The organism is Flavobacterium caeni (assembly GCF_900101895.1).
In the GTDB taxonomy this organism is placed as follows: domain Bacteria; phylum Bacteroidota; class Bacteroidia; order Flavobacteriales; family Flavobacteriaceae; genus Flavobacterium; species Flavobacterium caeni.
In genome coordinates, this window is the sequence record NZ_FMVF01000018.1 from 1 (window position 1) to 47,687 (window position 47,687).

Annotated in this window: 44 protein-coding genes and 1 rRNA gene; 16 read left to right on the forward strand and 29 right to left on the reverse strand. The window is 42.7% G+C overall.

Annotated features, from left to right (window positions below):
* The first annotated feature begins 69 nt into the window (after nt 1-69).
* Nucleotides 70-179 (forward strand): 5S ribosomal RNA (rrf, locus tag BLP55_RS14280).
* Between the two features lie 697 nt (nt 180-876).
* Here the strand turns inward: rrf and BLP55_RS14290 are convergent.
* Together BLP55_RS14290 and BLP55_RS14295 are read right to left on the reverse strand one after the other, a co-directional pair.
* Nucleotides 877-2,043, reverse strand: a complete 1,167-nt coding sequence (locus BLP55_RS14290; RefSeq protein ID WP_139149685.1) for a carboxypeptidase-like regulatory domain-containing protein — start codon at nt 2,041-2,043, stop codon at nt 877-879.
* A 47-nt stretch (nt 2,044-2,090) separates the two neighbouring features.
* Nucleotides 2,091-3,059 (reverse strand): hypothetical protein, encoded by a 969-nt coding sequence (locus BLP55_RS14295; RefSeq protein WP_139149687.1) that lies wholly within the window; start codon nt 3,057-3,059, stop codon nt 2,091-2,093.
* Nucleotides 3,060-3,410: 351 nt separating this feature from the next.
* Here BLP55_RS14295 and BLP55_RS17060 point away from each other — a divergent pair, with 351 nt between their 5' ends.
* Nucleotides 3,411-3,713: a hypothetical protein gene (locus tag BLP55_RS17060; RefSeq protein ID WP_170826882.1), complete on the forward strand. Its 303-nt coding sequence runs from the start codon at nt 3,411-3,413 to the stop codon at nt 3,711-3,713.
* 107 nt (nt 3,714-3,820) lie between these two features.
* Here the strand turns inward: BLP55_RS17060 and BLP55_RS14305 are convergent, their stop codons facing one another.
* From BLP55_RS14305 to porU, 6 genes are all read right to left on the reverse strand, one after another.
* Nucleotides 3,821-5,680, reverse strand: a complete 1,860-nt coding sequence (locus BLP55_RS14305; RefSeq protein ID WP_091145968.1) for a hydrolase/aminopeptidase — start codon at nt 5,678-5,680, stop codon at nt 3,821-3,823.
* Between the two features lie 82 nt (nt 5,681-5,762).
* A complete protein-coding gene (locus BLP55_RS14310) occupies nt 5,763-7,415 on the reverse strand; it encodes a pyruvate dehydrogenase complex dihydrolipoamide acetyltransferase (protein ID WP_091145972.1) in 1,653 nt (550 codons plus the stop codon).
* 6 nt (nt 7,416-7,421) lie between these two features.
* A complete protein-coding gene (gene pdhA, locus BLP55_RS14315) occupies nt 7,422-8,420 on the reverse strand; it encodes a pyruvate dehydrogenase (acetyl-transferring) E1 component subunit alpha (RefSeq protein WP_091145976.1) in 999 nt (332 codons plus the stop codon).
* Between the two features lie 329 nt (nt 8,421-8,749).
* Nucleotides 8,750-9,232: a cytidine deaminase gene (cdd, locus tag BLP55_RS14320; RefSeq protein WP_091145979.1), complete on the reverse strand. Its 483-nt coding sequence runs from the start codon at nt 9,230-9,232 to the stop codon at nt 8,750-8,752.
* Nucleotides 9,233-9,301: 69 nt separating this feature from the next.
* The gene (gene porV, locus BLP55_RS14325; RefSeq protein WP_091145982.1) at nt 9,302-10,501 is read right to left on the reverse strand and encodes a type IX secretion system outer membrane channel protein PorV; all 1,200 of its coding nucleotides are present in this window, start codon (nt 10,499-10,501) and stop codon (nt 9,302-9,304) included.
* Between the two features lie 38 nt (nt 10,502-10,539).
* The gene (gene porU, locus BLP55_RS14330) at nt 10,540-14,373 is read right to left on the reverse strand and encodes a type IX secretion system sortase PorU (protein ID WP_091145984.1); all 3,834 of its coding nucleotides are present in this window, start codon (nt 14,371-14,373) and stop codon (nt 10,540-10,542) included.
* A 212-nt stretch (nt 14,374-14,585) separates the two neighbouring features.
* Here porU and gldJ point away from each other — a divergent pair, with 212 nt between their 5' ends.
* From gldJ to BLP55_RS14365, 6 genes are all read left to right on the forward strand, one after another.
* Nucleotides 14,586-16,298, forward strand: a complete 1,713-nt coding sequence (gldJ, locus tag BLP55_RS14335) for a gliding motility lipoprotein GldJ (RefSeq protein ID WP_091145987.1) — start codon at nt 14,586-14,588, stop codon at nt 16,296-16,298.
* Between the two features lie 52 nt (nt 16,299-16,350).
* The gene (locus tag BLP55_RS14340) at nt 16,351-17,634 is read left to right on the forward strand and encodes a UDP-N-acetylmuramoyl-tripeptide--D-alanyl-D-alanine ligase (protein WP_091145991.1); all 1,284 of its coding nucleotides are present in this window, start codon (nt 16,351-16,353) and stop codon (nt 17,632-17,634) included.
* Nucleotides 17,635-18,388: 754 nt separating this feature from the next.
* On the forward strand, nt 18,389-19,147 hold the full coding sequence (locus tag BLP55_RS14350) for a hypothetical protein (protein ID WP_091145999.1): 759 nt from the start codon (nt 18,389-18,391) through the stop codon (nt 19,145-19,147).
* On the forward strand, nt 19,147-19,542 hold the full coding sequence (locus tag BLP55_RS14355) for a DUF5675 family protein (RefSeq protein WP_091146003.1): 396 nt from the start codon (nt 19,147-19,149) through the stop codon (nt 19,540-19,542). Before BLP55_RS14350 ends, BLP55_RS14355 begins: the two co-directional genes overlap by 1 nt.
* 11 nt (nt 19,543-19,553) lie before the next feature.
* Nucleotides 19,554-20,522 carry a hypothetical protein gene (locus BLP55_RS14360; RefSeq protein WP_091146008.1) on the forward strand — a complete coding sequence of 323 codons (969 nt, stop codon included), beginning with the start codon at nt 19,554-19,556 and terminating at the stop codon, nt 20,520-20,522.
* A 25-nt stretch (nt 20,523-20,547) separates the two neighbouring features.
* Nucleotides 20,548-20,787 carry a hypothetical protein gene (locus tag BLP55_RS14365; RefSeq protein WP_091146011.1) on the forward strand — a complete coding sequence of 80 codons (240 nt, stop codon included), beginning with the start codon at nt 20,548-20,550 and terminating at the stop codon, nt 20,785-20,787.
* A gap of 225 nt (nt 20,788-21,012) precedes the next feature.
* Here the strand turns inward: BLP55_RS14365 and BLP55_RS14375 are convergent, their stop codons facing one another.
* The 7 genes from BLP55_RS14375 to BLP55_RS14410 form a co-directional block, all read right to left on the reverse strand.
* On the reverse strand, nt 21,013-21,468 hold the full coding sequence (locus BLP55_RS14375; RefSeq protein ID WP_091146018.1) for a PcfJ domain-containing protein: 456 nt from the start codon (nt 21,466-21,468) through the stop codon (nt 21,013-21,015).
* Nucleotides 21,434-22,303 (reverse strand): hypothetical protein, encoded by an 870-nt coding sequence (locus tag BLP55_RS14380; RefSeq protein ID WP_091146020.1) that lies wholly within the window; start codon nt 22,301-22,303, stop codon nt 21,434-21,436. Before BLP55_RS14380 ends, BLP55_RS14375 begins: the two co-directional genes overlap by 35 nt.
* 2 nt (nt 22,304-22,305) lie before the next feature.
* The gene (locus BLP55_RS14385; RefSeq protein ID WP_091146022.1) at nt 22,306-22,656 is read right to left on the reverse strand and encodes a PcfK-like family protein; all 351 of its coding nucleotides are present in this window, start codon (nt 22,654-22,656) and stop codon (nt 22,306-22,308) included.
* Between the two features lie 223 nt (nt 22,657-22,879).
* Nucleotides 22,880-23,305 (reverse strand): DUF6943 family protein, encoded by a 426-nt coding sequence (locus BLP55_RS14395; protein ID WP_091146030.1) that lies wholly within the window; start codon nt 23,303-23,305, stop codon nt 22,880-22,882.
* 1,360 nt (nt 23,306-24,665) lie between these two features.
* Nucleotides 24,666-26,660: a TonB-dependent receptor plug domain-containing protein gene (locus BLP55_RS14400; RefSeq protein WP_091146033.1), complete on the reverse strand. Its 1,995-nt coding sequence runs from the start codon at nt 26,658-26,660 to the stop codon at nt 24,666-24,668.
* A 62-nt stretch (nt 26,661-26,722) separates the two neighbouring features.
* The gene (locus BLP55_RS14405; protein ID WP_091146037.1) at nt 26,723-27,580 is read right to left on the reverse strand and encodes a FixH family protein; all 858 of its coding nucleotides are present in this window, start codon (nt 27,578-27,580) and stop codon (nt 26,723-26,725) included.
* 161 nt (nt 27,581-27,741) lie between these two features.
* Nucleotides 27,742-28,119, reverse strand: a complete 378-nt coding sequence (locus tag BLP55_RS14410; RefSeq protein ID WP_244503471.1) for a hypothetical protein — start codon at nt 28,117-28,119, stop codon at nt 27,742-27,744.
* Nucleotides 28,120-28,261: 142 nt separating this feature from the next.
* Here BLP55_RS14410 and BLP55_RS14415 point away from each other — a divergent pair, with 142 nt between their 5' ends.
* The 5 genes from BLP55_RS14415 (at nt 28,262) to BLP55_RS14435 (ending at nt 32,610) form a co-directional block, all read left to right on the forward strand.
* Nucleotides 28,262-28,849, forward strand: a complete 588-nt coding sequence (locus BLP55_RS14415) for a Crp/Fnr family transcriptional regulator (RefSeq protein WP_091146042.1) — start codon at nt 28,262-28,264, stop codon at nt 28,847-28,849.
* Entirely contained in the window at nt 28,849-30,090 is a 1,242-nt protein-coding gene (locus BLP55_RS14420; protein ID WP_091146047.1) for a hypothetical protein, read from the forward strand. The genes BLP55_RS14415 and BLP55_RS14420 overlap by 1 nt, the downstream gene beginning before the upstream one ends.
* Before the next feature lie 75 nt (nt 30,091-30,165).
* On the forward strand, nt 30,166-30,720 hold the full coding sequence (locus BLP55_RS14425) for a fasciclin domain-containing protein (protein ID WP_091146052.1): 555 nt from the start codon (nt 30,166-30,168) through the stop codon (nt 30,718-30,720).
* Between the two features lie 147 nt (nt 30,721-30,867).
* Nucleotides 30,868-31,284: a c-type cytochrome gene (locus tag BLP55_RS14430; RefSeq protein WP_091146056.1), complete on the forward strand. Its 417-nt coding sequence runs from the start codon at nt 30,868-30,870 to the stop codon at nt 31,282-31,284.
* Between the two features lie 3 nt (nt 31,285-31,287).
* Nucleotides 31,288-32,610 carry a cbb3-type cytochrome c oxidase subunit I gene (locus tag BLP55_RS14435; protein WP_091146061.1) on the forward strand — a complete coding sequence of 441 codons (1,323 nt, stop codon included), beginning with the start codon at nt 31,288-31,290 and terminating at the stop codon, nt 32,608-32,610.
* On the opposite strand, the gene BLP55_RS14440 is transcribed toward BLP55_RS14435, so the two are convergent.
* The 4 genes from BLP55_RS14440 to ric are packed head-to-tail and all read right to left on the reverse strand — an operon-like array spanning nt 32,575 to nt 36,282.
* Nucleotides 32,575-33,261, reverse strand: a complete 687-nt coding sequence (locus tag BLP55_RS14440) for an anaerobic ribonucleoside-triphosphate reductase activating protein (protein ID WP_091146065.1) — start codon at nt 33,259-33,261, stop codon at nt 32,575-32,577. The two genes, BLP55_RS14435 and BLP55_RS14440, sit on opposite strands and share 36 nt — an antisense overlap.
* Nucleotides 33,255-33,419: an anaerobic ribonucleoside-triphosphate reductase gene (nrdD, locus tag BLP55_RS17360; protein WP_139149688.1), complete on the reverse strand. Its 165-nt coding sequence runs from the start codon at nt 33,417-33,419 to the stop codon at nt 33,255-33,257. Before nrdD ends, BLP55_RS14440 begins: the two co-directional genes overlap by 7 nt.
* Nucleotides 33,403-35,517 (reverse strand): ribonucleoside triphosphate reductase, encoded by a 2,115-nt coding sequence (locus BLP55_RS14445; RefSeq protein ID WP_091146068.1) that lies wholly within the window; start codon nt 35,515-35,517, stop codon nt 33,403-33,405. The genes nrdD and BLP55_RS14445 overlap by 17 nt, the downstream gene beginning before the upstream one ends.
* 12 nt (nt 35,518-35,529) lie before the next feature.
* Nucleotides 35,530-36,282 carry an iron-sulfur cluster repair di-iron protein gene (gene ric, locus BLP55_RS14450; RefSeq protein WP_091146071.1) on the reverse strand — a complete coding sequence of 251 codons (753 nt, stop codon included), beginning with the start codon at nt 36,280-36,282 and terminating at the stop codon, nt 35,530-35,532.
* 160 nt (nt 36,283-36,442) lie between these two features.
* Between ric and nadA the strand changes: the two genes are divergently transcribed.
* Nucleotides 36,443-37,372, forward strand: coding sequence for a quinolinate synthase NadA (gene nadA, locus BLP55_RS14455; RefSeq protein ID WP_091146074.1), 930 nt, complete (start codon nt 36,443-36,445; stop codon nt 37,370-37,372).
* Between the two features lie 2 nt (nt 37,373-37,374).
* A complete protein-coding gene (gene nadB, locus BLP55_RS14460) occupies nt 37,375-38,892 on the forward strand; it encodes an L-aspartate oxidase (protein ID WP_091146117.1) in 1,518 nt (505 codons plus the stop codon).
* A gap of 3 nt (nt 38,893-38,895) precedes the next feature.
* Here nadB and BLP55_RS14465 read toward each other — a convergent pair whose 3' ends face one another.
* The 9 genes from BLP55_RS14465 to BLP55_RS14505 form a co-directional block, all read right to left on the reverse strand.
* Nucleotides 38,896-39,339, reverse strand: coding sequence for a copper resistance protein CopD (locus BLP55_RS14465; RefSeq protein ID WP_091146079.1), 444 nt, complete (start codon nt 39,337-39,339; stop codon nt 38,896-38,898).
* Nucleotides 39,336-39,710 carry a group III truncated hemoglobin gene (locus tag BLP55_RS14470; protein ID WP_091146082.1) on the reverse strand — a complete coding sequence of 125 codons (375 nt, stop codon included), beginning with the start codon at nt 39,708-39,710 and terminating at the stop codon, nt 39,336-39,338. Before BLP55_RS14470 ends, BLP55_RS14465 begins: the two co-directional genes overlap by 4 nt.
* Nucleotides 39,711-39,713: 3 nt before the next feature.
* A complete protein-coding gene (locus tag BLP55_RS14475) occupies nt 39,714-40,481 on the reverse strand; it encodes an ABC transporter permease subunit (protein ID WP_091146086.1) in 768 nt (255 codons plus the stop codon).
* Between the two features lie 4 nt (nt 40,482-40,485).
* Nucleotides 40,486-41,241, reverse strand: coding sequence for an ABC transporter ATP-binding protein (locus BLP55_RS14480; protein ID WP_091146090.1), 756 nt, complete (start codon nt 41,239-41,241; stop codon nt 40,486-40,488).
* Complete coding sequence (locus tag BLP55_RS14485) at nt 41,238-42,470, reverse strand: nitrous oxide reductase family maturation protein NosD (protein WP_091146093.1); 1,233 nt, start codon at nt 42,468-42,470, stop codon at nt 41,238-41,240. Before BLP55_RS14485 ends, BLP55_RS14480 begins: the two co-directional genes overlap by 4 nt.
* Nucleotides 42,471-42,899 (reverse strand): nitrous oxide reductase accessory protein NosL, encoded by a 429-nt coding sequence (locus BLP55_RS14490; protein ID WP_091146095.1) that lies wholly within the window; start codon nt 42,897-42,899, stop codon nt 42,471-42,473. It lies immediately after the preceding gene.
* 11 nt (nt 42,900-42,910) lie between these two features.
* Entirely contained in the window at nt 42,911-43,495 is a 585-nt protein-coding gene (locus BLP55_RS14495; RefSeq protein WP_091146099.1) for a hypothetical protein, read from the reverse strand.
* Nucleotides 43,496-43,611: 116 nt separating this feature from the next.
* Nucleotides 43,612-45,588, reverse strand: a complete 1,977-nt coding sequence (gene nosZ, locus BLP55_RS14500; RefSeq protein WP_091146103.1) for a Sec-dependent nitrous-oxide reductase — start codon at nt 45,586-45,588, stop codon at nt 43,612-43,614.
* A 56-nt stretch (nt 45,589-45,644) separates the two neighbouring features.
* On the reverse strand, nt 45,645-46,121 hold the full coding sequence (locus BLP55_RS14505; RefSeq protein ID WP_091146107.1) for a c-type cytochrome: 477 nt from the start codon (nt 46,119-46,121) through the stop codon (nt 45,645-45,647).
* A 326-nt stretch (nt 46,122-46,447) separates the two neighbouring features.
* Here BLP55_RS14505 and BLP55_RS14510 point away from each other — a divergent pair, with 326 nt between their 5' ends.
* Nucleotides 46,448-47,344, forward strand: a complete 897-nt coding sequence (locus tag BLP55_RS14510; protein WP_211516834.1) for a hypothetical protein — start codon at nt 46,448-46,450, stop codon at nt 47,342-47,344.
* Here BLP55_RS14510 and BLP55_RS16850 read toward each other — a convergent pair.
* A partial coding sequence (locus tag BLP55_RS16850; protein ID WP_139149689.1) for a transposase occupies nt 47,341-47,687 on the reverse strand: 347 nt, incomplete at its 5' end. The two genes, BLP55_RS14510 and BLP55_RS16850, sit on opposite strands and share 4 nt — an antisense overlap.

Sequence of the window (47,687 nt, forward strand, 5' to 3'; positions counted from 1 at the left end):
AAGTCATAAACGTCATAAAGGCAACCGGCCTTGCGACTTTAAGACCTTAAGGCTTTACGACTTAAAACCTAAGGTGGTTATTGCGGCGGGGCTCACCTCTTCCCATCCCGAACAGAGAAGTTAAGCCCGCCTGCGCAGATGGTACTGCAATCCTGTGGGAGAGTATGTCGCTGCCTTTCTTAAGAAGAATCCTCATCATTTACTTGATGGGGATTTTTTGTTTTGTGCGGGCTGAAGCCCGTGTACCTGAAGCCCACCGGGCTTCCTCCTCTATATCTCATATCCATCCCGAACAGAGAAGTTAAGCCCGCCTGCGCAGATGGTACTGCAATCCTGTGGGAGAGTATGTCGCCGCCTTTCTTAGTGGAGCCCCGACCTGAAAAGGTCGGGGTTCTTTTTTTATGGGTGCGGCGCAGTTCGGCCGTTGGCCTCGGGCCGCCGCCTTTCTTTTGAAAACCCTGTCAGAAATGATGGGGTTTTTTGTTTTACCGCAGAGAAGCGCAAAGGATACGCAAAGAAACGCAGAGGTCGAACAATTGGAGCGGTATGACTCCAACGTTCGTGGGAGTCCAGATGGCTATCGGGGGTCGCCGCCTTTGGCTCCGCCCGGTTCGCCCTGCGGGCTCGGGTCTTTCGAAACCCTTCATCGAAAGATGAAGGATTTTTTGTTTTTACCACAGAGCAATGCAAAGGATACGCAAAGAAACGCAAAGGTTATTGTGATCTCGTGATTCGCCATCAGATTGCGTGAGGGATGGAAGCGGAAATCCTTTGCGAAGTATGAGCGAAGATTGCAGCGAACAGCCCGACGGCGCGCCGACGAATCTCTACAATAGAAAATCGCCAACGCGCCGTCACGCCCTAACTCAATACCACTCAATACGTTCCGCTTCCTACAAGGCCAATGACCACTGGACTTTCATAATAACCACATTCACTCACCACCGTACACGAGTAGGTAAAACTATTGCTGCTGGTCTTGGTGATGTAGCCTTCTGCCGAGCTGTATACTTCGCCTTGTCCGTCCATGTACAAGACAAACAGATTGCAGGTTTGTAAATTGTCGCAGGCTTCATTGATGGCGTAGGTGCCGCTCGAGGCAGTTGGCATGTTGTAAACCAATATGTACGCGCCGTTTGCCGATACCGGGCTTACGACGTCCAATCCGTTGCTGCATTGCGTGGCAGGAATAGACGTCCAGGTGCCCGATATTTGTACGGTAGACATCCAATCGTCGCAATTCCATTCTGAAAAATGCGATACGTTACCAATGTATTTGTTGCCCGATTTCGTGGCGGTTCCTTCCTCTATCCAAATGCCGCTGACTTTGTCGAACGACCACAGTTTGACGGTTTGCGGCGCATTCGAAACGTCTGCCGCAGCTAACGGAAGCGAGAAATCAGCGGTAGATCCGTTGCTCAAATTGAGCGGGTTGCCGCTCGGATCCTCCAATTCGATAGCATAAAAACCATAGGATTTTAGACTCCCGGTTTGGTTGGATGCATTGACGCCCGCGAAGTCGCCGCCCTGCATCAATTGATTGAAATTGGGCTGGCTCGGATTCAACATCCGCAAGTATCCTTTAACGGCTCCATCATAGGCGCTACCGTCCGCATTCATAATCGAATTGGCGCCAATCGTGACGTTACCCCCCGAGTTGCTAATAACGGCGCCGGTCGAAGTGTCGAAATTGGTGACGGTGCCTTTGCCCAATAAAGTAACTTGCAGTATCACCGTGGTCACGTCTTTGGTTTGAAAACCACGGTAGGCGTCGAACTTGCCTTCGCTGCTAATCGTGGCGAAATTTCGGCTTCCGTCGCCGCTGCCGCTCGCAAGCGTGAATTCTCCGAGGCTGTTCGTGGTGGTTTCTGAATTGTCGATTTTGACCGCGGCATTGGCTACGGGGTCGTTGTTCTCATCTACCACTTTGCCGCTCACGGTGATGGTGGGCAAGCCGCTGTAATCATCGTTGTTGTTTTCATCTTTGCTGCACGAGAACAGCTGTACGGCCAAAAGGAATAGAAGAAGGAATTTTGTTTTCATAAAATTGGATTTGTTGGTTTAACATTTTTGTTGGCGTAGGTACGTGATCAATACAACTGCATTGTCGTGCAAGCCGACGTCAAAGTCAATGCAGAAGAATTCCACGTATGGTTTCCTGCGGTGGCATACCAAGTGTTTCCGGTTCCGCTGATGGTTACCGTGACACATCCGCCAGCGCCACACGATGGCGCGCCGGAGTAGGTATTCGTGATTGTGCCGCGGAAGCTTCCGTTGACGTAAATATCGATTTGCCCGTACTGACTCGTCGCGGTCCAAAAAACAATTTGCGAGTCGCCACCGCCACCGCCGCCGTTTTCATTGGAACGATAGATTTGTCCGGCAGGATTGGCATTGAAAGCCGCACTACACGTGGCATAGCAAAGATTTGTCGCGGTATTGTAGAACGGAAAGGCAACCGGCGCGCATACGTTGGTGTATACTGGATAATAGCCCGATGCGCAACTGCCCGTCCCCGTCCATTGCGTGTAATCGCACGAACCGCCGCCGCCGCCGTTTTCGTTATGCCGAAAAATTTGGCCTTGAGGGTTGGCGTTGTAGGCCGCTTCGCAGGACGTATAGCAAAGCGTGGTGGCCGTATTGTAAAAAGGATAGCCAACCGGAGCGCACACGTTGGTATATACAGGATGATAACCTGACGCGCAACTTCCGGTACCCGTCCATTGGGTGTAATTGCACGAACCGCCGCCGCCGCCATTTTCGTTGTACCGAAAAATTTGACCTTCGGGATTGGCGTTGTAGGCCGCCTCGCAGGAGGTGTAGCAAAGCGTGGTGGCCGTGTTGTAAAACGGATAATTTTCTGGCGCGCAGGTGTTGTTGTAAACCGGATAGTAGCCGGAGTTGCAGCTTCCGGTGCCCGACCACTGCGTGTAATTGCAAGGCAGATCGGGAACAAAATTATAGTCGTCGTAGCTTTCAGGTTCGGCTTCGCACGAACAAATAATGGCCGACAATGATAGGAAAAGAACGAAGCGCAATAATGTTTGTATTGGTTTCATAAGGAATCACTTTTAAATAGACAGGACACGAATGATCGGCCTGTTCAAAACTAGGAAATGGCTCAGGCGGTTGCGATAGCCTTTTCCCTAATCGACAAAAGTGTTTTCCCTAAACTTTTCTTTCGGGTGTTGTATAAGAAATGGGGTGCTGTTGCGACGGTGCGATGCAGTCGTTCCAAAAATTAAATTCCCGTCACCGCCGTTGCTTTCGCAAAACCTACCGTCTCGCGATATACCTGCGGCGAAACATCGACGATGGTCTTGAAAGACCGGCCGAAATAATGTTCGTCGTCATATCCGAGTTCCTAGGCGATTTCCTTGACGGCTTTGTTGGTTAAATACAATTCGCGCATGGCCTCGACGACGATGCGCGCCGAAATCAAGTCGGTCAGCGTTTTGTTGAAATGCGTTTTGGTCAGTTTGGCCAGCGCGTTGGCTGAAATGTTGAGCCGGTCGACATTATGGCTCGGCGAATGCCAGGCCTTGAAATGGTTCTCGATGGCATCCTTGAGATTTTGCAGGATGATGGGTTCTTTGGCGTTCGGAATTGGCCATCGTGCGCATCATGTTCGGAACCGAACCGAGTATGCCCCGTACGGCGCTGAGCAATTCTTTGGTTTTTCCAGCGGCAGTTTCTTGACTGATGGGTTGTAAACGTGTCGTCGTTACCGTTTTTAGTTATGTCTTATTGACAATAAAGTTGCGACGAATACAAGCGTTAAAAAATGGAGGATTTGGCTTTATGGAGGGCAATTTTCCCGCTACCGCAAAGTGGCTTGCAAATCCTGTACTGTAGTGGCATGATAGCCCGTCTTCGCCTTTTCGAAAATCTGGTTGGCCCAAACCTTACCCTCGGGTGTCTTGACCATTTCCTTGTACAACGTATGCAGCGAACCCGTACGGCTGGTAGCCATCATGAATTGTTCGATGGCAGGATAAGCTACTTTGTATTGGTGTTTGATGGCTTGTACAAACCATTGCCGCTTGATGACAAAATTGCCGCCTTGCGTAAAATTAAACTCGCTGTCAATGGCGGCCATTTCTGCTGTCGTCAAATCTTCGGGCAAGTAGTCGATGAAATGTTGCTTCTCGTTAGTCGATTTGATTTTGCCCGATAGTCCTTTGGTGCCCGTTTGACGCCACGATTTTTGGATCGCATCGATGCGGTCGAAATCTTCGGATGTGGGTTTGGTGATGTTCGACGGCACATCGGGTTTGTAAATCCATTCTTCGGCCTTGATCTGGTCGGCCAGATTTTTATCGCCTCGGATAAGTTTGTCGTTAAAATAAGTCAAAAATTCATCCGTCGAAATCGATTTGAACGCATACGTATTGAAGTACTCGGTAATGAACGCGTCAAACTTCGTCCGTCCTACGGCTTTCTCGACCGCTTGCAGGAACGCATATCCTTTTTCATACGGAATGTCGGTCAGCGAAATGTCGGCGTTTTGCCCATCGACATTGACTTTAAGCGCAGTCGAGGGGTTGTTCGGGCCGTAGTCGGTTAGGTTGTCGTACAATACTTTCCGGCTCAACACATCCTGCATATCGGCTTCTTTTTTACCAAAGATCGCCTCGCCAATACGGTGTTCCACATAGGTCGTAAAGCCTTCGTTGAGCCAAATGTCGTTCCAACTGGCGTTGGTCACTAGGTTGCCGCTCCAGCTGTGGCCGAGTTCGTGCGCAAGCAAACTCGTGAGCGATCGGTCACCCGCGATCACGCCTGGTGTAAGGAAAGTCAGGTTCGGATTTTCCATGCCGCCGTACGGAAAGCTCGGCGGCAAAACCAACACATCGTAACGACCCCATCGGTAGGGGCCGAACAGTTTTTCGGCCGCATGCACCATGTTCTCGAGTTCGCCGAATTCCCATGCCGCTTTTTTCAGTACCGACGGTTCGGCATACACGCCTGTGCGCGCGTCGATCGATTGGAACGCGATATCGCCCACAGCAAGCGCCATCAGGTAGGAAGGGATCGGTTTGTCCTGTTTGAAATGGTACACGCCCGTGTCATTTTTTTGCTCAGGATTTACCGCGCTCATGACAGCCATCAGAGCCTTCGGAACGGTAACCTTGGCGTCGTAAGTAAAACGAATCGCTGGAGAATCCTGACAAGGTACCCAGGTACGTGTCCAAATGCTCTGCCCTTGCGAGAACAGGAACGGATGTTTCTTGTCGGCCGTTTGTTCGGGGCGCAACCATTGTAATGCGACGGCTTCTTTGCTCGTTTCGTAGTAAATGTTGACCTTGGTGGTGGTCGGTTCAATGTCGATTCGAAGCGGTTGGCCGTGGAATTCGACCGCTGGGCCCAAGGTGAATTGGGTTGGCTTTTCGTCGTCGCCCAGCGTCACTTTCGAGATGGCCAGAGTGTTGGCATCAAAAATGATCCGAGATGCCTTGGTTTTGTTGTCGATGGTCCACGACGCTTTGCCCGAAATCTTTTGCGTGTCAAAATTTACATTGATGTCCAGGTCGAGGTGTTTGACCACCGCGCTGTCGGGCTGGGCAAAAGTGTGCGTGTCTTTTGACGTCGATTTTTTGACGACCGTTTCAATCGTCGTTTCTTTCTTTTGACAGGCCGCGACAAATACGACCAACGCCAATACAAACCAGTTTTTCATCGTTCGGAATTTGTCCCTAAGATAAAAAGAAAATCCCGCTCGGTGATTACCGGCGGGATTGTTTTATGGGATACGTCAAAAATTAAGCGAGCATTGTCACCGGATTTTCGAGGTATTGTCGGAGTGTTTGCAGGAACTGAGCGCCAGTAGCCCCGTCGACAGTTCTGTGGTCGCACGCCAGCGTCACTTTCATGGTGTTGCCCACTACAATCTGTCCGTTTCTGACAACCGGTTTTTCGATGATCGCGCCTACAGACAAAATCGCTGAGTTTGGCTGGTTGATGATCGATGTAAACTCAGTAATACCGAACATACCGAGGTTTGATACGGTAAACGTCGAGCCTTCCATTTCGTTCGGCTGCAGCTTTTTGCTTCTTGCTTTTCCGGCGAAATCTTTAACGGCCGAACCAATCTGGGTGAGTCCCATCTGGTCGGCGAACTTGAGCACCGGCACGAGCAGTCCGTCTTCTACGGCAACGGCCACGCCAATGTGCACGTGGTGGTTGATCACCGTCACATCGTCTTTCCATTGCGAATTGACTTGCGGGTGTTTTTTGAGCGCCATTGCGCATGCCTTGATGACCATGTCGTTGAACGACACTTTGGTATCCGGGATGGTGTTGATGACCGCGCGTGATTTCATCGCATCGTCCATCGCGACCTCGATCGTGAGATAGTAATGCGGCGCGGTGAATTTGGACTCGGCCAATCTACGTGCGATGGTTTTGCGCATCTGAGAATTTTTGTGTTCCTCGGCCAATTCTTCACCGGCAGGTACAAACGGACGAACCGGAGCGGTGGCTTCTTTTGGAGCAGCGGCTTGCGGTGCGGCAACAGACGCGGCAGGTTGTGCAGCGGCGGCAGGAGTGAAGTTCTCAATATCGGCTTTGACGATACGTCCGTTTTCGCCCGAGCCTTTGACTTGTGCGATATTGATACCTTTCTCTTCGGCAATCTTTTTGGCCAATGGCGAAATAAAGATGCGTTTGCCGTCAGAAACCACATTGACGGTTTCTTCTTCTTTCGACGCGTCGGCTGGTTTGGCTTCTGTTGTTTCCGCTTTTGGTGCCGCAACTTTTGGCGCGTCTGCAGTAACACCCGAAACATCGGTGCCTTCCGGGCCAATGATCGCCAATAGCGAATCTACCGGTGCGGTTTCGCCTTCGTTGACGCCAATTTTCAACAACGTCCCCGAGTTGAACGATTCAAATTCCATCGTCGCCTTATCGGTTTCGATCTCGGCCAAAATATCACCCTCCGAAACTTTGTCGCCTACTTTTTTGAGCCATTTGGCTACGGTGCCGTCGGTCATCGTGTCGCTGAGTCGCGGCATCGTGACAACAACCACACCTTGCGGCAAAGCGGCGCTCGCGGCAGGAGCGTCGGCCTTTGGGGTTTCGTCTTTTTTATCTTCAGATTTTGGGGCGTCTTCTTTGGGCGCTTCGGCTTTTGGTTGTGCCGCAGCACCGCCGCTGATCAACGCCGAAATGTCCTCACCTTCTTGGCCGATGATGGCCAGCAACGAATCGACGGCCGCGGTTTGGCCCGCTTCGATGCCGATGTGCAAAAGCGTACCCGCATTGAACGATTCGAATTCCATCGTCGCCTTATCGGTTTCGATCTCGGCCAGGATGTCGCCTTCGCTTACTTTATCGCCTACTTTTTTGAGCCAGGTGGCGACGGTGCCTTCGGTCATGGTGTCGCTCAGGCGTGGCATGGTTACTACTGTTGCCATAATCGATTAAAGTCTGTGTGGGATGAATGGATAGTTTTCTTGTTCGTAAACGACGTCGTACAACTGTTGCGCTTCTGGGAATGGTGATTCTTCGGCGAATTTCTCGCATTCGTCCACCAAGTTCTTGACGCGTTCGTCGATGGCTTCGATTTCGGCATCGGTGGCGTATTTGTTTTCCTTGATGATGTCGAGTACTTGGGTGATCGGGTCGATTTTTTTGTATTCTTCGACTTCCTCTTTCGTACGGTACAATTGCGCATCGGACATTGAGTGTCCGCGGTAACGGTAGGTTTTCATTTCGAGGAACGTAGGTCCGTCGCCGCGACGCGCACGCTGGATGGCTTCGTCCATGGCTTCGGCCACCTTTACAGGGTTCATGCCGTCTACCGGTCCGCAAGGCATTTCATAGCCGAGACCCAGTTTCCAGATGTCGGTGTGGTTGGCCGTTCTTTCAACCGAAGTTCCCATTGCATAACCGTTGTTCTCGACGATGAAAACCACGGGCAATTTCCACAACATCGCCATGTTGAACGCTTCGTGGAGCGAGCCTTGACGTGCTGCGCCGTCGCCAAAATAGGTCAGGGTCACGCCGCCCGTGTCGAAGTATTTGTCGGCAAAGGCGATACCCGCACCTACCGGGATTTGCGCCCCTACGATGCCGTGTCCGCCGTAAAATCCGTGCTCTTTAGAGAAAATGTGCATCGAACCGCCCATTCCTTTGGACGTTCCGGTCACTTTTCCGAGCAATTCGGCCATGACGGCTTTTGGATCCACACCCATCCCGATCGGTTGGACGTGGTTTCTATAAGCGGTGATCATTTTGTCTTTTGATAAATCCATCGCGTGCAAAGCACCGGCGAGGACGGCCTCCTGGCCATTGTAGAGGTGAAGAAATCCCCTTACTTTTTGTTGGATGTAGAGCGCGGCTAGCTTGTCTTCAAATTTTCTCCAAAACAGCATGTCTTCATACCATTTCAAATAAACTTCTCTTGTTACTTCTTTCATTGGTGTTTGTTTTTCAGCTAATATTTTGATACCACGCAAAACGGTTTCCTCACACGTCATTTTGCGACAAGCAAAAGTAGCGATTCTTGGGCGGAAATAAAACTGTAAAATTTTAAAATTTTGTTACGACGCGATAATACTCCGACGCGGTTGATTGAATTGAAATCGATTGGAAAACTTTAACAAAATATACAGATTTTCTGTAGCTGCCGTATCGGATAATTTTGTTGGGGTATACTTCCAATGCCCCCTTCCCTGGCACCAAGATACGACTATTGCCAATACCATCCTTACAGAAAAACTGTACTTTTCTATTTCCGGCGGTATCCTTACAAAAAGTTCTTGTCGAAGGTCAGCGGCAACAAATTCTTGAGCGAATTCGATTTGTAAATGCTGCCCGTTTCGCCCATGAAATAAATCTCGATCGGCAAATCCTGACGGAACTCATACTCGGCAATCGACTGACGACAAGCGCCGCACGGCGGAATAGGGGCGGTCGTCTGGTTGGTGTCCGAGGCGGCAGAAATAGCCATCTTGACGATCTTGGCTTCGGGATAATTGGCGCCCGCATGGAAAATGGCCGTACGTTCGGCGCAAAGCCCCGACGGGTACGCCGCATTTTCCTGGTTCGATCCCAAAACGACCTGGCCGTTGTCGAGCAACAGCGCCGCCCCTACGCGAAACTTCGAGTAGGGCGCATAGGCCTGTTTGCGTATGGCGACCGCCTTGGCCATTAAATCCTGAATGTCCGACGGAAGCTCGGCGGTACTTTCGTAGACCGAAAATTTGGTTTGGAGGGTAATCTCGTTCATAGGTTACAAGGGAAAAAAAATCCAAATCTCACAGGGAAATTTGGATTCTTTATTTAAGTTGATCAACTGCTAGTAATCGTCATATTTGTCTCCGAAGGCAAAACTCAGCGAGAAACGCAACGTATTCTCGAGCGGGTTTTTGACTTTCGATGCCGAGAACAGGTACGACACGTCTACCTTGACAATGTTGTATTTGAACCCTGCGCCCAACGAGAAGAAACGTCTGGCTCCTTTTTCGGCGCTTTCGTTGAAGTAGCCCAATCGGAAGGCAAACGATTCCTGGTACATGTATTCGGCGCCCAAAGCCCACGTAAATTCCTTGAGTTCTTCGCTGAACCCGTCCGGTGCATCTCCGAAAGATTCGAAAATACCCGAAGTCCAGCTGATGCTTTGGTAGTCCTGGATGTTTTTGTTTCTGGCTGCGGCCCTTTCGGTATCGCTGATTTCGCCGTCACCGTCCAAATCGACATAGTTGATTTCCTGCGGTGTCGGGACGAGCAGTTTGTTGACTTCGGCGTTGAGGGTCACCTTGTTGTAGTCATCAAGGATAAAGTCGAACGCACCACCCAATTTCATGTTGGCCGGCAAAAAGTTCGAGTTGTTGTCGTTGTCGTCGCTGGCGTAACTGATCTTCGGACCCAAATTCTGGAAGTTGAAACCGAGTTTGTATTTACCGTTGAATTCGTTGAATGCGATTTCTTCCGACTGAAAGTAACCCGCCACGTCTACCGCAAAAGAGCTGGCCGGTTTGGCGTCGTTGTTTTCATCGGGGATGCGCAGGTTCGATCGGATGTAACGTCCGGCCACAGCCATCGCAAAATAGTCGCTCAATTTCAAAGAGTAAGACACGTCGAGCGCCAATTCATTCGGCTTGACAATGCGCGGCACTTCGTCATAGGTTTCGCGCAATTCGATTTCGCCCAAACCAAAATAACGCAAACTGGCGGCAAACGCCATACGTTCGTTGAAACGGTTGTAAAAGTTGAGCTGTGCCAACGAAATGTCGTTGACAATGTCGGTCAAATAGGGGGTATAGCTGATCGCGCCGCCAAACTTGTCGCTGGCGAACGCATATTTGGCCGGGTTGTATTGTTGGGAAAACGCATCCGGTGCCGTGGCCACCCCTTGGTCGCCCATACTGGCAGAACGCGCGTCGGCAGAAATGAGCAAGAACGGAACGCCCGTGGTGATCACGCGGTTACCATCTTCCTGTGCCTTGGAGAGCTGAACGGCGCATAAGCAAAGAACTAAAACTGCAATTTTTTTCATTCTGAAATTTTAAATAATTGGACAAATATAGTGTTTTCTTAAAGGATAACAAGTTTCTCGTATTTATGTGTCTTGGTGTTGGTGACCATCGATTTGACCGTGAGTTTGTACACGTAAACGCCTTTCCCCACCTTGTCGCCAAAATCATCTTTGCCGTCCCAGGTGATTTCGCGCGACAGGAATCCGTCGGTGGTGACCGTTTGGTTGCGCGTCCAGACGACTTTTCCGGTGATGGTGAGCACCTGTACCTGTACTTCGAGCGGCTCGAACGGTTTGTTGTGCGTAAACCAGAACTGGGTATAGTTGACAAACGGATTCGGGTAATTGAGCACGTTGCTGATCGTAATCGAATCGTCGCCCACGACAATAAACGTAATCTCGGCCGTCACGAGGTTGTTGTACACATCCCAAGCCATGAACTTGATCGTGTGCAATCCGAGCGCGAGGTTGCGGAACGGATAGTTGACTTTGCCCTTCTTGTAGTTGTCGAGCTCGGTCTCGTAATAGTCGTTGAGTTTGTACGGATTGCTCTCGTCGCCGTCCAGGATCGCCACGATGTCGTGCCCGATGCCGCTGGCGGTGTTGATGCCGTTTTCGTCTTCCAGAAACGCAAGGAACAACGGATTTTGGTTGGTGATGCCGCCCGACACGAAATTGGTGTCGTTCATGTACAGCCGCACCGTAGGCCCAATGTTGTCGGCAGGCGCATTTTCGTTGATACCGCCCACTTTGATGGTGGTGTCGTACCCGGTTTTGTCGAGCAAGACTTGTCCGCGTTTGCCGTAAAAACTCGCGCGTCCCGGCGCCACGTTGATGGTGATGTCGCGCGGCACCACAAACCCGAATTCAAAAGCACCGTTGGTTACGCTGGCGTTGCCGCGAAAAATGGTCTCGCCCAAGGTCACGAACGGCATAACGGGCGCCGTTCCGCTGTCGGTCAAGGCGTCGGCGTTGTCGTTGCGCAAGGTGGTGCGGGTAATTTGCTTGTCGAAAATCTGTACGGCCAACTCGCCGTTGTAGGTAGGCATCGGATTCCCCGCTTCGTCCACGACTTCGCCCTCGAGCTTGACATACGACAACGCTTTGAGGTCGTCTATCGCGCCAGTGATCGGCACATCGTTTACTTCGGTCAAACGGATGTTGGGTTTAGGAATGGCCAGCATCAGTGCCGGGTCGCCCAAATAAAAAACAATGCTGGTTTGTTGGTTGCTGGCGTTCTTGGCTTGTCGCAGCGCTTCGGCAATCGAAACATACTCATTTGAACCGTAAGAGAAAAGATACTGCGCCAGGATGTCGTTAAAGGTTTGGCCTGTACCCTGCAAGATGGCGCGTACGGTGGTGATCATCGAAATCGCCCCGCCGCGCGGATTGAGGTAGGTATATTCGCCCGCCGTTGGCCTGAACGGGTTGTCAAAACGCGAAAATTCGCAAGTGATTGTCACAAACAACGGATACTTGAAGCGGTTGTTCATGCTTTGGCCATCGTTCTTTTCGAAGATGCGTTCCTGCGCGAGTCCATCCTCGCCGCCGTGTCCGAGGTAATTGAACACGAGCGCGCCCCTTTCGAACGCGTTGAAAATATCCTGCCGCGCTTTGGGATAACGGAACCCGCCCGACGAGGTGATTTGCTGGTACGAATCGGTCAGGATTTTGGTGGCGTTGATGAACGGCTTCTCCTGTGTAATGCGGTCGGCCAGTTTGTTCTGGCGGAACTGGAGCTGGTTGTCGCCTGTATCTGGGCTTGGGTCGTCGGCAATGCATACATAATTGTTGCGCCAGTTGCCGTACGAGCGCAGGTCGTAGTAGTCGATCACCTTATTGACCATTTCGTCGGCCTGTTGGTTCGAGCTCACAATCATACGTCCGACGGCAATATCGGCTTCGCCCTGGTTGGCATCTACATAGCCTTCGCTGTCGTCCATGAGCCCGAAGAAATCATCCGAACAAAAGGCTTCGCGGTCGCTAGTATAGCTGTACAGCGCGTGGTAGATGGGCACCCAGTTCGAGAAAATCGACACGCGGTTCTTGAAATCGAACGAAGCGTCGCCAAACAAATTGAGGTATTTGACTTTACTTCCGTTGGGCGCGTTGTGGTAGACGTATTTGACAAAATTCCGTATCGCGCCAATGTCTTGCTTGCCCGAAGAAAACTCCTGGTAGATGCTTTCGAGCGATACAACCTTTACGTTCAATCCCGAATAGTTGCGGTGAAAGTTGGCAAGCCGCTCGGCCTGCGGGGTAAAGATGGCCGGCGAGACAATCAGGTAGTCGACGTCCTGCATTTGTCCCTGTGCGTTTTTGAAGATGTTGCCCTTTAGGTTTTGATTGAACACGCGCGATTGCGTATCCAAAAGCGGCAAATACAAATCGTTGAAGTCGATCGCGACGTATTTGCGCAACTCACCGAAATCGGCTTTGAACGAAAAGTTTTGCTGACCCGTGTTTTCGGCCTTGGTGGCGTTGTAAATATCGGTGATGTCCCACACCTGGCCGATGTTGCCCGCGCTCGACAGCTGGTATTCGCCTATGCCGATGCTCGACGCCGATTGGTTGTATTGAAAGCGGAATTGTTTTCCATAGCCACGAAGGAATCGCTTGGAATTGATGACGATGTAATCCAGGTAGCCCTTCGAATTGGGTACGCCGTTGTTGTTATAGGTAAGTTTGACCGTCAGGTTTTCGGCAGCTGTAATGGCGGTGTTCAGCGTGCCGAACGTGGCATGCATGGCATCGGTGGTCGCGTTGAGCGGAATGTTGCCCGCCGACTGGCTGTTTACCGCAACCGCAAAATTGGTCACCGCCAGCGACACGCCTCCGGTATAAACGCTAAGGTTGGTGGGTTCGGTCGTGACGATGTTCGGGATGGAGAACGTAAATTGTTGTTCGTTGTTGATGTCGAATTCCTCGCCAAACCAGCGTCTGCCGAGCCTGACAAGATTGACAAGGTCTTTTTCGTGGAATGCGCGGTCGTCGAACATCGTGACGGGGGTTCCGGTTCCCGAAGGCTGGAGCATCGGCTGGATGCGTTTGCCGTCGGCGCCTTGCACGTTGATGTAATAATAGGACTTGTCCGAATAAAGGTTGTTGTGTGTTTGGCTTTCCTCGTTCCAGTTGTCGACGCCTTCGGCATAAAACAGCACATAGTCGTTGTCGTGGAAAAAGCCATCGGATTCGCCCGAAACCTGGATCGCATTTTCGGTCAAATCTTCGGGATAGGGGATGCTGTTGGCCAGCGGAACCATGCGGCCGCCATTGCCGTATATTTTTATCTTGCGCGGATCGATGATGTTGGGGTTGATGCCCAATTGCTGCAAGAACACCTTATTAATTAAGTAAACACCCGATTGCACCACATAAAAACGGTACCATTCGCCCGAAGCCAATACCGAATTGCTGATGATGTTCGGTGTATTGGGCGTCAGGACACGCGCCGTACTCGCGTTGAATGAATAAGTGAACGACTTGACTTTTTTGTAACCGGTGCCGTCCTTTATAATAGGAGTAAGCGAGAGCACCGCCGAAAATTTGTCGCGCGACTGCCGGTTGTTGATTTTGGCGACAATCTTATTGGGGATGGCCGCAACCGATAGTTCCCCCAATTGTGCGGCGGTAATCGATTCGAAGACCACGTCGGTAATTTGGAGCGAATTCTCGTCTATCGCTGCGGTCAACGGGATGCGTAGCCAATATTGGATTTCCTTTTTGGATCCGTTGTAATCGAAATTCTCGGGATTGAATTGCGGGATGTTGATTTTGCGCTCGCCATACACGGCATCGGTCTTGTCCGACCACGTAAGCGTGACCGAGCCCCGGTTTTGGGCCAATGCCACGGCGCCGCACCACGCCAAAAAGAATGTTAAAATTTTTTTCATCAGATATAACTAACGCCTTTGCCCGCGAATTATTACGGGGGAGTAAAAATAATTAATTCGCGTCATACCGAATAATATTTGTTTTAATTTCGCGTTGTTGCTCAAGGAATCATTGTAAACAAAGGGCTATTTTAATTTTATTTGTAAAAAGTAGTTGCAATGTAAAGGTTAATTGTTATATTGCGCCACGAAATTTATTACCTACTAAACGTATGAAAGTAAACAAGATTATGGCTGGCAAACTCTTACTATCACTGGTGATAGCGTTTGGATTGACTGCGACAAGTTGCAGCAAAGGATCCAGCTCTAAGAACTCATCGCGTGCGACGGGTTGGAAAATCAACGACAAAAAAGGTGGTTTTCAGTACGCTTCCAACTTCAAGAAGCAGGCTACAGGTCCTGGCTTGGTGATGGTAGAAGGCGGTACATTTACTATGGGTAAAGTTCAAGACGACGTGATGCACGATTGGAACAACTCGCCAAACCAACAGCACGTACAGTCCTTCTATATGGATGAAACAGAGGTGACCAACCTCATGTACATGGAATACCTTGACTGGCTCAAGCGCGTATTCCCGCCAGATCAGGAGAATTATAAAAATATTTACGAAGGCGCTTCGCCCGATACGCTCGTTTGGAGAAACCGTTTGGGTTACAACGAAACGATGACCAACAACTACTTGCGTCACCCGGCCTATGCGAACTATCCGGTAGTAGGTGTCAACTGGATCCAAGCCGTCGAATTCTCTAAATGGAGAACCGACCGTGTCAACGAAAACACACTCGAGCAACAAGGTTACTTGAAGAAAGATGCCAAAGTTGCGGCCACTGCCGACAAGACATTCAGCACCGAAACCTATTTGGCTGCGCCAACCAAAACCATGGGCGGCGATGAAGAAATCGTACTCAAAGGACGCAGAAACTCGAAAGCCAAGCCAGGAAAAGCAGATAAAGATGGTAACGTACAAGAGCCTAAGAACGTTTACGCACAGCGTACATCGGGCTTGATCTTGCCTGAGTACCGTTTGCCAACCGAAGCAGAGTGGGAGTATGCCGCTGCTGCCGATGTAGGACAACGCGAGTACAACATCTACAAAGGACAAAAGAAATATCCGTGGTCTGGTAGCTACACCCGTTCGGGCAAGCGTCAGGTTCGCGGCGACCAATTGGCCAACTTCAAACAAGGAAAAGGTGACTATGGTGGAATCGCAGGCTGGTCTGATGACGGTGCCGACATCACCAACAAAGTCAAGTCTTACCCGCCAAACGACTTTGGTTTGTATGATATGGCTGGTAATGTAGCCGAATGGGTTGCCGACGTTTACCGTCCAATCGTAGACGACGAAGCGAGTGACTTCAACTACTACCGTGGTAACATCTACACCAAGAACAAAATTGGCGAAGATGGCAAGGTCGAAATCGTAACCGCCGAAACACAAGTGTTCGATACGTTGGCCAACGGTAAGATCGTTGCCAGAAACTATCCGGGCGAAATCGCTCAGGTTCCGGTCGACGAGAAAGAAACCTATTTGCGTCAGAACTTCGACAAATCCGACAACAGAAACTACCGCGATGGTGACAAACAGTCTACGCGTTACTTCAAGTTCGGATCGTCTGAAGAAGGCGACGAAACCGGCAAGCAAAAAGACACGCAACGTATGTACGACTCACCGGTACACAACGTAACGACCGACAGTTTGGGCAATATGATTCGCAAGTACGACAAGTCGGCCAAGCGTACCACGCTCATCAACGACAACGTCCGCGTATACAAAGGAGGTTCTTGGAGAGACCGTGCCTACTGGCTCGATCCGGCCCAAAGAAGATACTTCCCGCAGGATATGGCCACCGATTACATCGGCTTCCGTTGCGCGATGTCTAGGGTTGGTCCTAAAGCCGACAAAAAGAAAAGACCAAGAAATTAATTTTCAAGATATTCCATAAAAGCCCTTTCGAGGGCTTTTATTTTTTAAGCCTATGACCACTTTGTTTCTCCATAATTTGTTTTTGCAATGTTCGGGCGTATCGACCGACACGCGTAAGATTGCGCCGCATTGCCTGTTCGTGGCGCTCAAAGGCGAACGCTTCGATGCCAATACGTTTGCGCAGGAAGCGCTCGAAAAAGGCGCCTCGTATGTCATTATCGACAATCCGCAGTACCACATCGACGACCGCACCGTGTTGGTGCCCGACAGCCTGGTCGCATTGCAGGAGTTGGCCCAATTCCACCGTGACTACTTGGGGTTGCCTATCGTGGCGCTTACGGGTAGCAACGGCAAGACCACGACCAAGGAACTCATCAACGTGGTGTTGTCGCAAAAGTTCAAGACCAAGGCTACCATCGGCAATCTGAACAACCACATCGGCGTACCGCTCACGTTGCTTTCGTTCGATGAGACCACCGAGATAGGGATCGTCGAAATGGGTGCCAACCACCAGAAGGAAATTGAATTCTTGTGCGGGATCGCGAAGCCCGATTACGGCTACATCACCAATTTTGGGAAGGCGCATCTTGAAGGATTTGGTGGCGTGCAAGGCGTCATCAAAGGCAAGAGCGAAATGTATGATTACCTGGCGTCCAATGATAAGACCGCTTTTGTCAATCTTGACGATACGATCCAGGTCGAGAAGACGCTAGCCATGAACAAGTACACGTTTGGCGTCGGAAAATCAGCTGCGCACGTGAACATCACTTCGGTCAAGGCCAATCCGTTTGTCGAAGTGCTGGTCGATGGCCTGCAGATCCAATCGCATTTGATTGGCCTCTACAACGCCAACAACATCAACGCCGCCATAGCGATAGGCCGTTATTTCAATATTGACGACGCCGCGATCCAAGCCGCAATCGAAAGCTACATTCCCGAGAACAATCGTTCGCAGCTTTTGACCAAAGGCACAAACGAAATCATCCTCGATGCCTACAACGCCAACCCAAGCAGCATGGCCGTGGCCATCGAGAACTTCGTTCAACTCGACAAACCGAATAAAATCATGATTTTAGGCGATATGTTCGAGCTGGGCACCGAAAGCCTTGCCGAGCACCAATCGATCGTCGATTTACTGGCGCAAAAGGCCACGGGTAAGATTTATTTGGTAGGAAAGGATTTTCACGCGAGCAAAGTCGCAAAAGAAGGTTTTTCTTTTTTTGAAGATTTTGAACAGTTGGCCCAAGCCGTCAAGAACCATACGCCAAAAGATGCATTGATACTGATCAAAGGGTCGCGCGGCATGGCGCTCGAACGACTATTAGAAGAACTTTGAAAGTAAGGAAATAAAAAAAGCAGGATGAAAATCCTGCTTTTTTGTGGGCGATGAGGGATTCGAACCATAGTTGCAATCCCGTTTATATCAACACATACTGAAGTCTAAATTTTAAGGGTCTCGAATTTGTGTCTTTGACAACAAATAACTTCAAATCTTATGCTATAAATTTACGCACTTCGATCTACAAATGCAAATAATATCTGCGCTATTGTACCATTTTTTGGACTGGTTATTGAACTAGTTCGGTTTGTGTTTAAAGGTTCAGAAGACATATTCTGCTTCCTCTTTCCCTACAACATACAACGCAAAACTTCTTCTACAGGAAGTCCTGAATATTTCGCAAATTCTTCGACCGAAATATATTGATGATCTTCTTTCTTCAGATGCTTCTTTATCTTGATTAAATACCTCCTTGCCTGGGTGTATTCTTTTCCCATTATGCGTTGAACGTCTTTCGGGTACATGCACACTCTACCGCTGCTAGTTCCCATTTTGCACAATTGATACTTTATCTATGCCTTTGGTAGGGCTTTGCCCTACCTCAACTATACTTACAAATCTAGATAATTTCCTGAAATGGCAATGTGCAATTATTGGTACTTATAGTCAATTATGTGCCACTATGGACAATGACGCATTGTAATGCCCCGCCATTGCTATAAACTTTGATTAAATCATTCAAAAAATTAGTTGCAACGATTCTGAAAATGATGGAGTAACGAACAGAATTATTAATCAAAGTTTTACGATTATGGCAAGACAGAAAGGCATAATTAAATTGAAAGGTACTATCGGCGATATTACCTTTTACAAGACTTCGCAAGACGGGCACCTTGCCCGCGAGAAAGGAGGAATTGAAAAAAGCAGGATTGAAAGTGACCCCGCGTTCCAGAGAACGCGTGAGAATGGTGCTGAGTTTGGCCGTGCCGGAAAGGCGGGCAAAATGCTCAGGACTGCGCTTAGAGGTTTATTGATCAACTCTGCGGACGGAAAAATGGTTGGACGGCTTACGCAGCAAATGGTCAAGGTTATTCAAGCGGATGCTGTTAATGAGCGTGGATTGAGAAACGTGATTGACGGTGAGGCGGAATTGCTTTTGGGCTTTGAGTTCAACATTCGTGGCAAGCTCGGCACAACGTTGTATGCCCCTTTTGTGGGTGCGATTGACAGGGTTTCTGGTGAAATCACTTTGGAAATTGCGCCGTTCATTCCGATCAATATGATTGCAGCGCCATCAGGAACTACGCATTACAAGATTATCTCAGGCGGTGCCGAGATTGATTTTGAAAATGAAACGTTTGTGGTACAAACGTCTGAAACGGCAATTTTGCCGTGGAATGCGGTCGCGACAGTTGCGGTGCAACATACTAACCAAGTCACAGCCGCAAGCACCAAGCCTTTGTTTTTAGCTTTGGGAATTGAATTCTACCAAGAAGTAAACGCGCAAATGTATGCGTTGAAAAATGGTGCGTTCAACCCATTGGCATTGGTCAACGTAAGCGGATTGTAATGGTCCTGGCTTTAAAAAGAACCTATTTCCCTAATGGAACAAACGGACAGATCGAATGCAATGGAAAAATCATCTGCAACACGATTGAACTTCCGTGGAAAAACAACGAATCGAAAGTTTCGTGCATTCCGGAAGGGAAATATCTTCTTGAGAAGCGGTACAGCAAAAAGTTTAAATGGCATATTGAAATTACACAGGTTAAGAATCGCGGTGCTATTCTTTTTCATCCTGCAAACAATGCCTTAAAAGAACTCAATGGCTGCATCGCTCCGGTTACAAAAATCTCGGGAGCTGGCTTAGGCCTGATGTCCCGAAAGGCTTTTTCCAAACTGAAAACATTGGTTTATCAGGAGATGGACAAAGGCAAAAAAGTTTTAATCATCATCAAATCTTAATTTTTATTATCATGAAAACAATTAAATTTTTACACTACGCGAAGTACCCTGTACTTTTATTTATTGCATTTTTTGGAATCCTGATTGGCGGCTCTCAAAATGCACCTAGACCTTACACATCAGCAGAAATTGGAGGGAACGGTCCCGGCAGCACTGCACCTCGAAATTTTGTGTCGCATAACCAATCTAAAATTGGCGGTGGTCAAACTGCGCCTAGATCGCCTTTAATGTCCGGCAATGATATTGGCGGCACTCAAAGTCCACCAAGATCTTATACTGTTGCAAATATCGGCGGAATCGGCGGTGGACAAACTGCGCCGCGTCAGACCGAAAGACGGTCTGAAGAAATCGGCGGATCGCAAACTGCACCGCGTGGCTACCATAAAAGTTCCGATCCGATTGGCGGTAATTCTGCGCCGAGAAGTTTTGCGTACCATTGTATGGAAATTGGCGGCGGCGGAAATGAAACCCGTAAGATCTTTGTCAACGCAATTCCGCACGGAGAAGATATTGAAAATGATGTGCTTAACGCACGTCAATTTTCGTACTTTCCAATCGCAAATTCTGCTGTACAATACTCAGTTTATGATTTTTCGGATGCTAACTTCGATTTCGAAATCGGTGGAAATTCTACTCAGGGAAATGAAACCAGACGACTTGTTATAAATGAAATTGGAGGCGGCCAAACTGCTCCGAGGGAATTAATGGAAATTGGCGGTACTCAGACCGCACCGCGACAATTCGAAATTGGTGGTCAGACAACTCCGGGAAGTGAAAACAGACAATTTGTTTCAGTCGAAATTGGAGGTGGCCAAACCGCGCCACGACAGTTCGAAATCGGTGGGCAAACTGTGCCATCATCGCGTCCGCTGATGTTGGCATCTGTTGACGATATTGGCGGTAATTATGTGCCGAGAGCAGCGAGTGTAATTAACGGATTTCCTGACATTGGCGGTGCGCAAGGCGCACCTCGCCAATAGCACCTCAAATTAAAAGCGAAACGTCATGAATGTTTTTCAGAGGGCAGCAGCACCAACTCCAAGTTTCTTTAAAAAGCTGCGATTAATCGGCTTGATCTTGACTACTGCAAGCGGCGTGCTGATCGGCGGCGATATGACTGCGGGAGTTGTTCTTGAAATCGTCAAACACGTAGCCAGTGCGGGGGCTGTCCTGATGGCAGTCAGTCTGGTTACTGTTGACGAAGAAGCTTTAGGTTTGAAACTGCATAAAAAATCCGGTGGATAATTCAGTTTCCTTAAAAATAGGAACCGCTTCGGGAACTTTGTTGAGCATGATGCCCAACATCCTTTCCGAAGATATTGCCAAAACCGTATTGTTGGCAATCATTGGGGCGGCTTCAAGCTTTGTCGTTACCTTACTGCTTAAATGGTTGACGAAATCTAAAAAGAAATAAGTGTCGGCAAAGTCAAAATGAAAAGCCTGGTCTGTAAAGATCAGGCTTTTGTGTTTTTAGGATGCTTTTTTCATTCTTGCCCCAATTTGGTGCATATTTCTTTTTACAAGGTCGATAATGTCTTTATTGTACTTGGAAGCCTTATTGCCCCTGCCGCGTGATTGCAGTATCTCAAAATTTTCTAATGAAACCTGTACGGTTTCGATGTGAATCCCTTTTACCTTCGCGGACAGAATTAAAGAATTGTCTTTCTTGTAATATTCGTTCGTAAAAACACAATGTTTGTGAATACAGCCCTCTTCGAGAAATTCCTTTACAGTTTCAATCACTTTGACAGAAATGTGTTCGTTGGAAAATACCAAGCCAAAGAATTGCTTTTTGGTTTTGAAATATCTCTTTTGATTTTTAGCGATTTGCTTTTTCTTTTCTTCAAATGTGCTTTTAATAATTTCGTCCTGTTTTTTGACCATCCATTTATTATGTGCCACTTCCAAATCTAGGGGGGCAAACATATTTCGGATTTCTCAAATCCTTGCCAAAATGGTCAAGCAAATCAACATAATCAACCCACAGTTTTGCATCGTTTATCTGATAAGAATTGCGGTTGCAGATTCTCAGCGATTTCCAATATCTATCTGTTTGTTTAATGGCTGTATTGCGAATGTGGTAATATAACATATCAAATTGCTGACTTTTTAGTAATGTCTCGGCAATATTGTCTTTAAGGATTTCCCGAAACAATAACTGTGGCGCAATTCCGTGAAAATTTCCATCGAAACCATTTCGCTTCAGTTTTGGAAAAATTTGCATCACAGGATGAATAAAACTTGGTTTCAAATTAAACCGATTACTGTTCTCACATTGTTTGAGCGTTAATGTACTGCCGACAATCCATTGGTCGAAATATTGTGACATGCCCATAACATTCTTTGACAGGGTTCGGGTTCGACCGTTTTCATCAATAAAAATCTGCATGACTTCGTGGGCAAAATAGCCGCATTTTTGATTCTTTTTCATCCATTTTGTAATGCAGACCATCCGAACAATTTGAAATTCTCCGGCGGTTGTAAGCACTTGGTAGTAGTCGGTTTCACGTAGTCCGTTATTGTAACTGTCTGTGAAAATCAACTTTTTTCGGCATTGTTTACAGGTGGTAGTCTTAATTTCATTATTATCCAGACACTTCCATCTATTACCACATTCAAGGCAGAAAATTGTATTTCGCGATTGCACGGCAAGTCTATCGAAACAGTCGGCATATGCCTGTCTGTGATATTTCATGGTGATTGTCGGTAGACTTTTACTAAGTTCTACGATTTTCAATTCAATTTTTGTTTTTGGTGTCATGGCTAAAAAAGTGAAATTTGGTTTGTGTCTGCTTTCGTCGTAGCTGTTTTGGCTGTGGTATATGTCGGTTTCGGTGGTGCAGCGAGTGAATGGTTGACGACGATTCTCGCTGACAGTTTTTCACCGATTTCAATGCTATCTTCATCATAGTAATGAATTGCCATATTGTAGATTTCATCGTCTGCAAAGCCTTGCCTGCCTGATTTATTTACCTCGTTTAGGATGTATGTGGCGCAATCATCGAGGTTTTTATTTGGCTTCAATAATGTGTTTGCAAACAATTCGTCTTTGCTTGCGACTTCTTGCAGATGATTTGTAATGGCTTCTTTGAATGGGTCATTTGTAGTTTCCATAATTTCAATTTTTGGCGTTTATATCTTGGTTTTTAAAGGCATTGATTCAGTGTTACTTCTTCAATTACAATTTTAGAATCGTTGGTTTGCAATCGATTGTATTTTGCACAATCCTGTGCTTTCGCGCGGCTGTCAAACACTCCGAAAAAAACTCGTGAGGATTTTGTTTTCCAATTGTCTGTTTGGTATAGAATAAAAAGTGTCATGATATTAGGCTTTAAGGTTATTTTTTGCTGATGTAGCGATAAAGAATTGCACGTTTCATATCATTTATAAGTGCCAAATTTTTATGGAACTGTGCTTCCTTTTGTTCGAGCAATCGCAACGCCTTTACGCTTTTTAAATGCTCGTCGTGTTCCTGTAGCATCGACCGGGTTTTATTGTCAAATTCTTTCTTAAAATCGCAGATGCGCAGAAATGGAATGACCGAACCGACGAGGTACAAATGCCAGAATTTCGCTTTCCAAAGGCTATATGAAAGCCAGTAATAGGATTCTTTTTCTTCCGCAGTCGGGAAAATGAGGACGAAACAGTTTGGGCAAGGCTCGTGCATTGGTTTACCGCTGTTGAGACCTTTGTTCAAAATGAAAATGTAGTTGCCTAAATACATTTGGTTTGGTTTGTGGGATTTAATCATTAGGTTTTGCATGGCTTTAATTTTTTCGTGGCGAAACAGCACACATTTTTAAAAGAAAAAAGAGAAAAAGAAAGCCATCCAATCCTGCGAAGGATTTTCAAAAAAGCAAGTTTTTTCAAAAAAATACTACCCCTTGAGGGTGGAGATTTTTTTGAAAACCCGTAGGGCTTGAACTTGCTTTTTTGAAAACCGTAGCTGACCTTTTCTTTCTTTTTATCTTATTTGTTTTAAAAAATTGCTTGGAACAACTTTTCTACTGTAATGAAGAAGAACAGAGCAATCAGCAGCTGTTTGTCACTATGCTTTATGCAGTTTAGATTGGGAAAATTGGTTGATCGAGATTTTGAATATTGAGCGTGTAACGGAATGTTCCTGTCTTGACGAAACCGGGGTAATTAACGCTTAAAAAAAGGTTTTTAGCAAGGATCTCAAGTAAAGGGTGCCGGTTTGTGATGCCCACCAACGGATGTCCCAATATTGTTTTTTGTCGCAGCCTGGTTTTTTTCAGGCTGTGGCTAAAACAATATTACCGTGAAGTCTCTAAGCATCACAAAGCGGCACTCTTTACTCTCGTTAGCAAGGCAATGGGTGCTGGATATTTAATTGGATGGAAAGACAATCGATATAATGGATAATCGATTGGGAAACGTTACAGCACTTATTGCCTTTTAGAACATTCCTAAAACCTTTTTTTAAAACCGCTGTGGGGTGGCGGGGTTTACTCGCGGGATTTTTATTGATTTTTATCTGTGCTCGTGAATGCTGTCGCATTTGCGGATTGACCAAGATGCTCAGATAGAAACGCCGAGCGAAAGAAGAATTTACCGAGTTATAGACGGATACTTTTACGGGGAATTTGGGCGACGCGAAGGGTGGTTTTTGGGCTAATCTAATTTTCTCGTTAGACAATTACTCCAGCCCAAAAGTTGCCCTGGAGCGGCGACCTGCGTTCCGGTTAGGAGGATGTGCGTGGCTGTTTTGCATAATGTTATTATAGGCGCTGACAAAGCATCATTAGAAAGACATTCACCAATAGCGCCTATAATGCAACATTATGTAAAAAAGCTTGGGGGAAAAAATTACCGGCGCAAGTCACGCAGTGTACGTGTTATTGCACCAATAACTGTGACGGTAATTTTTGCGAGCGTTGGGATGGAGTGCAACAAACCTAATTTTCAGTCCTTTGCCAATATAAATTCAGTCATTCCCGAAACATATAGCTCGGCAGTTTTTCTTAAAATATTGTGGTGAAACGCATTGCTTTATACCTGATCCTTTATGTAAAGGATAGTTTCTATTAGTTGAGTATGCTTTATTTCGTGGTGCATTTTCAGTTTTTGCAGTCGCTAAATCTTGACAAAATACACTTTTATTAAAAACCTATCGAAAGATTTACAAAAAAACTCCTTCCCGGTCTTGGGAAATTATTCCAATCGGAATAGGTTGAATAATAAGTATCCAGTATGTTTTCGACACCGCATTTTGTATGTACTTTACTTTTATTGAGGTTGAATTTATAGCCCAAGTTCATATTGATAATCGCATAATCAGGTGTTTCATCTTCTCCGTAAATTGAACTGAAATGGGTTTGCTTTGCATTGCCTTGAAAAATTATCTCTGCAGAAAGTTTTTCTTTTGTATAAAGCAATGATGTTGCATACCGTAGCGGACTTATAAATGGCAAGTTTACATTTTCATGATCTTTCCCTTGGCTGTAAACGCATTGTATATTCCATTTTAATAGTTTTGAAAATTGATATTCAGACGTAAAACTGACATTAATAATGGTAGCATATTCTAGTGATGTGTATATTTTCACGCCTGTTGCGCCTATGGTCATTGGAACCAGACTCAAATCAGGCTTCCCGACAATATAATCTGCAATATGAAAGTAAGAAGCTGCAATTTTTAGATTCACTTTTTCTCTCTTGAACCCTAAATAAGCATTTCCTTCGATTGATTTTTCATTTTTCAAATCAGGATTGCCGATGTTATCGTAATTTTCAAAACTGTTGAACAAATAAAAGCCATAGGCTTCAGTAACCGATGGTGCTCTTTCGCCATAAGCGGCGCCAAATCCGTAGGAAACACTGTGCTTTGCATAATTGTAATTGGAAGAAATGCTTTTTAAGAAACGATTTTTTTGCGCCTTCATATTGGTATAGAAAATCTGCAAACTGTTCAATCCAAATTCGCTTTCAATTTTGTTAGTATGACTGCCCAAAGCAGCCGTAAACTTAAGGAATGAATGGCAATTCAAACTGTATTGATCTTCTATAAACGCACCATTGTAAAAAGTACTTACGTCTGGCCACGTCAGCATAAACATGAGTTTTTCATTAGGGTCTTCCGGATACATTGTCATCTCTGCCAATGATTTATTGTAGAATGAATTTAGGTTGACCAAAAAATGGTGGTTGCCTTTAATGGCTGTAATTTTTGAATAATAACCGTAGGTTTTACTCCAACCCGGCATATCCATGTGCACGGGAACAAATGGTCGTTTGGTGTCATCCATTTTGTGCATGATGGTGTTGAAATATGCTTTGGTTTCCCAATGGGTAATTATAGATTTTAGCGGAGCATATTCATACTTTAAGGAAGCAATAATCGCTTCTGCTATCGAAACATCCATCGGTAAAGCCGGATAGCCTACATCGGTGGCTTTGTCGTAAATTAATGAACCCTCAACGAGTTTATTTTTTCCTAATTTAAAACCTGAAGTCGCTGAAAAGTTTCTTTTTTTGAATTGAGAAAACAACACTTCTTTGTTATTTCCGGCTTTATAATTTTCGGCATCGCGGTACATAAAATCGACATCAACATACACCAAACTATCGACATAATTAATCGCTGAGCCCATAATTTTTTGTTGGTTATTGGTTTCAAAACCAGTAGTGAAGTTAGTATTCCATTTTTGGGTTTTAAAATTAGTTCTGGTTCTTTTCAAATCGATAGAGCCACCAATAGTACTGCCATAACAAGCACCTTCTTGCCCCGAGCTAATCGTGGCTTCAGATAAATTGGACACTTCAACATATGAGGTGATTGGATCCATTTTATCGGTACAAGCACCAAAAATTCGCATCCCATCAATGGTGATTAACGTTCGTTCGGTGGGCATCGAATTGATTAGCGGTTCCCAAGCATATGCGCCTCGTTTGATCATGTCGATTTTTGTTGACTTTTGTAAATAGTCGTCAATAGACGTTAGTATTTTAAATTGTTTGCTCGCGAGTTGTGCTTTGTTTCCAATAACAATAACCTCTTGCATTTGGATGGGTTGCAGGCTATCTTTTTTAGTTTCTTGGGCCAAAATAGCTGAAAACAAAAGCAGTGACAATAAGGTAAAGGTTGTTTTTTTCATGATTGAATCATTAAAAAAGGTCAAAAACCAAACTGAATTTGACCTTTTTTATATTACCCAAATTAGAATTCTATTTCAAAAAAGATACTGCTTTCAGTAATGCCGTCTGCGATGGCTTCTCCTTTTACAACAGTTCCGTCCGGTTTAACCAATTGTAGGTTGATTTTCCAATAGCCTGTCATCGTCAAGGATAATTTGCCATTATACAAACCACCAACTGTAGCTTGTGTAGCGTTTACATTATTTGGCGAACTGTGGTTTCCCATACTGGGCATTCTCGGGTCAATTTTTACAGTATAGCCATCAACTACCGAAAAGGTCATCATGTCAACCATTTTCCATACGCCAACTACGATGTCATTCACCGCCACTTTAGGATGCTCGGGTGCTACATAAGCTACTAAATATTTTACCCCATCAGCGCCCATAAAGGTATTGACTGTTCTTTGGCTTGAAGCAGGAACATCGACTACTGAAGTTGCGGTATACGAAACATCGTCAACGGTGTAATCAATTTCTATATCCCAATACTCGGTTTCATTTTGTGCCATTTGAAACATGATGTAACCTTCATACAAGGTTCCGGTGGCTGTGACTTTTTTTACTTCTGAATACGGACAAGAATGCGTCATCATGGCCATGTGCATTTTTGGCATCCATGAAACCGTAGCGTTTTTTAGGTATTGATTGGTTGTTTTGTCTTTTATTCGTAATTTAATTTCATTATACCCTTGTTGCGTTGCGCCAGTGTGCGAGAATAATTCGATGGTATGGGTGTCGTTACTAATTTCTTTGAATTTGGTTAAGCCTTCTAGTTCATTAGCTGTTGGATATACCACATTATCATCATCATTAGAACATGAACTGAATGCTAAAGCCATAAATACAATGGCGAATATTTTGTTTAAATATGTTTTCATTTTTATTGATTAAAGTTTTTAGAATAGGTGCCTGAAAAATTGCTTTTCAAAACGATTGGGATGTGGAAATCCCGTCAACTCCTTTTAAGAATTGAAAAATTGATTTAGAACTGAGAAAGAATAGCTTACAACTTACAAGAAGTGTTCTTTGCCCAAATAGTTTAGGCTATTTTTGCAGGTGGATGAAAAACGGAGCAACTTACCGTGTGAAAGTATAAGTTGGCATAGTTGTCTCCAATAGTAGTTTTACTATGAAAAAAAAATTGTGTCGCAACTAATGTAATGAGGTCTTGAAAGAATAAAATCTCAACTTCTTGTCTCGAATTGTCTTTTTTGTTAGAATGAATTGGCTTTTCGCTTTCTGATGCTTTGGCCAATTCTTTGATCAAATGGCATTTCCCGTTGCACTCTAATTTAGGCTCAGCCTTGTTAACACATAACACTTTAGCGATATAATCATAGTTGGTCACGTATTCTATTACTGGAAAAACAGGCTTGAGAATTATGGCGAAAACCAGTATGAGAATCACTTTTTTCATAAGACAAAGTTACAGTCGAAAACGGGGTTCGTTATATGATTCTGGTCATAGTTTTAGTAACTTTAGAAAAATTAATTTTGTAACCATAAGTACCAATGTCTTTTAAACAAAGACTTTTCAGCTTAAAAACACTTCATTCACGATGCAAATAGATTTAGATTTACTCTTTTCTTGGGGAGCCATAGCTAAAGAATACAAGAAAAACGAAGTGATTTTTGTTGAAGATGAAGCGGCCAATTTCTATTATCAGATTATTGAAGGATGTGTGAGAATGTTCAATTCTAATGATGATGGAAAGGAATTTACACAAGGTTATTTTGCAATGGGCCAAAGTTTTGGAGAACCTCCTTTGTTTATAGACGAAAAATATCCATCAACAGCCGCGGCATTTCAGGATTCTAAAATCATCAAACTCTCTAAAGATAAATTTTTAAAAATCATTGATGAATATCCCGGTATCCAAAAACAATTTCTGCAGCTCATGGCCAAGAGAATCCATAGTAAAGCAAAAACGTCTAAAGACATCATCAACCAAAAACCCGAATTTAGAATCTTAGCATTTTTGAATGCGCACAAAAAAGGTTCTGGTAATTGCAAAGAGGTGGTTCCGTTTACGCGGCAGGAAATTGCCAATTTTACCGGCTTGAGAGTCGAAACCGTTATCAGGGCATTTGCAAAAATGAAAGCAACAAACAAAATCGAAATTAACAATCATAAAATATATTTCTGATGCCTTTGAAAAGTAAGTTTTGGTTGCAATTTTCTTTAATAAATTTACTGATAGTTGCTTTGTTAGGACTTTTAATGCGCTACAAAATTGGTTTCGAGTTTCCTTTCTTAGATCAAAAACACCTGCAACATTCGCATTCACATTTTGCTTTTACCGGTTGGATTAGTCATACTTTAATGGTTTTGATGATTTTGTTTTTAGAAAATAAAACAACGCGAACTGCCAATACAACTTCTAATAAATACAAGAAAATACTAACCGCCAATTTGGTCTGCGCATACGGTATGTTGGTGTTCTTTATCATACAGGGTTACGGGTTATTTTCAATAATTTTTGCTACAGCCTCAATATTTGTAGCTTGTGTCTTCGCCTATTTTTATTTCCAGGATTTGAAACGAATTGCGAAGGATGACTTATCTATAAATTGGTTTAAAGCCGCTTTGTTTTTCAATGTTTTTTCTTCGCTGGGCACTTTTGCTTTGGCTTATATGATGGTGACTAAAAACATCCATCAAAACGAATATTTAGCATCTATTTATTACTACTTGCATTTTCAATATAATGGCTGGTTTTTCTTTGCTTGCATGGGATTGTTGTTTTCAATGCTGAATATCAAATCGAGTGAGAACCTATTTTATGGGCGGGTTTTTAAGTTGTTTTTTATGGCTTGTATTCCCGCGTATTTCCTATCGACGCTTTGGTGGGACTTGCCTGTTTTTATATATGTATTGAGTGTCATTGCCGCTGTTATTCAAGTGTATGCTTGGTTTAGGTTCTTACTAATCATCGTTAAAACCAATTGGGAGTTCCTGGGAAATTTACCGTACTTTTTAAAATATATTTTACTTTTTGTTGGATTTGCCTTGAGCGTTAAATTCTTACTTCAACTAGGCTCTACGGTTCCGGCTTTAAGTCAGTTGGCTTTCGGATTCAGGCCTATTGTCATTGCTTATTTACACTTGGTTTTATTGGCTGTTATTTCTTTGTTTTTGCTGTTTTATATTTATGCGAATCGCTTGATTCATTACAATAAACAAATAAAAACGGGTATCATCATTTTCTCGGTTGGTGTTTTATTGAATGAAGTTATTTTAGCCGTTCAAGGCATCGCATCGTTTAGTTACACCGTGATTCCGTTGGTAAATGAAATGCTTTTTGGCGCAGCCTTTGTTTTGGTTTCAGGAATTGGAATCATGGCTATTTATGCTATTAAAAAAGTTAAAAAACAGCCACTTTTATGATTGCATTCATAAAAGGTCTGTTTCATAATCAGGTACTTTGTAGGTATAATTTGAAAGTATATAAAAGTATTTATTATGAAAAAATCAATTCAAACATTGTTATTGGCAAGCTTATTCATTGCCATGAGTTGCAAGCAAACCAATCAAGCCGCAACCGAATCGACCGCTGAAACTACAGCCGCAACCACTGGCGGACAAGAAAATGTAGTCGACGAAAGTTCTGTTCCCAACATTGTGCAAACCGCCGTAGGAAGTAAAGACCACACCACATTGGTAACCGCTGTAAAAGCTGCGGGATTGGTAACCTCATTAAGCAATGCTGGCCCATTTACTGTTTTCGCGCCCACCAATGCCGCCTTCGACAAATTGCCCGCCGGTACCGTAGAAGGTTTATTAAAACCAGAGAAAAAAGGCGATTTGGAAAACATTTTAGGCTATCACACTTATGTAGGTACCCTGAAAACAGAATACATGCAAGATGGACAAGAGTTTGATATGGTTTTTGGAGGCAAAGTAAAAATCACCAAAAAAGAAGATAAGACCTATGTAAATGGCTCAGAAATAGTAGCATCTATACCTACAGGAAATGGGATTATTCACGTCATTGGCGATGTGCTACTACCTAAATAAAGTTACTTATTAATTCAAATGTTGCCTTCCTATTTTTAAAGTTGAAAAGCGTGAATTGTCGTAATTCACGCTTTTTTGTTATGATTAAAATCATAGAAACAACACCAACTTTTTCTTCTATTTGTTTATTGATATTTTCAAATTACTATGAAACCATTCATAAAGCATCTGTTCATTGTATCGCTATTTCTTGTCTTTTTCTCAGTTTACAATTATACTATTTACACTTCAAAATCGGATTACGGCAACATTCATTTGTCTAAAAAAGCGATTCAAGGAGAAAATCTTTGGTTGAAAAACAATTGCAATTCGTGCCATCAACTCTACGGTCTAGGCGGTTATCTTGGGCCCGATTTGACGAATGTCTATGCCAATCGAAACGAAGATTATTTAAAAGCCATGCTTAACAGTGGTGTTAAAGCCATGCCGAAGTTTAATTTCAACAGTAAAGAAAAAGAAGCACTTGTTCAGTTTTTTAAAGAAGTCAATCAAACGGGTTTTTATCCCAATACTGAAGCCGAATTAGAAACAGATGGTTGGGTTTCAATCAAAAGAAAAAAGTAGGTCATGAAAGCAAATAATTATCCTTTTTATTTTATTGCACTGGGTTTAATTTCACTACTGTTTGGATTGCTCTGCGGATTACTTGCCGGTTTTCAATATGTCATTCCTGATTTCATAAAAGAGACTTTGCCGTTCCATGTAATCCGACCGTTACATACTTTTTTTGTGATTTCCTGGATTTTACTCAGTGCCATTGGCGGTATTTATTTTTATATTAAAAATGCAAATCAAAGCCTCATCAAATGGCATTTTTGGCTGTTTGTTTTCACTGGATTTGGTATTGTTATTTCGTATTTATCGAAAAATTTTGCAGGAAAAGAATACTTAGAGTTTCCGAGTTATTTTTATTTCCCGATTGTCTTGGGTTGGATTTTATTCGGAATTCATTATTGCAAAACGATGCTGCCGAGCTTTAAAAACTGGCCTGTTTATTATTGGATGTGGGCCACCGGAATTGTTTTTATGATCTATCATTTTACCGAAGCGCATTTGTGGATGTTGCCTTATTTCAGAGAAAACTTTATTCAAAATATTGCATTGCAATGGAAATCGGGTGGTTCTTATGTAGGCTCGTGGAATATGCTGGTGTATGGAACAGCTCTTTTTATAATGTCGAAAATTAGTGGCGATGAAAGTTATGCGGTTTCAAAAAAAGCATTCTTCTTTTATTTTCTGGGTTTAACCAATTTAATGTTTGGCTGGGCGCACCACATTTACATTGTTCCGACAGCACCTTGGATTCGCTATTTCGCTTACGGAATCAGCATGACCGAATGGATTATTCTGGTCTCCATCATTTACGATTGGAAAAAAAGCCTTTCCACAGCAAAGAAAACCGAATTCTCTTTAGCCTATAAATTGATGATGATGGCTGATTTTTGGGTTTTCTTGAATATCGTTTTAGCCTTGCTGCTGTCTATTCCTGCGATTAATTTGTTTACACACGGAACGCACATTACCGTGGCGCATTCGATGGGAACCACTATTGGCATCAACACTTTGATTCTTTTATCGTCGATTGCTTATATTATAGAAATCACGAATCCATTGGGTATGCGCTCACAAAAGAACATTCAAATCGGAATCAAAATTTTCCATAGCTCGTTTATACTATTTTGGATCACATTGCTCCTTATGGGTGCCAAAAAAGGATACTGGACTTTTTTTAATCCCACGTTTTCATTTGGTAAATTTCAAGATTCTCTGCATTTGATTTATACCCTATTCACCCTATTTGGCATTGGAATTTTAATTGGGTTGTATATGATTGTTTTTGAGTTTTTGAAAAAACTAAGATCCGTTTCTAAAAACAATATTGAAATGTAATGCTGATGCCAGTGTTTTTTCTTTTATTCTTGCAGAAGCAGGCAAAGCTGCAAGCGTGGCAACATGGTTTCTGAAAGATTGAATGTAATAATTTCCTGTATATTTTTTTGAGTCAAGATAACCAACCATTTGATTCATTTCTTCATCTGAAATTAACTCCGAATGATGCGTGGTTCTCACTTCAAATTGGATGTCGCTTTGTAAAAGAATATCGAGTGATTGCTCAAATTCTAAAAACAAATCCGATTGTGTGATTTGGTGAAATTTACCAGGAATCGCCTTAAAATCTAAAGCCACATAATCGACTAAATTTTCGGCTATTAATTGTTTTAGAACATCAGGTTTAGAGCCATTGGTGTCGATCTTTATTAAGAATCCCAGTTTTTTAATTTCACTTATTTGCGCCATACTGTTCTTATGCAGCAAGCATTCGCCACCGCTGAAAACAACAGCATCAAGCAAGCCTTGTCGGGTTTTTAAAAAGGAAATGGCTTCAGGAAAAGTAATCTTGCCTTTTCCTAAAACAATTTCCGGATTATAACAGTAAGAACAGCGCATATTACAGCCTGCATACCAAAATATGCAAGCTGAATGATTGGGGTAATCGAGTAAAGTAAAGGGCGTAATATTATAAATCGGCTTGGCTAACACTGATTTTCTTTAAAATGAACACGCTGTTTGTGTTCGCCTTTTTTACCAATATTAAAACTCTCTACCGGGCGGTGATAGCCCATTACCCTTGTGTAAACCAGGCATTTGGTTCGCAAATGCTGGTTGCTTTCTGAAACTTCGTTAGTCTTGGTTTTCATGAGATACTTCTTTTTGAGATTCGATGATTAATGCGTCACATTTTGGACAATATTCGTGTTCGCCATTGAGATAGCCGTGAACCGGACAAACACTAAAAACAGGCGTTACGGTAATATACGGCAGCTTGAAATTCGACAATACTGTTTTGACAAAGTTTTTACAAGCCTCTGAAGAACTGATTCGTTCATTCATATACAAATGCAAAACCGTTCCGCCGGTATATTTGCATTGCAATTCATCTTGCATCAGTAAGGCTTCGAAAGGATCTTGCGTGAAATCGACAGGAATTTGCGAGCTATTGGTATAGTAGATATTTTCATTTTGACCTGCTTGAATAATCTTGTCGAATCTTTTTTTGTCTTCTTTCGCAAAACGATAGGTTGTTCCTTCTGCCGGTGTGGCTTCAAGGTTGTATAAATTCCCGGTAGTTTCTTGAAATTCTTTCATCCTATTTCTGATGTAATCTAAAATTTCTACACAAAAATCATTACCGAAACTGCTGGTGATATCTTCGTTGTCATTGGTGAAATTGCGAACCATTTCGTTCATTCCGTTGACGCCAATGGTAGAAAAATGATTGCGAAAATGAGGCAAATATCTTTTGGTGTAAGGAAACAAACCCCGATCATACATTTCCTGAATAAAAACCCTTTTCTTTTCCAGTGTCGACATAGCAATCGCCATTAGTTTATCCAATTGTTCAAAAAGTCCGGCTTTATTTCCTTTAAATAGATAGCCCAAACGCGCCATATTGATGGTTACGACTCCAATACTTCCGGTCATTTCTGCGCTACCGAAAAGGCCGTTGCCCCGTTTTAGCAATTCTCTTAAATCGAGTTGCAAACGACAGCACATACTGCGAACAGCGTTGGGTTTGTAGGCATTTTCATTTTCTACTTTCAGTCCGTTTTCATCCAACTTGTATTGGCTGCCAATAAAATTTTGAAAATAGGAGGAACCAATTTTTGCGGTATTTTCGAAAAGTAGGTCTGTATTTTCGCCATGCCAATCAAAATCTTCGGTAATATTGACGGTTGGAATCGGAAACGTAAACGGCTGGCCATTGGCATCGCCTTCTGTCATGACCGTGTAATAGGCTTTATTGATCAGATTCATTTCCTGTTGAAAATGCTCGTACCGCAAGTCGGTTGGTTTGGAAACACCACGATTTTGTGCTTTCACTAAAAGGTCGTGACTGAAATTGCCTTCAAAAAAGTGGTGGTTGTTCTTGGTCGGGATTTGTTCTTTTAAATCATTTGGAACCACCCAATCGAGTGTGATATTCGTGAACGGTGATTGTCCCCAACGTGCCGGAACATTCAAATTGTATACGAAACTGCGGATGGCTTTCAACACATCATCAAATGATAGATTGTCTTTAAAAACATAAGGTGCTAAATACGTGTCAAACGAGCTGAACGCTTGAGCACCTGCCCATTCACTTTGTAAAATGCCAAGGAAATTAGCCATCTGACCCAATGCTTCTCTAAAATGCGATGGCGGTTTGCTTTCTACGCGACCCCGAACACCATTGAATCCGTCGTTGAGCAAAACCCGCAAGCTCCATCCCGCGCAATAGCCCGTTAGACAATCTAAATCGTGGATATGAATGTCGCCATTTCGGTGGGCGTAACCTTCTTCTTTAGAGTAGACTTTATCCAGCCAATAATTGGCAATAATTTTCCCTGCTACATTGTTGACCAAGCCTGCATTGGAATAGGAAGTGTTGGCGTTGGCATTGATACGCCAATCGGTTTGCGAAATATACTCTTCTATGGTTTGTGAACTGTCCACATACGTCGTGTCGTCATTTAATCCATCAACATGTTCGCGTTGTAGTTTTCGGGTATGCCGATACAAGATAAAAGACCGCATTACGGTAAAATAGTGTTTTTCGAACAGTATTTTCTCTATGATGTCCTGGATTTCTTCAACTGCCCAGGTGTCTTTGATCGCAATAGCCTCAATAACATCTATGTAAACAGATTCATCAAACGGCACAGAAACGCTTTCAAAGCTTTTTAGTATAGCATCCTCTATCTTATAACTTGTGAATGTTTTGTAATCACCATTTCTTTTGATAACATACTTTCCCATAAGTTTTTGGATTTATAATAACGTACTGGATAACCTATCCAGTATGGTAAACTTCTTTTCCAATAACTGCGCTTCTGGAAAAAGGATATTGTTTTCTAAATGGATGTGTTTGTGCAAATCTTGCTCAAACTCCTGCAACATGGCAAACGTTACCTTATAGGTTTCACAGGCATCTGTGGGTGGCGTATAATTATTGGTCAATTCAGCGATCTTGGCGAATCGTTCTCCTTCTGTAGTGTGCTCATCCTTCATCATGGCGATGGGATTATCGACAGACCCAAAATGCGGCATTGTTATAGACTCACTTTTAGATTTTGTTTCGGCCATTCTTTTAATAAACGGAAATAAAACCAGTTCTTCTTTCATCATGTGCTTTGACAATTCACCTGCACCTGCAATAAATAAGTTGTTGATTTCTAATAACTCAGGATGGCGACCGCCATGCACCTTACACAGTTTGTCTAAAAACCTATAAAGTACAGTAGTTTTTTCCTGAACATAACGATGGTGCGTTTTTTCTATATAGTCAACCAATAAGTCTAATGGCCAGGATTTAAAATCAATCCCTTCCTTATTCTTATAGTCCAAGACCGTATTGATTTCCTGTTCCAAGGTTGCTGAATTTATTTGCTTGCTTTCACAGGCTTCGGCTAAAGTACGGTTGCCTTTACAACAGAAATCGATTCCATACTTTGAAAAGATAGCGGCTGTCCTGAAATCGTCTGCTACGTATTGTCCGATTGTTTTTTCTACTAATGTTTCCATTTTTTAATGATTTAATTTATCTTCAATATTACCCATTAGTTACTATTCGCTAATATGACTTAAGTCATACAAAACCTTGTTTTTCAGCAGTTAATTTGCATTGCATTCAATTTCTTTTTTTGTATTATGAATTTCACGCAATTACCTATAAAAAGTTACCATGGAAAAACGTAAAGAGCGCATACTCGATTTGAAAAAGCAAAAAAATGCAGTAATCTTAGCGCACTATTATCAAGCACCTGAGATTCAAGAAATAGCTGATTATGTTGGTGACAGCTTGGGTTTGTCGCAAGAAGCGGCTAAAGTTGATGCAGCTATCATTCTCTTTGCAGGGGTGCATTTTATGGCAGAAACCGCTAAAATTTTAAATCCTAATAAGAAAGTAATTTTACCAGATTTAAATGCCGGATGCTCACTGGCTGATTCTTGTCCGCCGCTTATTTTTAAAAAATTTATTGAAGCGCATCCCGATCATATCGTAATTACTTATATTAATTGTTCCGCAGAAATTAAAGCGTTGAGTCATCTTGTTTGTACTTCGTCCAATGCTGAAAAAATTGTAAATTCTGTACCGACAAATATTCCGATTATTTTTGCTCCCGATAAAAATTTGGGCAACTATATCAATCAAAAAACAGGAAGAAAAATGGTGCTTTGGGATGGTTCCTGTGTGGTTCATGAAGCCTTTTCGCTAGACAAACTGATTGCGCTTCATCGATTGCATCCTGATGCCAAGATCATAGCGCATCCCGAATCGGAAACCCATATCCTTGAGACTGCCAGTTATATTGGTTCAACCTCAGGAATGATTGCGTATGTCAAAACAAGTCCGTTTACCAAGTTTATCGTTGCCACCGAAGCTGGAATTTTATACAAAATGCAACAAGAAGTTCCAGAAAAAATACTAATTCCTGCACCATCACATGAAAATAACACCTGTGCTTGCAGCGAATGTGGCTTTATGAAAATGAATACACTACAAAAAGTGTATGATTGTTTGCTAAATGAAAGTCCGGAAGTCACAGTTTCAAAAGGCATTAGAGAAAAAGCATTAATCCCAATCGAGCGAATGCTTGAATTATCTAAATGAGGATGCATACCGATTATTTGATTATAGGTTCCGGCATTGCAGGATTGACTTTTGCCATCAAAATCTCAGCATTTTTTCCTGACAAGACCATTACCATTGTAACCAAATCTACAGCGGAAGAAACCAATACCAAATATGCGCAAGGCGGCATAGCTGTCGTGCAAAATCAAACTGGCGACCATTTTAAAAAGCACATAGAAGACACGCTCATTTGTGGTGACGGATTGTGCAATCAAGAAGTAGTGGAAATGGTTATAACGCAAGGACCAAAACGCTTGCAAGAGCTAATAGATTGGGGTGCCAAATTCGACATGAATTCAGCAGGATATTTGGATTTAGGACGCGAAGGTGGGCATTCGATTAATCGCGTGGTGCATCATAAAGATCAAACGGGTTTTGAAATTGAGCGTGCCATTTTAGCACAAGCGAATAGTAGAAACAATATACAGATTCTTGACTTTCATTTTGCATTGGAATTAATTTTAGAAAAAAACCAATGTTTTGGCGCTTATGTTTTGAACGAGACAACCAATGAAATTTTGACTATACAATCCGATATTACACTTTTGGCCACTGGCGGAATAGGCCAAGTTTATGGCCATACCACCAATCCGGCTGTAGCAACTGGCGATGGTATCGCAATGGCAAAAAGAGCCGGTGCGACAATAAAAGATATGGAATTTATACAGTTCCATCCGACGGCTTTGTATGATAAAAACGCCACTTCAACTTTCTTGATATCGGAAGCTATCAGAGGTTTTGGGGCTTATTTGCGTACCAAAAATGGTCATCGATTTATGTTAGATTACGATGAAAGAGCCGATTTGGCTTCACGTGATATCGTTTCACAAAGCATTGAAACCGAGTTAAAAAAATCGGGTGAAGCCTGTGTTTATTTGGATTGCACCCATTTGCACCCAGATAATTTTATAAAACATTTCCCCATGATTTACAGACGATGTAAAGATTTGGGCATTGCTATCGAAAAAGATTGGATACCTGTACTTCCGGCGCAGCATTATGTTTGTGGTGGTATTGCTGTGGATAGGAATGGGGAAACCACTATCGAAAATTTATTTGCTTGTGGCGAGAGTTCGCGTACGGGCTTGCATGGCGCCAATCGATTGGCATCGAATTCGTTGTTGGAAGCGTTGGTATATGCCGACAATATTTATAATTTCTTGATAAAGCAGACTTCAAAAAATAGTATGCATCGCAAGGAATTTAAAACATGGAAGCCAATTGAGGAATGTAAAATTGACCCACAATATATTTTAAATACAAAAAACGCTTTGCAACATTTAATGCAAAATAATGTTGGTATTGTTAGGCATGAAAAGGATTTATTAGTTGCAAAAAGCCAACTTCAAAGTTGGAAAAATGAAGTAGTAGCGATGCAGAAACAGCATCAAATCACTAAAGATTTTTATGAATTGAAGAATATGATTGCTGTCGGAATTTTAATTGTGGATCAATCTATTGCACGCCGCGAGAATCGAGGTGGTTTTGTGAAAATATAGATTTTATATGCCGCCCAATCGAATGAAGCTGCCTAAAATCAGCATCGTAATGCCAATTAAAGTTACGGTGATGATTTCAATAATTGCGAGGGTCATTTTCTCTGCAGTTAGTTTTGGAAAGACAAATTTTTGAGAGTGAATTGCCAAAGCTAAGGAAGCGAAAAGCAAGAGCAGTTTTGTAGATATAGTCCTTTCTATCGGACTTGAAAACGAGAACCATTTTGAAACAGGCACGTTATAATCATAAGCTAAAAGGATTCCGGTAAGCACCAAAATAAATAAAGCAGGCATTCCAATTTTACCAAATTTGGAGCGAAAATCATTTAAAATGGAAATATCTTTGTGTTTAATAGTCGCAGGTAAATAACGAAAAGCCAAAAGCAAATGTCCACCAACCCAAATGGTAGCGGCTAAAAGATGTATTATTAAAACGATGTGATGCTTCATGAAGACAATGTTTTATACATCATGGCTGTGGCAATATTCATGGCCCTGTTTTTTATTTCTTCGGCTTTTGGCCCTTCAAAATGATAGTTGACCGTTTTGTTAAACAAATCAATCCAATGCTGAAAATGTGCTTTGGTCATGGTGCTTTTATCGTGTAATTCTTTGTGTCTCGCCATTGGATTTCCATCATAATTTCCGGTGTAGAAAAGGATGTTTTCCCAAAAATCATACATTTTAGGCAAATGCAATTCCCAATTCACGTGTGCTACATCGGTGAATAAATAACCAATCGCTTCATCATTTTTGACTTTATCATAAAAAGCATTGACTAACTTTTCGATGTCTTTTCTATTTCTAATATCTGTTTTCATGAGCTACAAATCTTTGGTTTTGAACTTCTTCAACGAAATAAAAAAGGGTAAGATTGCCCACAAACTCAACAGCACAAAAGAAGCAATTAACCCCACAGCAGTGCCAAAAAAGTCTTTGAAAATCGCACCGGTATAACCCATCATCGCAGAAACATCAAGGTGCAACAAGATTTGAATTCGAGCCAAGTCAATCGGACTCAATGCAGTGATAGCCACCATGGCGTTTTCAATCGGATAATCTTGAAATTGAAACAATAAGAACAAAACTAAACCATCAAAAAGTAGCGCAAAAAACAGCCAGGTCATGATGGCAATTCCGATTCCTTTGGCTTTATCTCTGGTGATAATCGCGCTCGAAAATGCCAAGGCTGTGAAAATAACGGTAATCAAACAACCATTAATGAGCATCATCAAGCCTATACTGTCGGGCGAGTTGATTAATAATGGAATTCCGGCACCAACAAAAAAAGCCAAAATCATCGACAGCGAAAGTCCAAGAAACAAGCTGATCCAAATTTTCCCGCGTTTGATGGGTTGGCTCAAGAGCAGTTCTATAAACTCGGCACTGTTATACAAATAAATCGTTGCAAAAAGTATAGAAACCAATGGTACTGTAAATAAAATAACATTCAAAACGGTCAGGATTCCCTTTGCAGAATTGTCTTCTAATGCGAAAGAACTCCACGATAAGATTGCTAAAATCAAGGTGTATGCGAATACTATCCTGCTTTTGAGAATGTCCAGCCATATGATTTTGATGATTCTGTTCATGATTTTAAAGGATTGCTTTTAAAACTTTATGAGATTCCTGATGGTTCTGATTGACCGACTTGTTTTTCAAAATACTGGCTATCGCTTTAGAGATCTTATCCTCGTTGGTTTCTGCTTTTAAAGTGGCTACTTTTTTATGAAAATAGACGGTCCCGTCTTGCATAAAAATAATTTCGGTAATCAAATCGTCGAGTTCACTGAGCAAGTGTGAAGTAATAAAAATGAGTTTCCCTTTGTCTTTTTCTTGGATGATTTTTTCTTTCAAAATCTCAGCCGCCAACGGATCTAAACCTGCGGTTGGTTCGTCTAAGATTAACACATCTGGATTGAATAAAAAAGCCAATACGGCGCTTACCTTTTGCGTGGTTCCGCCCGATAAAGTTCGCATTTGTTTGTCGAACATGCTTTCGAGTTTGAATGCTTTTAATAAATCTTCATCTAAGGCTTGGTTGCTGTTCCTGATTTTTTTAATCATTTCGATGATTTGACCAATCGTCATATTATCTGGATAGCGACCAATTTGTGGCATATAGCCAATGTTTTCGCGGTATAAATGTTCTCCTAAAACCGATTTTCCATTGAATTCGATGGTGCCTTTATCGGGCAAAACCATCCCAAGAATTGATTTGATTAAAGTAGTTTTTCCACAGCCATTTGGGCCAATTAAGGCAATACATTCTCCTTTTTTGCAAGAAAGATTGATGTCTTTGAGCACTTCTAATTTCCCGAATTTCTTGCTAATATTTTTTATCTCAATCATAAAGGCAGCGATTTCATTAGGGGCGTTTTATCTATAAAATTATCGGGCGTTATACTAGGCAAAACTTTCTCGGATTTGTCTAATAGCGTAATCATAAAGCTTCGGTAGAGCAACATTGCCGATGGTGTGTTTTCGGTTAAAATTGCAAACAAACTCAACGGATGATATGGTACATCGCCCAGGTCGTTTTTATCCAAATCGTAACCTTCGTATTTGTCCCAATAATTGGCGTTGAATGTATTTAAAACCAAACTGCCGTTGGTGCTGATGTCGAAAGTGTTTTTCATATAATTATTGTTCACAATTTCGTTATCCATACAGCTTGCTTGAATTTTCATGCCCCAGCCATTCGATTCAAACACGTTCTTTTCTACTTTAATACGCGAGGTGCCTTCCATGTAAATTCCTGACGTATTGCGCGCAAATTTGTTATTAAAAATGTAGCTGTCGGCAATTTCTTTAAGCAGCAAACCGTAAGCTGAATCGCCCCAATTTTCTTCAAAATAGTTATTGTACATCTTGACATTTTTGGTAAACATCACCGCCACGCCTGCTCCGTTATTTTTGAAAACATTGGTGATGTAGGCATCGTCATTAGAAAACATAAAATGTAAACCATAGCGAATGTTTTTGTTGGAAACGTTTCTCCAAATGACAGACTGCGTTACAAATTCGAAATAAATCCCATCGCGATGTCCTGAAATTTTGTTGGCGATAATTTGAAGGTTGTCGCTTTTCCAGCAGTGAATACCATTGCCGATGAGTTGTTCCTGTTTGCCGTAAGCGGTTATCTTATTGTTTTTTACGAGACAGTTCCTACAGTTCTGGAGGTAAATTCCGAAGAAATTATTGTTGAGGATGTTGTTCTCGATTTTGACAAAGGTGCAATCGTAAACTTTAATTCCGCATGGATCATCAAGTGACGCATGTCCTGAGTTGATGATTCTAAATCCTTTGACAATTACACTATCGGCACTGATGGAAACCACTTCGTGTTTTTGTTGTCCATCGAGTGTTGGAAAGTCTTTACCCAGGAAAACGACTTTTTTACTGATCAGAATATTGCCTTCTTTGTAAGTACCTTTATACACCAAAATCGTGTCGCCATCAACGGCCAATAGTAGCGCTTGTTTGATTTTCTTACACGGAAACTGAGTTCCCACTGCAATGGTTTTCGCATTTGCTATGGAGAAGAATAAGGCGCATATTGTCAATAGTAAATTTTTCATTTAATAGGAATTATACACTTCTTTCCAAGTGATGGCTTCTGCATGCAGTTGGTTTTGATATTCTTGTTGTTTGCCCATTGTTGCAAAAGCAGCACAATTGCCTCGCATTGGGGAATTGATTGTGCCGCCTCTCAATAGGAAGCTTTTTTCTACAGGTATAAACGAATTGTCTTTAAGATAGTCATTTACAAAAAAAGCTTCATACGGAACAACGGTATTTGATTTTGCAAATTGAATCATGCAAGCGATATCGTCAAACTTGTAGTGTCGGCCTTTTTGCGTAATCAGTTGGGCGGCAAACTTGCTATTTGAAATGGTCATTTTACAGAAATCGCAGGGATCTGCATTTAACTTGATTGGTTTGGGTTCTTTTGAGCCACATGACATTAAAAAACCAATAGCCAATAAAGTGAGAAATATCTTTTTCATAATCTTACAATTTATTTCTTAGTGAACAATTGGTATTCTTTTAGCACAATAAAAAGTAAAAGTAATCCACAAGCGGTCAAGAACCATCCTCCTGTATCGGGAATAGAATAGGCACCAAAGTTTAACAACTGCTTATAACCTATTAACGGCGGTTGGTAGGCCATTCCTGGCACTTTTATGGCTGCGTTTGGGTCGAGGTTATGGCCGTATTCATAGTTCCACCTGTAAAAATCGATGGCGGCCAATACTACGAAAAAGATATAGAAAATCAAAAACCCTAAAATTGCCTTTCTTTTTGCAATGACAATTAAGAGTATTGAGATTAACGCAAATCCGCCAAAGATATACGGCAATACCGCAAATTCAAAAAAGTTCTCGGTGTGCAATGTTGCCATACCGATATAGTGATTCAATCCGTTGATGATGTCTACATCGCCTCCGATTTTGTTGGCGTGCAAACGTAGCACTAAACCTTCGGGGTATTGGGGTGCCTCTAGCTGAATCTGCCACATCGGAACAAAAAGGGCACCTACAAAAAGGGCAGCTACAACCAACAGTATCGCCTTAGATACTATTGAAATTTTAGTTTTTTTCATTTTTTGCTATTTGAAAAAAGTATAAAAAAATGAACCATTAAGCCATCTATTTGTACAAGCCTGACTTGACAATTTCAATTTCTTAATGGTTCAAAATGCTTTACTTTCTATTAAATTTATTTTGTTGCAGCGGGCAGATTTGTTCCTAAGCTGAAGCTTAAAGGGACATTGCTTCCGGCGGGCGAAACCCTGATATATCCTTGCATTTCCTGGTGCAATGCGCTACAGAAATCGGTGCAATAAAAAGGTAAAATTCCGACTCTGTCTGGCGTCCATTTCAGGGTTGCTGTTTCTCCAGGCATGATTAGAAGTTCTGCCGTATTGGCCCCTTTTATGCCAAATCCGTGAGGCACGTCCCAGTCTTGTTCGAGGTTGGTCACGTGGAAATAGACTTCGTCGCCCATTTTTATTCCTTCAATGTTATCTGGGCCAAAGTGAGAGCGAATAGAAGTCATGTAAACATGTACCTGATTTCCTTGACGGGTTACTTTTGACTCTTTTTCGCCTTTCGCTGCGAATGGATGATTATTATCCCCTATTTTATAGAATTTTAGCTGACCGTTGTTTCTAATTAGGTCGGCAGGTGCTGCTTGCGCATAGTGCGGTTCGCCAATGGTAGGGAAGTCTAAAATGAGTTTCATTTTATCGCCGCTGATATCAAATATTTGGGCTGATTGCGCCAATTCGGGTCCCGTTGGTAAATACCTGTCTTTTGTAATTTTGTTATAAGCCACGAGGTATTTTCCGAAAGGTTTTTTAGAATCACCTCCTGGTATGCATAAGTGACCTACTGAGTAATAAGTTGGAACACGGTCTAAGACTTTAAGTGATTTGATGTCCCATTTTACGACTTCGGACGATACAAAGAAAGTGGTATAGGCATTTCCTTTTCCGTCAAACTCGGTATGCAAGGGGCCTAAGCCTGGTTTTTGCACTTCACCGTGAAGTGCTGCTTCATATTTAACTACGTTAATTCCGCCGTAATCTCCGTCAAATTTTTTGTCTTTGATGGCACCCATGAGTTTGCCAAAACTAAATACTGGAATCAAGGCTGCTAATTTTCCAGAACCTACGATGTACTCACCCGAAGGGTCTACATCGCAACCATGCGGCGATTTTGGACAAGGAATCATGTAGCAAATGTCTTTAAGTGCGGCTGCATCAAGCACCAGAACTTCTGTTTTGGTTTCTGAAGTTGCTGAATGTGTTTTCTCGTTCCACTTGTTGTGCACATATTTTACCGCTTGCTTCTTTCCTTTGCCAGCTTTGATGTATTCTTCTGCTTTTTTCCAGTTTACTGCCATGATAAAATCTTTGTCTTTTTGAGACGCATTGACTTCTAGCAAAGTATTGGCTTGCTCTGTATTGTAACACGAGAAAAAGAACCAACCGTGTGACTTTCCTTTACCTGCATGCGAGAGGTCAAAATTTACTCCCGGTGTTACAATTTGAAAAGCCAAATCCATTTCACCTTCTTTACCCACTTTTACAAAGCTGATATGACCCTTAAAATTCTGTTTGTATGTATTGATGGGTACGTCACCATCTGAATAATCTGCTGGTACGCTAAAACGGGTTCCCGCTACGACATACTCTGTATTTTCTGTGATGAACGGCGAAGAGTGATTACCGCCGCTGTTTGGCAATTCGATAATTTCTGCGGTTTTAAATGTTTTAAGATCTATTCGAGCAATACGAGGTGTATTGTTGGCATTACCAAAAACCCAACGCCCATCCACTTCACCATTGGTTTGCGACATTTCAGTATGATGCAAATCATCCCACGGCACAAATCCGTGCGAGGTGTTTAACATGGGTTTAGTCTCTTCGCTGTAACCCCAACCTTTTTCAGGGTCTACAGAAAAAACCGGGATAACTCTAAATAACCTTCCGCTCGGAAGTCCATATACGCTTAACTGACCACTAAAGCCTCCGGATACGAAGTTGTAGAACTCGTCATATTTCCCGGGTGCTACATATGCTTTTTCGGCATCACCGATGGCGGCATCACTTGAATCTTTGGGTTTACAAGAAGTTAATAATGCACTTCCTAAAACCAGCACTAACATTGCTTTTACAAATTTATTTTTCATATTATTGAAATTAAAACCGTCTTGTCGCTTTCACCCAACAAGACCGCTTGTTGTTTTTACTTTACGCCGTCGTTTTTACGCATGTATTCTAGAATGCTTCTGGCTTCGGTGTCGGCTAATCCTTGGTTTGGCATACGTACCAAACAAATTTCAAGTTGTGCCTGTACTTCGGGATCTTTGTCAATCATAGGATCGGGATTTGTGATGAAATTCATAATCCATTCTGGCTTTCTTCTTTCAGTAACTCCTTTCCAGCCTGGACCAACCAATTTTTCATCGGTGGTTTTGTGACAAGAAGTACATTTTACTCCGGCCACTTTTTCACCCTCTGTTGCCATGGTTTGATCTAGCGTGGCCGCTAAGTCGACCTTGTCAAATTTGCCCTCCCCTCTTTTTGGGTCATAAGAAGAAGGATCGGTTGAAGTTGTTGGTTCTTCTGTTTCGGGTTTAGAGAAATCATTTTCTGATTTTTCCTTTTTACCGCATGAGGTGAATAAAGCCATCGCGGTAATCAATAATAATAGTTTGTGCATGGTGATATTTGTTTAGAATTATACTTCAAAGGTCTGCATAGAATAGGTTATGTTTTATGACCGTAATCATATAACAGGTTTTTTTACACGAATTTGACTGAAGTTTGTATACTAATCGAAATGTTTTAGGTAACTCAATGACGCGAGTATAGAGTAAAAAATATTATTTAGAATTATTAAAAATAAGTTAATTTTTATTTGGATTGGATATAAATAAATAATTAGGTTTGCTGAAAATTTATGATCTAATGAAATTATTCCGATACCTCTTATTCCTCTTTGTTACCAATTTTATGTATTCTCAGATTAGTCGGGATAGTTTGGCTATGAAAAAATTAAAAGCCGAGATTAAGGACGAACTGCTAAAAGAAATCCAAAATCAAAAAAAAATCTACGAAACCAATTTAAACCATGGTTTAGATAAATTCTCATTACACGGATATGCGGTAGTAAACTACTATAACTATGATTACGACACTGACCCAACGCTGAAAGACAAGATTGATGCCGAGCGTTTAAACCTATATCCAGAATACCAATTCAATGATTGGATTGCCTTTCGCTCGGAAATAGAGTTCGAGCATGGAGGTACCGGAGCCTCAATTGATTATGATACGCAAGAAGAATTTGGAGAATTTGAACAAGAAATTGAAAAAGGTGGAAGTATAAAATTAGAACAAATTTATGTTGATTTCTTAATCAAACCCTATTTGAATGTAAAAGTGGGAAGAATTAAAGTCTTGTTTAACCTAGCCCAAAGTCTTGATGATCCTGATGAGTATTTTACCACACACCGACAAGAAATGGAAAACGCACTCACGCCATTAGGTTGGTATGAATCTGGAATTGGTATTTACGGAACTTTTGCTAAAAAATTCAATTACTATTTTACATTCACAAACGGATTGGATTCGTCAGGATTCAACTCTAGTGGTTGGATTAAAAATGGGCACCAAGAAAGATTTGAAATGGTCAATGCCGAATCATTTGCGACCATGTTGCGACTCGATTATAAGTATGGGAAGCACAAACATACTTACGTTGGTATGTCTGCATACATTGGTGACTCTGCTACCAACAGACCGAAAGAAGACATGAAAGAAAGTGCTTATGTTACCCTATTGGAAGGTCATTTTACCTACAACGAATATCCTTTACGGATTTACACAACCGGTATTTATGGAAATCTTGAAAACTCTAATATTACCCGTTGTGCGGTTTAATTTCCCAAGGCATGCTTCAGATGATTTAATGGTTTTCCATTGAGGAAGTTGATGTATTGTAAAACTGCCACGCTACTTATTTTGGTACACATCCTTGCAAATAAACCGTTCAACGTTTTCGCATAATTCCGTTTCAGATATAACTGATCACACATTTGAGAGAACAAGGTTTCGATTCTTTTTCGGACATATCTGTAATTTGGGTTCCATGTGGTTTCACGCCGCTTCATATTAGCCCTTAGTGGTGTGACAAGTCGTATCCTGTCGTTTTCAAAAAGAGAAGTCTGATAGCCTAAAGTAAGGTATCCTTTGTCCGCAATTATTTCTGAATCAGATAGTTTAT

Excerpts from the sequence above, each read along its gene's own strand:
- BLP55_RS14290 (WP_139149685.1), bottom strand. The coding sequence starts at position 2,043 with ATGAAAACAAAATTCCTTCTTCTATTCCTTTTGGCCGTACAGCTGTTC.
- BLP55_RS14295 (WP_139149687.1), bottom strand. The coding sequence starts at position 3,059 with ATGAAACCAATACAAACATTATTGCGCTTCGTTCTTTTCCTATCATTG.
- BLP55_RS17060 (WP_170826882.1), top strand. The coding sequence starts at position 3,411 with ATGGCCTCGACGACGATGCGCGCCGAAATCAAGTCGGTCAGCGTTTTG.
- BLP55_RS14305 (WP_091145968.1), bottom strand. The coding sequence starts at position 5,680 with ATGAAAAACTGGTTTGTATTGGCGTTGGTCGTATTTGTCGCGGCCTGT.
- BLP55_RS14310 (WP_091145972.1), bottom strand. The coding sequence starts at position 7,415 with ATGGCAACAGTAGTAACCATGCCACGCCTGAGCGACACCATGACCGAA.
- pdhA (WP_091145976.1), bottom strand. The coding sequence starts at position 8,420 with ATGAAAGAAGTAACAAGAGAAGTTTATTTGAAATGGTATGAAGACATG.
- cdd (WP_091145979.1), bottom strand. The coding sequence starts at position 9,232 with ATGAACGAGATTACCCTCCAAACCAAATTTTCGGTCTACGAAAGTACC.
- porV (WP_091145982.1), bottom strand. The coding sequence starts at position 10,501 with ATGAAAAAAATTGCAGTTTTAGTTCTTTGCTTATGCGCCGTTCAGCTC.
- porU (WP_091145984.1), bottom strand. The coding sequence starts at position 14,373 with ATGAAAAAAATTTTAACATTCTTTTTGGCGTGGTGCGGCGCCGTGGCA.
- gldJ (WP_091145987.1), top strand. The coding sequence starts at position 14,586 with ATGAAAGTAAACAAGATTATGGCTGGCAAACTCTTACTATCACTGGTG.
- BLP55_RS14340 (WP_091145991.1), top strand. The coding sequence starts at position 16,351 with ATGACCACTTTGTTTCTCCATAATTTGTTTTTGCAATGTTCGGGCGTA.
- BLP55_RS14350 (WP_091145999.1), top strand. The coding sequence starts at position 18,389 with ATGGCAAGACAGAAAGGCATAATTAAATTGAAAGGTACTATCGGCGAT.
- BLP55_RS14355 (WP_091146003.1), top strand. The coding sequence starts at position 19,147 with ATGGTCCTGGCTTTAAAAAGAACCTATTTCCCTAATGGAACAAACGGA.
- BLP55_RS14360 (WP_091146008.1), top strand. The coding sequence starts at position 19,554 with ATGAAAACAATTAAATTTTTACACTACGCGAAGTACCCTGTACTTTTA.
- BLP55_RS14365 (WP_091146011.1), top strand. The coding sequence starts at position 20,548 with ATGAATGTTTTTCAGAGGGCAGCAGCACCAACTCCAAGTTTCTTTAAA.
- BLP55_RS14375 (WP_091146018.1), bottom strand. The coding sequence starts at position 21,468 with ATGTTTGCCCCCCTAGATTTGGAAGTGGCACATAATAAATGGATGGTC.
- BLP55_RS14380 (WP_091146020.1), bottom strand. The coding sequence starts at position 22,303 with ATGACACCAAAAACAAAAATTGAATTGAAAATCGTAGAACTTAGTAAA.
- BLP55_RS14385 (WP_091146022.1), bottom strand. The coding sequence starts at position 22,656 with ATGGAAACTACAAATGACCCATTCAAAGAAGCCATTACAAATCATCTG.
- BLP55_RS14395 (WP_091146030.1), bottom strand. The coding sequence starts at position 23,305 with ATGCAAAACCTAATGATTAAATCCCACAAACCAAACCAAATGTATTTA.
- BLP55_RS14400 (WP_091146033.1), bottom strand. The coding sequence starts at position 26,660 with ATGAAAAAAACAACCTTTACCTTATTGTCACTGCTTTTGTTTTCAGCT.
- BLP55_RS14405 (WP_091146037.1), bottom strand. The coding sequence starts at position 27,580 with ATGAAAACATATTTAAACAAAATATTCGCCATTGTATTTATGGCTTTA.
- BLP55_RS14410 (WP_244503471.1), bottom strand. The coding sequence starts at position 28,119 with ATGAAAAAAGTGATTCTCATACTGGTTTTCGCCATAATTCTCAAGCCT.
- BLP55_RS14415 (WP_091146042.1), top strand. The coding sequence starts at position 28,262 with ATGCAAATAGATTTAGATTTACTCTTTTCTTGGGGAGCCATAGCTAAA.
- BLP55_RS14420 (WP_091146047.1), top strand. The coding sequence starts at position 28,849 with ATGCCTTTGAAAAGTAAGTTTTGGTTGCAATTTTCTTTAATAAATTTA.
- BLP55_RS14425 (WP_091146052.1), top strand. The coding sequence starts at position 30,166 with ATGAAAAAATCAATTCAAACATTGTTATTGGCAAGCTTATTCATTGCC.
- BLP55_RS14430 (WP_091146056.1), top strand. The coding sequence starts at position 30,868 with ATGAAACCATTCATAAAGCATCTGTTCATTGTATCGCTATTTCTTGTC.
- BLP55_RS14435 (WP_091146061.1), top strand. The coding sequence starts at position 31,288 with ATGAAAGCAAATAATTATCCTTTTTATTTTATTGCACTGGGTTTAATT.
- nrdD (WP_139149688.1), bottom strand. The coding sequence starts at position 33,419 with ATGAAAACCAAGACTAACGAAGTTTCAGAAAGCAACCAGCATTTGCGA.
- BLP55_RS14445 (WP_091146068.1), bottom strand. The coding sequence starts at position 35,517 with ATGGGAAAGTATGTTATCAAAAGAAATGGTGATTACAAAACATTCACA.
- ric (WP_091146071.1), bottom strand. The coding sequence starts at position 36,282 with ATGGAAACATTAGTAGAAAAAACAATCGGACAATACGTAGCAGACGAT.
- nadA (WP_091146074.1), top strand. The coding sequence starts at position 36,443 with ATGGAAAAACGTAAAGAGCGCATACTCGATTTGAAAAAGCAAAAAAAT.
- nadB (WP_091146117.1), top strand. The coding sequence starts at position 37,375 with ATGCATACCGATTATTTGATTATAGGTTCCGGCATTGCAGGATTGACT.
- BLP55_RS14465 (WP_091146079.1), bottom strand. The coding sequence starts at position 39,339 with ATGAAGCATCACATCGTTTTAATAATACATCTTTTAGCCGCTACCATT.
- BLP55_RS14470 (WP_091146082.1), bottom strand. The coding sequence starts at position 39,710 with ATGAAAACAGATATTAGAAATAGAAAAGACATCGAAAAGTTAGTCAAT.
- BLP55_RS14475 (WP_091146086.1), bottom strand. The coding sequence starts at position 40,481 with ATGAACAGAATCATCAAAATCATATGGCTGGACATTCTCAAAAGCAGG.
- BLP55_RS14480 (WP_091146090.1), bottom strand. The coding sequence starts at position 41,241 with ATGATTGAGATAAAAAATATTAGCAAGAAATTCGGGAAATTAGAAGTG.
- BLP55_RS14485 (WP_091146093.1), bottom strand. The coding sequence starts at position 42,470 with ATGAAAAATTTACTATTGACAATATGCGCCTTATTCTTCTCCATAGCA.
- BLP55_RS14490 (WP_091146095.1), bottom strand. The coding sequence starts at position 42,899 with ATGAAAAAGATATTTCTCACTTTATTGGCTATTGGTTTTTTAATGTCA.
- BLP55_RS14495 (WP_091146099.1), bottom strand. The coding sequence starts at position 43,495 with ATGAAAAAAACTAAAATTTCAATAGTATCTAAGGCGATACTGTTGGTT.
- nosZ (WP_091146103.1), bottom strand. The coding sequence starts at position 45,588 with ATGAAAAATAAATTTGTAAAAGCAATGTTAGTGCTGGTTTTAGGAAGT.
- BLP55_RS14505 (WP_091146107.1), bottom strand. The coding sequence starts at position 46,121 with ATGCACAAACTATTATTATTGATTACCGCGATGGCTTTATTCACCTCA.
- BLP55_RS14510 (WP_211516834.1), top strand. The coding sequence starts at position 46,448 with ATGAAAAAATTAAAAGCCGAGATTAAGGACGAACTGCTAAAAGAAATC.